Below are 57,671 nucleotides of genomic sequence, written 5' to 3' on the forward strand. Positions count from 1 at the left end.
GATCGAGGGTATTGGCCTGTTGCTCACCTGTATCGACCATCTGCTTCAGGTCTTTCAGCGAGTACTGCAGTTTCTCCTGTGCGTCCCTGAGCGCGCTTAAATCACGTTGCAAGGTGTCCAAAGTTTGGAAGCGCTGGGTGTTCGTACTCTGTAGCTCGGCCATGCGCTGATACTGGTTAAACAAACCGCCGCTCAGCCCGGCGACTGCCAGGCAAAGTAAGCCAACAATTATGGTTTGAAACGTCGAGGCTTTCATGGACGTGCCTCCGCCTGATGGGACGAGTCTGGTGTAGCCCGCACGATGCCGACATCAGCTTTCTGCTGTTCGAAGCAGACCGAACGGCTGACCTCATCGGTCGTGAGTTGCCAGGCGGAGCCAGCCAGTACCTGTAGTGCGCTGCGTAACGCAATCGGGCCGAGTCGGTAATGGGCTGCAGGCAGAGGCCGAGTGAAAAGTGTCTTTACTGGTTCGGTGGTAGGGCAGAGCGAATAACCCGAGCGCTGCAGCACGTAATGCATCGCCTCCTCTACCGAGGGATTAAGGTTGGACGGTATGCTCACATCAATTATTTGAGCGAGAAGATCACGTTGCTCCGTAGTGGGCTCTGTGCTCACCAGGGTATAGCGACCATAACGGATCTCCGCCGGATGGTTTGCTTCGGCCGGGCTCCTTGATAATTGGGTCCGATTGGAGCCACTGTCGATCTTTGGATTAGTCGGCAATGGGGTGGAAATTTGCGCGCTGCAGGCACTCAAAAAAAACAGCAGGCAGACAGGCGTAAAAAAACGCTCCATGAAAAAACCTCATGTCAGATTCAGTACAGAACCTGACATGAGGTGAAGGATCGATTCAGTGAGAAATCCGATTTATGGCAGGTCGTGTTAACGCTAAATACTTTGCTCTGCATCATAGATAGCTAGTCCATCCAAGACATCAGCGTCGGGGTCGAAGATCAACAATCGCACATCCGCCAATGCCGCCATATACAGTACGTTGACCAAGGCTGCCGGCGTACTAGCATCGAGTTGCTCTTGCCTCAGCGATGAGTAAGAACAGCCCTCGATTTTTATCAGGTTATCGTCTGTCCAGGGCGTGCCGATCAGCTTACACCCGACTGCCATTGCAGTCCTTCAGGACAAAGGGTTCGAACAGCAGCCCGGTTGGGCTAGAGTCGAAATAGTCCGCCCCGCGTTCCAAGTAGCGCAATGCTTCTTCAGTGAGGTGTGCGGTACTGATCTCCCAAGCTCGGCTGTAGCGTCCAGTCTCGAAACTCAAACGATGGACCACGGACTTGGCTTCTTCCAAGGAGTCAAAGTCCGCGACGTGGCACTGCTCGTTGAACACTTAGCCTATTACGGCATAGACCACCTGGTGCACCAGTCCGTTGGACGGGCAGCAACCATCCAATTCATTCAGAATGGATTGGCCTTCGCTGATCAAGGCGAAATCATCATTGAAGATGCAGGGGACCAGTTGCAACGTATCGTCGGACAGATGCTCCTGGGAGTCGTGCATAGGCCGAAAGCAGGGAGGACAGCCATCCTCGTAGAAGATCAGTAACAACCGTTCGATATAAAGTTTGTCGTAGCCCCGAGTAAATGGATTTGAGGCGATCAGCAGGGTGGGGGCTTGGTGTGTGGGGTTCATGAGCGTGCTCCAGAATGAAAATAAACGAGGCGCCCGTAGGCGCCTGTGAGGTTTAAAGCCATCCGTATTCGGCAAGGGAGAGCGGGCGACCTTCACCCACGATAAAGTGATCCAGTACGCACACGTCGATCAAGGCCAAGGCCTCTTTCAGCCGTACGGTCAAAACACGGTCCGCCTGGCTGGGCTCTGTACACCCTGAGGGGTGGTTGTGAACAAAAATGACGGCTGCAGCGTTATGCGCGAGGGAACGCTTAACGACTTGGCGGGGGTAAACGCTGGCGCTATCAATGCTGCCGTGAAAGAGGATTTCAAACGCCAGCACCCGGTGCTGGGCGTCAAAAAAAATCACACCAAAGACTTCATGTTCTTGTTGTGTAAGCTGCAGTTTTAGGTAAGAGGTCACGGTTTCAGGTGACGTCAGTTTAGGACCGCGGTTGAACAGTCGACGATCCAGAATATGCAGCGCTTCGTCGATCAGCTGGTTTTCTTGGATAATGCGATCAGCCTCGAAATCCGAGGTCTCAATCAGTGTGAGTGGGGTGTTCATGGCGCTACCTCCGAAGGGAATAATCAGGGGTACACGCCCGAGGGGAGTGGTTTCCCCAGGGTGGGTGTGGAGTTGCAGGCGTTTGCAGGTGATGTAGGGTTTACAGCCGAGTGTATCGGTGGCGTTGACCGTGCAGAGGTGAACCACAACCGTCGCAAGGCAATGGAGAAAAGGATCTTATTCCCCAGCCGGTTTCGGGATCGAAGTCGGCACTGATGGGCAATAAGCGAACCAGCCCCCGGTGTATCGCGGCGATACGTTGTTCGGTCTCATCTGGCGAGTAATACAGCGATAACGTGCTGTAGTCCTCGTAAGCCGCACCGAACAGGCAGTCGTCGCAAAGCCAGAAGGATTCCATATTGGTTCTCCTGTGCTGGTTGAAGAAAAGGCGCTCGATTGAGCGCCTTGATGTAAAACATCATGGATTGTTCAGACGGACTGAACAGCACGTGTGGCGACACGGCGGGCCGTGCGGGGAGTGGTTGGAGATTCCGGTTCAATCCTGGAGTCTGTAGGGTTGTCGGTATCCTCAACTTCGGCATCAGCCGAAGTTGGGGACGGCTCACGGTTTGGCGCTTGCTCAGCAGGTGCTGTTGCTTCCTGCCTGGCGGGCGCTTTGTATTCGAACTTGCCATTGACCTTGATCCAGTCGATGAACAGCAAACGACCTTTCAGGCTGGCGCCAGGTTGGCCTTGTTTATCGCCTTTCTCATAGAGAAATGGGTCGATCCACAGGTCACCAATACGGAACGACAGCAAGACCTTTTTCTCGGCCTTGACGGCGTCCATATAGAGACGAATCAAACGGTCAGCTTCGCCACCAGCGACTTTGCAATCAAAGCGGGTGTACTCCACTGCATCAGTGGCACCATGCAAGGCTGCGATATCGCAGGCCATGAATGGCTGACCGCGGCGGACCTGTACTTCACGAACACGGTTGAGGTAGCCGATACCGACGGTGTGCAGGTTGAAGTAAGAGGTCGCTTCTTGGGATTGGTTGGCGTAGGCCATGGTGGTTCTCCTGTTTCAAGGGAAAACGGCGACGCACAGCCCCTGACGGGAAAGTGAGCCCCCGTCAGGGTGGGTAAGATGAAGTCGAGCGATGAACGACTCGTCACCGGCAAACCGATGACCATCAGAATGATGCTTCTGAAGGAATAGCTGTGCAGTAGAGGAGCGTTTGCGGTGGTAATCCACAGGCATGGACTAGTCGGCATTCATCACCGCTGAAGCGGCAACCGCGCGAGCTTCCGAACGCTAATCGCACTTGGGTAAACCACCACGAACGTGGCGTAGCCTTGAAGGTTCTGGCCACCTGGGCTGGGCTGTCAACGACAGCGAACCACGCCCTTTGTATAAGCCTGTCAAAGGGGAGCGTCAAGACGCTGCAACCCGATTTTTTACGCCTGGATTAGAGTGGTATTCACTGGCATGAACAAAATGAAGAGTGGGCCTGACGGAGTGTCAGGCAAGGAACAGAAAAGCCACCTTTGACGGTCTTACGCAGTCGACAAGCTCCTCGCAAAACTTGGTTGAACTGCGCAATGATTCGTCAACCGATCCTTGTCGTGGCCTGGGTCGGAACATGCTGGCACGCATCCGCGCACAAAGGGTGCCCCTTGTTTCCCCGGTGGGCTCCGGGACTGAATACGATCGCCGAAGCGGATGACCGCTATTGCCGGGTAGAGGCAACAGTGGTCATCCGCCACCACAATCAGGTCGAGCACAAAACGGGAACGAGATCCCGCAGAAGAGGAGACTCCGAACTCGAAGAGTTTGACCGAACTGCCCGGAGCTAATCGGCCTTGGGTTGCCGTTGGCGATTACCCTGAGCCACTACAGCAGAGAGGATGGGACTAGGTCAAGGCGGAGAACGCACCATTTTCATGGTTATCGCCCCATGGAACATTATGAGCGACGCGTATCTTTACTGATTGACACAGTGCCTTTGCAATCCGGATATCGGGAGCATGACCAGAACGGTCCTGATTTGCCCTTTCGTTTGAGCATTGAGGCGTTGCACATGGGACAGCCTGGGTTCGTTTCGAGCGCTATTGCCAACGTGAGCGAGCGGCAGTGTGCGATCAACTGCGCAATCCAGTTCGCCTGCTTGGCAACGAACGCATCTAGGGTCAGGCGTCCCGCTTCGATTTCGTCCAACGCCTGTTCCCAGATTGCGGTCATACCCGGATCTGCGACTGCTGCTGGTACCGCCTCGATCAGGGTATGGGCCGCGGCGGTGGCCATCAAGGCGCGTTTTTTCTTCAGCAAATAACCGCGATCAATTAACCCTTTGATAATGCCGGCTCGTGTGGCTTCGGTTCCGATACCGGTGGTGTCCCGAAGTTTCTGTTTCAGGCGTGGGTCGTTGACAAGCTTGGCGACGTTTTTCATCGCCTTGATCAGATCACCCTCGGTGAGAGGTTTAGGAGCGGCCGTTTGCATGGATTTGAGTTCGGCATTGTCCACTGCGCACTGCGCTCCCTTTTGCAAGATGGGTAAGACTTGGGATTTGTGACTGGGCTCATCCTCCTCGGTGTTTTCGGAGAGTAAGCTTTTCCAGCCCTGGACCAAGATCAGTTTGCCCACAGCGGTCAATCGTTCTTCGCCACACGCCAGTTCGACCTGGGTCCGATCAAACTCATGATGCGGAAGAAACTGCACTAGGTAGTGGCTACGGATCAGTTCGTAGACATGGCGTTCTTGTTCGGACATCCGCACCAGGTTTGCCGGTTCGATGGTGGGGATGATGCCGTGGTGCGCAGTGACCTTGGCATTGTTCCATGCGCGGGAGCGCAATGATTGATCGAGGTCCTCGAATGCAGGTCTGAGTGCAGGATCCGTTTTGAGCAGGGCGTCTAGTACCGCGGGAGCCTCGTTGAACATATTCTCTGGCAAATAGCGGCAATCGCTGCGCGGGTAGGTGGTGGCTTTGTGGGTTTCATACAGGGCTTGGGCGATGTTCAGGGTTTCCTGGACGCCGAGCCCCAGCTTACGCGAGCAGACTTCCTGCAACGTGCTTAGGTCGAAGGGCAGGGGCGGCGGTTCTCGGAAGTGCTCAGTATGTAACGAGATTACCGTGGCGGACTTCTCGTCGGTGATTGTTTGGACCGCGTGATGGGCAAGCACTTGTTGTAGGCAACGCCCCGACTCGTCCCGTCCTGAGCATGGCGGTAACCACGCCGCGATGAATCGCTGGCCCATCGACGATAGGTGTACCTCAATGTTCCAGTAAGGTACCGGGACGAAGCCGGCAATCGCACGATCCCGATCGACCACCAGACGTAAGGTGGGTGTCTGGACGCGCCCCACTGACAAAACGCCGTCGTAGCCTGCCCGCCGACCAAGAAGGGTAAACAAACGACTGAGGTTCATGCCGATCAGCCAGTCGGCACGGCTGCGGGCGAGGGCCGAGTGATAGAGCGGGAAGGTCTCCTGACCAGACTTCAGCGAGGAGAGGGCTTTGCGAATCGACGCCTCGTTGAGGGCGGACAACCAGAGGCGCTGAACGGAGCCTGGATACTTGCAGAGCTCCAGCAACTCGCGGGCAATCATCTCACCTTCTCGGTCGGCGTCGGTTGCGATGACAACGGTGGTGGTTTCGCTGAGCAGGCGTTTGATGATTTTGAACTGCGCGGCAGTCTTGGGTTTGACCTCGACCTGCCACTGCACGGGAATGATAGGTAGATGATCCAACGACCAGTTTTTGTACTGAATGCCGTAGGTTTCAGGCGGGGCCGTCTCCAGTAGGTGGCCGATACACCAGGTGACAGTTGTCTCGGGGCCGATTAGGCAACCATCACCACGCCGAGTGGCTCCGAGAACCTTGGCGATGTCACGACCCTGGGAAGGTTTTTCGCAGAGGAAGAGGCGCATATAACTACTCCGGATTGAGTTCGGAGCAGCGTTGTTCGAAGTAGCAGGTGCGAGATATGAGAAACCCGAATGGCAGGTTCCTCATATTAGTCGGTGAGGGCGGCTTTGAATGGGCTGAAGCTGCTACCTTATTGGAGCGTTTGTAACTGGGTGGGGGGCTTCATGAGCCGCGAGCAATGACAGGCCAGGAACTTCGCGCAAAGGCGCAATTTTTATGCCTGAAGTCGTTCAGGCCTTAGGTGATTGCCCTCTGTGTTTCCTGGGTTTCGAGGTCGGCGAGCTGGCCTGCTCAGTATTTTGAGCGGTCGTCGGTTCACTGGAGCGTTCCCGCATGACCACGCTGTGCACCCGGTGAGGCAGGATGCCGACTCGACGGGCCTCGATCTTGAAGGTCACCCGCGCATTGTCTTCGCTGTCCTCCCACTCATCGCGCACCGTACGACCTTCGACCAGTACGCGCATGCCTTTCTGGTACAGGGTGCTCCAGTGTTCAGCCTCACGGTGCCAGAGCTCAACCGGCGCCCAATAGCCGCCCCGATCTTCATAGCTGCCCTCGCGTGGGATGGGGTTGTCAAAGTACACATTCAGCCGTAGCAAACGCCGCGGCTCGTCATTGCCAGAGGCGAACTCCTGGAATTCTGGCGCACTGCCGATATTGCCTTCGCCAACGAAAAAAGTACTCATCGTGATACCTCCACTGCGGGTGTGAACTGGCGCAGCAGCCGTTCGGCACTGGCCATGTTGATCGCGCAGGTCGTGGCCTGGCGGTAGAGCGAATGCACCACGCTCATCTGCAGGTTCAGTGCAATGCGATCGCATTCGAAGCGGTGCAATCTCTCGCGTACGGCCTGCGGCAGGGCGTTGTTGCAGATCTGGCGTTCCCAGACCGCAACCCCCATACGGGCGAAGTCACGGGTGCGCCAACGCAAAAAGGTGCTGCCTGCGCTGGTGTTCTGCAGCACTAAACGAATGTCCAGCAGCGAGTAAGGGGGCTGTCCGGCTTGCTGCACCACAGCCTCCATCAGGTGACATAACTGCGCCTCGATTTCCCTCGCCACCTGCGCCAGGTGCTCCAACTCCCCCTTACCCTTAAAAGGTTTTAAAAGGCCTTTTAGGGAGGCTGCGTGTTCGAGCTGTCGATAGGCATCCGGTGTTAACGCTTCGAAGGGCATTGGTTGAGCCGGGATCATCGGATTCATGCTTCGTCCTCCGGCTCATCCACTGTCGCAGAGGGCTCTCCCGCGTCCTCTGCCAACGCGTCGGCATCATCCACTGCCACCGCACCACGGCGAGTGATTGGCGGTGCAAACTGGGAGCGGCGATGACCCTCAAGAATGTCCATCGGGGGCAAACCCAGTTTCTCAATGGCCGCAATGGCCCGGGCGTTGTTCGCCGCCATGTCATCACGCGTGACGCCGGCATGCCGATAGCGCTGTGCCTGACTGAACAGGCTACGCAGCAGATGGGCGCCGTCGTCGATCCAGGCTTCCATGTCGATACGGCCGATCAGGGCGGTGTGATGGGCCAACAGGGTACGACGCACCAGGGTGTCGTAGTCGGTCAGCAGGTAGACCGCGAGAAAACCCAGCTGGCTGCCGATGTACAACGGCAAGGTGACGGGGTGGATGTTGAGGTTGTCCCCCATGTCGATCTGTGTCGGCAGGTCCTGTCTGATCCGATCCAGCTGTTGGGTCAGTTCCCGCATCCCAGCCTTGGCCTGCATCAGTTTTTCTTCGAGTTGCACGATGGCCCAATCGGCATAGGGATCGTCCTGGGCCGCGGTTTGTTTGATCAGGTTGGTGACACTGATGTAGCCGGCCATACCCATGATCGAGTGGACGCCTTCGCGTGCGGCTCGACCTTGCCAGATACGGGCGGCATGGTGGGTGTGCAGGGTCAGGGTGATGCTGCTGCGCAATGAACCCAGATTGAGTTGATAGTGATCGGCCACGGTGGTGTCCTCGCATTCGCTTGGACAGGAACGTTGCGACAGATGAAGGTGAAGGACAGCCAAAAAGCTGAATGCGGTCTGTTCGGTTTGGTTTAAGAGGGTTAACTATGGAGACGTCAGTGGATTTGATGCCAGTGGCATCAAATCCATTGACGTCTACGTTCATGGGAGGAGATGCCCCGGCTTTTTCCTAAAAATTTCATGGTATGGTCCGATGTGTTCGTAGAGTGGAACTCCCTGGATTTGATGCCACTGGCATCAAATCTACTGACGTCCACCGCGTTTGCCACGCAGTTGGCGCAGCTCATTCAGGCACGCTTGGGCAAGGGCAGACGCGGGTTCGCCCTGTTGTCGAGATGGCCGCGAGGGGGCGGGTGGGGGCGGTTCTGCAATGGGTGACGGTTCGGCCTGACCTGCCCAAGGACGAAAGTCACCTTTCAGCGCACGCTGGATCAGACCCATCAGATACGCCGCTGGCTTGCGGATACCGCCGGCCGTACAGCGTGCTCCCGCTTCGTTGAGCACCGCCTGCCGATCCGCGGGCTTGAGCTTGTTCAGCGCCACGGCGATGGCCTGACGCTCGTTTGGGCTCAGGTGCAGCGCAGCAGGCCAGTGCAGGTTAACCACCGCTGGGGTCGCGCGCGGTACTGTACAAATACTTTCTTTTAATACAGTACAGGCGGCGTTCGGATTCCGAACGGTGCGGGAAACACTGGCGTTCAGACTCGGTTCGGAATCCGAACGAGGGCCTGCACGATTCCGAACGAGGGCATCTTCCCTCCGTTCGGAATCGTGCAGAGTGGCATCGGTTGCCGGATCCAATCCTTGCTGCGCCCAAAGTTCGCCCCAACTGTCGAGCCGCGTCGGTAACCGATCCTGATCGATATTCGTGTCTTGGCGGACTTCCTCCACAACGTGCTGGGCGACAATACGCACCGCCTTGGTGGCATGACCGAGGGCATGTCCGACCAGCGCCAGGTAATCCTGATCCAGTTCCAAGGCTTCGGCGGGGGTTAACGGCTCATCGTGCAGGACATACAGAGAACCTTGGAGACGTCCGCTGAGCTGATCGCGTCCGCGACTCACCAAACTGAGCCAGCGCGTCAACCTGAGCATCGTCAACACCCGAGCAATGGTTTCACGGGAGGCTAAGGCGCCGTAGGGCACACTCGATAAGTAAGGCTGCAGATCCTCATAGCGCGGCGTGACCACGCCCTGGCCTTGCAGCATGAGTCGAAACACTTGCCAGGCATTACGTTCCAGTGGCGTCAGCCGACTATCCAACAGCAGGCGACGCGGCACGACTTCGTGTGATTGGCCACTGAACAGAAAGCCAGCCTGTAGAGCCTGATTGGAGGGCTGTTCAGTGGCAGGGCGGGCTGGCCAGCGCTCATGCAGCTGCTGTGTGCATTGCTGCAGGACACGTTGCCAGCGACTGGCAGGAACAGCATTCATGTTTTGTTGCTGTACTGGTCGATTTGCTGCCAAACGATGGTCAAGCTGATCTGCTGTTCTTCGGCAAGCATCATCATAGCGTCGAGTTTATCCTCGGTGCCGTCCTCTGTTCGTATTTGGCACCAACGTTGCCACAACGCATGCTCCTGCGCTTCGCTTAAATGTTGGGGGCGGCCTTTACGAGTTTCTATCTTGAGTAGACGCCGACGCATGGCTGTTTCCGAATGCGCCAAGCCAAAACACTGGTACATAATGGTGCTGCTGGCGCCGAGTTTGAGCGCTCGGTTGATCAACCGTTCGTTCTGTTCATCACGTTCAGCTTGTTCGATCAAACGATGCAGCACCGGCGAGTCAATCTTGACCTCAAGCCAAGGGACAGTGGCATGGGCCAGGCGCGATAACGTGGTCGGTGGTAAGGATTGCAGCATGAAGATGTCATCCTCACTCAGTCCAAGTGCCTTGCAGCGTTGCAGGTTGCCCAGGCGTAGTTCGTGCAGTACCTGGGTTAGCATGGCTTGATTGAGCATATTGAAGGACAAATTCATCTCAGCTCCTCCGGTGAGTTTTTGTCTTCAAAGATGAGTGTTAAGTCGATTAGGCGCCGGGCCAAGCGGATCAGGCGAAACAGTTTGATTAGCATACTGTCAGGCAGTCGCTCCAGGCCCACGTCCGTGACTGGTCTATCTGGTAGAGGGAGTTGATAGACCCCCAGCAACAACTGCCCGAACAGTGCGGAGGGGATTTGCTTGCGATCCTCCCAGTTCACCTCGTCTTGAGCCCGTAACAGGGCCAGGAGCATTAGGTGAACGCCCGTCGAGCGAGGCGCTGAAAGATCGAGTCGCTCAATGTTCAGGGCGAAGCCCAAGCCACGCTTTTGATCAATGATGCTCTCGGCATCTCCGGCATAGGCCGCCATTTCTCGAGCCAGTCCAGCAATGGCTAAACGCAGTTGTTCAGGTGTATCCAGCTGTGGTGTGATGATCCAAAGGTCGTCGATTGGGCAGGTTTCGACTGGAGACGTCGGCTCGGTGGAGATCTCGCGATCGATTTGCTCACGAATCTGTTGAACGCGTGATAGATGACTGACCGCAGGTGAAGTATTTTTTTCGGGGGCTGTGAGCCGTTCTTCTGAAATTGGTTCTATCTTGCTCTGGGCATCAGTTGATTCGGGATTAGCGTCGGAGGAGGGCGACTCTGCCGCAGTTTCATGCACGCTTGGCCGATGGCTGTTTTCTGGAGGCGTGGTGGTGACAGCCCCAGGCGTGGCGACGACCCGTTGGGTATCGCTCAGCTCCAGGGCCAGCATACGGTAGGACTGTCCAAGCAGGTGGCTCATGCGTTCGAGCAATTCGTCCTGGATCTGCTCAAGATCAAAAGATTCAGGATCGCCATCGAAGTAGCCCATGGTTTCTAGCCAGAACTCTGCAAATGAAACGGCAGCGGTTGGATAACGATTCCAGGTTCGCTCAGCCTGACTACGTAGACCGATCAGGCGCTCTATCTGAGGCTTACCCAATCCGGCATACAGAGTTTGTGGAATGGCGGGCAATAAGTGTTCGAGGGTGTCCAGCATACGGCTGATATGCGACTGCGAAATCGGATAGCCTCCAGCGGCAAGACGTCGAGCCAGCTCCCGTTGTGATAGATCTGCGCCATCGGACTCAAGCATGGTTTTGAGTTTGGCTACTGCCAGCGCCCGTTCGATGAACGTGAGTTGACCGTGCAGGTCGCTTTCCGCCAAATGGCCGAGTAGGGCGGTGATTTCATTGCCCCAAGGTCGGAACAGGCAGTGGATCCGAAAGAAACGCTCGTCGCGAGTTTCCTGCCACAGTTCGCCGAGAATGGCTAAGCGCGTATTACCGCCGTTGCGGATGATGAAAGAGGTTTCACCCGGGCGGCGGGTTATCGGTGGCGGTTGATCCAGCCCGCGTTCACGGATCGACGCCTTGATATCGTCATAAAGCGGGTTACGAATGAAGCGTGGGTTGTGTTCGTAGGGACGTAACTGTTCCAGAGTGACCAGCATGGGAGTGTCGATGACGGGATCGGACAGTCGCTCCAGTCCAGGACCTTGAGTGAAGTGGTCCTGGTGCAGCTTGTCGGTAATTTCCTCCTGACTGAGCTTCTTCATCTGAACCGCCTCGGTTAACGCCGGCTACGCAAATGGTCACCGACCTCGAATTTCACGATTTCGGCAGTCCCTGAACCTTCGAAATGTTGGGAGAGTTCTGCGAGGAACCACAACATGGCCGAGCGCCCCCCTTGCAAACGAAAAACTAAAGTGCAGCACTCCCCGCAAGCCGCGTCGTGTGGTCGAATGGAAGGCTGAACAACGATAGGAAACTGATCCAACATTAGAAAACTCCTTACCAAGCCCTGATGGCTTCAAGGTCGATCAAACAAAAATAATTCGGTGAAAAAGCTAATTGGGCGATTTGGTTTATCGAGACTCCGCACACCTCATTACCGATGAGACCGCTTCGCGCCATTCCGGGAATAATTCGATTGCCAGCGCTTGCATTACTTCTAGCGCAGACTGCGAGCGTCGGCGTTTACTCGACGGGCGAGCATCTATTCGGTGGGCCGGTAAGCCGAGGGAGGCGGCATTGAGGTACGCCACCCGGTCCGGGATTACGGTGTCTAGAACCGAGATATTGGTAGCCTCTGCGAAATTCTCGCGCAGGCTTCGGATGATCATCCGGGTGTCCACTCGATTGACGTTCACTTGGTTCAGTAAGAGCCGCAACGGCGGCGGGTCGATGCCTAGATGACGAAACGGTTCGAGCTCACTCAGTAGTTTTAAGGTGCCCCGACGCATTTCGCGGGCAGCGAGCATTTCCGGCGTGATGGGAGAGAGGGCGAGATCGGAGGCCAAGATGGCCATTTCCAACAGCACACCGCGGGCTCCCTGAGTATCAATCAAAAGCAGGTCATAATTGAGATGCAAATCGTTGAGCAAATTGTGTAGGCGTAGTCGTCCGTCAGGGGCATGTAGCAACAAAGTGCTCAGTCGACCTTGATCGTCATTAGAGAAAATCAGGTCGAGACCGACGACTGCAGTCCTAGAAATTATTCGTTCAGGTATTGTTAGATTGAGTGCAATGAGCTCGTACGCACCTGCCTGCGCTTTCTGGCTCAATGAATAATAACTGGAGAGGGTGGGTTGGCTATCCAGATCCAAGAGCAGAACACGGAGACCAGCATCGGCCAACAGGCCGCCGAGGTTCGCCGCTACTGTAGTTTTGCCTACACCACCCTTGGTGGAAACCACCGAGACCACGTGCATCACCCTCACTCCTGTTGTGAAAGGCGTTCTGCAATCCAGTGTTCGATTTCCAGAGAGTCCCAGCCGACTGCGCGCAGCCCGATACGCTTCGCCCGCGGGAACTTGCCTTCCTTCATCAGGTTGTAAATATGCGCACGTTTGAAGCCGGTTTTTAGTTCAACCTCGTCACGTCGCATGATGTGGCGTTGGGGTTGAGGTGCTTCGAGTGCGGGTACCGATGGGTTGGACATGCTAGTCACTCCTGGCGCCTGTTGGCGCGTGGTGGGAAGTGACTTGGATTGAATCGCACTAGCGCGGCTGAGTCATTGCACTGCAATCAAGCCCATTGCAACGCAATTGACTGGATCAGTTGTTTTTCTTGAGGCTACGATTGGCCACGGCAAACTTTTCATCCAGCGTCCGCTTGCTGAGGCCGGGCACATCTTTGTGACGGGCGACAATGGCGTCGACGATGGCTGCTTGATTCGTGAATACCGAAAGAGGTTTTCCGGCGGGCGAATGGTCCAAAAGAAGGCTGACCAATGCCCCGATCATATTGTGATAGGTCAGTTCACTACGCTCGCTGAGTTGACCATTCGTTTTGGCCAAGGCTTTGAGATCATCTCTTTCAAGTCCAATCGACTGGAGTTCTCCCAAGATTTCTTGAATGTGTTGCTGTTGCGCTTTCAACGCTCTCGATAACTCGTCTCGATCTGCTTTCACTGAAAGAAACGTTCCGAGACTGACCTTTGCAGATGTATCCTCACCGGACTCGAATAAAAAGCTGGGCTTATGGTCGGGATAATGAATTTCCATCCAGCGGCGTAAGTCTGAATGGCGTATGGTCAGCTGATAGGGCTCTACGTAGCTTCCCAAAGGAACAGAAACGCCGAGGCAGCCGTACGGCAGTTCTCCATTGCGTATGGCGTCTAAAATCCTTTCGACAGCGATGTGAAGATTGGGCCATTGGGGAAAGAGGGTTGCAAGGTTCTCAGGACGAGACCAATCCGCCTGCATAATTTGGGCTTCGTAGCGAGTGAGATTGCACCAGCGCAATGCGGCATCTATAGGGCGATAGAAGCTTTTGCTATGCGAATTAAAAACATTAATAGCCATAGCGTGACGGACCTCCATTCCTAATGGATAGGCCTCTCACCGACTATCAATATTCAAACTAGCGATTCATGCTAGCTGTTTCCTCCATCGACCAAATCGGTGAGGTCATTTAATTTCGAGTGCTACCTGAAAGCAATACCCGAGTAGCAATCGATGTTTTTACGCAATCCAGAGCCACAATCTCGGTCTCTTAACCAAAAATTCGGGTTCTGATTAGGTATCCTCCACATGACCCAGAGGTGCAGATATCATTAATCAATGATGCAGATTCTTGATGTTTGGAACTTCTTGATCAATTGAACCGCTCTGGACGTTAATTGCTAGGGAAGATTGATTATATTGTGCTCAGGCCCAGAGCCTAATTTCGTAATATTTTCCGCACCCCTGTCATTTACAATGAGCACGCTGCCCTCTCGATATCCCCCAGCACCTGGCGTACCTTCCGGTAGCATTACCATTGGTGTCATCGATACCACCATGCCCGGTTCTAGCACCGTCTCGATATCTTCGCGCAATTCGAGCCCAGCCTCCCGTCCGTAATAGTGGCAAAGGACTCCATTTGAGTGACCGTAACCAAATGTGCGATATTTGAGCAGATCCGCTTGTAGATAGATTTCATTTAGCTCTGCCGCAATATCGCAGCAACGAACCCCTGGTCTGATTATCTCCTGCCCGCGTTGGTGTACTTTGCAGTTGATTTCCCATATGCGACGCTGCTGGGCATTTGGCTCACCCAAAAAAGCCGTTCGTTCTAATGAAGAAAAATAGCCTGCGATCATCGGAAAACAGTTAACTGAAAGTATATCCCCGGATTTAACTCGACGACTGGTAACGGGATTATGTGCACCATCGGTGTTCAGACCGGATTGAAACCACGTCCACGTGTCGCGTAACTCGCAGTAAGGCATACGCCTAGCAATTTCCCTAGTCATTGCAGACGTCCCCGCAATGGCTACCTCGTACTCAGGCACACCTTCAGATATCGCGTCTAAACAAGCCGCACCTCCTACGTCCGCTACCGCTGCACCAATACGAATCAGCTGGATTTCTTCGATTGACTTGAACATACGAATACGGTTGGTGCCAGGCGCGATGTCAACCAGTTCCGCATTATCAAGAGCGGCTTCGATCTTGCGAAATTTATCGAGGGATAGATGATCGAACTCTACGCCTATACGGCGAGATTTTAATGGGATTGCTTTACGTAGAGCAACGAAATAGTTATCACGCTCCCAGTCTGTATAGACAAGATTATCTCCCCAGCTGCGGCGATAACCTTGGCCTCCATCAATATTGGTTGTGATAAGAATGGAGCTATCGTGCGTTACTACTAATGCGTAGCTACGCCCAAACTCGCAGAAGAGGAAGTCGCCAAAATAGTTTATGTTGTGTATTGAACTCAATACAATGGCGTCCAAACTGGTGCTGGTCATATGCTGACGTAACAGCTGAAGGCGTCGGGACATTTCCTTCACACTGAAAGTAGACCGTGTTTTAGGTCCATTTTGAAGTGTAATGTAATTAGGCATGCTCATGCCGAGGTTCCTGTCTAGTGAAGGCAGCGCGTAGCATCTCCTTCACGCCCAATAGGAACAAATGACGATTTTTAATTCCGTACTATTAGCAGAGCTTATGGCTGAGACAGATATCTAGCTGCCCAGGTTCAAGCGCCGCTGCGACAGATGCTGCTCCACCTCGCTCTTGATCCACTTCTTTAGCGCCTGAACCCGAGGGCGGTCTTCATGAATGCTGGGGTGCACTAGCCATACTTGGCCATCTTGCATTACCTCAGGGAACGGCCTGACCAAGGTACCGTTTGCTATCTCTTTTGCACACAGCGAATGCCGCATTAACGCGACCCCCTGACCATCACAAGCCGCCTGCAACACAAGGTCTGCCCGTGAAAATGAGCAGCCTCCACGGGTATTGATATCGTAGCGGCTGTGCCGGGAGAAAAAAGCGTCCCAGTTGGTGCTGTAGGCAGCGTGAGGCATAGAGTCATGTAACAAGATTGTCTGGCACAAATCACCATAATCTTTGATTTCTACTCGTGCCAACAAATCCGCGCTGGCTACTGGATAAACGAGGTCATCGAATAGGTGTAGCTGAGAGAGTTTGGCATTGTCAGTCCAAGCGCAGCTGATTGCCAAGTCGACGCCGTCGCTATTGAAATTAGGGGTACTCAGATCCGCTTCTACCTCCAACTGTATGCCAGGGTAGGCTTGATTGAAGGATGGCATCCGCGGCAGCAACCACTTGCTAGCGAAGGAGGGCATAACGCGCACTTTTAGCGTGCCACTTAGCTCTTCATCTCCAATTTGGTGCAAAGTCATTCCTAAAAGCCTCAACGCTTGGTCGACTCCGACGTGCAAGCGTTCACCGCGTTGCGTAAGCCTCAAACCCCGAGGCAGGCGATAAAAAAGCTCATAGCCCAGTTCCTGCTCAAGCGCTTGAATCTTCTGGCTTACAGCGCTTTGTGTAAGGAACAGGTCTTTTGATGCGCGAGTGAAGCTCAAGTGCCGTGCAGCAGCATCGAAGTAGCGCAATCCCTCAAGAGAAGGTAGGGCACGAGACATGACGAGGCTCCAGCTGTTGGGATTTTACCGGTACAAGCATGAGTCATGCCGACATTAGTAAACCTAATGAGTCGACGTTAAAAATAGCCGTTTGTTCATGATTTCGGTTGTGGACATGCTGTGTGAACGCCAACCGGTTCGCCCACTTCTACTCGTAACTCATCGAAAGGATCGCGTCATGAGACCACTGTACTCGCTGCTGACCCCATTGTTAGTTGGCACTTTAGTGTCCTTTGCAGCTGTTGAGGCTAAGGCTGATTTACTTTCTGACATCAAGGGGCGTGGCGAGATTGTCGTCGCAACCGAAGCACGTTATGCGCCTTTTGAGATGATCGAGGACGGTAAAATTGTCGGGTACGGGAAAGACTTACTCGACGCGATTATGCTTGATTTGCCCGGGGTTAAACTTAAACAATTAGATGTTCCATTTCAGGGCATACTTCCTGGATTATCCAGCAAAAGATTCGACTTCGTAGCCACGTCACTTACTATAACTAAGGCGCGCGCAGAAAGTTTTGCTTTTACCTTGCCTTTCTCCACTGCTAGTGTGGCAGTATTGAAGCGTAAAGGAGACGCCCGGATCAATAGTGCCGAAGATTTGATTGGCATGGTAGTAGGAAGTCAAGCCGGGGCACCACAAATCGACGTGCTCAAGGAGTATGAGCGGACTGTACTACAGCCGACGAAGAACTCGGGCGTGAAAGAAATCAAGGCATTTATGGACTATAATGAGGCTTATGCGGCTTTGGCCTCCCGTCGTGTCGATGCAGTCGTTCAATCCCTACCCAATCTCGCGCCTTTAATCAAGGAGCGTGGAGATGTATTTGAAATTGTACAGCCTCCCTTCGGACCGCCGACATACTATGCGTGGGCCGGTCGTAAAGATGCTGACAGCGCCTCTCTTGTTAAATTCTTTAGTGACGGTATTGCAAAGCTGAACGCAAGCGGTGAGTTAGCCAAACTTCAGCGCAAATGGTTCGGCTTCGAAATGCCTCTACCTACTGATGCTGTTCCAGCACCGATAAACTGAATGCAGTAATGCTAATCGGGAAAATTAGGTATGTTTGATTTAACAGCTACAGCCCACTATTTGCCACAGCTTTTGGCAGGCCTATTTACCACACTATGGGTATCTTTGACCGCTATTGCGTTAGGGCTGGTGATGGGCTGGGCTGTTTGTCTTGGTCTGATGAGTGAGCGTAGGTGGCTCCGGATGTTTTGCGCTGTTTATGTAAGCTTCTTTCGAGGCACGCCTTTGTTGGTACAGCTTGTTCTAGTGTTTTATGCACTACCTTCTATCGGAATAAGTTTACCTCCACTGGCGGCCGCGATTGTCGCATTAACTTTGAACAGTGGAGCCTTCCAAGGTGAAATATTGCGCTCCGGTTTCCAGCTTCTGCCATACGGTCAAACTGAGGCGGCCAGAGATCTTGGTCTGTCGCGCTGGCAAGCATTGATTTATATTAAAACACCTCAAGTGTTGAAGGCCATGTTGCCTGCTCTTGTAAACGAAACTATCGATATCATTAAAAATTCCTCATTGATTTCTGCTGTCGCTGTACATGAGCTTATGAGGACAGCTCAAACCCTTGCCTCAACTACCTACCGCCCCATCGAATTCTTTATCGTGACCGGGCTGCTTTACTTGGCTCTAACAATGGCGACTGGACGGGTGGGTAACTGGCTGGAAGCTAGGCTAAAAATTGCGTAGGAGGTGCCTTTGATCGGCATTGGTCTGTTTGACGAGTACGGTGGCTCAATCCTAGCTGGGATTTGCGTTACGCTGAAAATGAGTATCGGGGGAATTGCGCTGGGGATGGTTTTGGGCTTGGTGTTACAGAGTTTATACAAGCCTGATAACAAGCCATTTGCCTTTTTATACCAGCTGTATTTAAATGTTTTTCGGGGTACGCCGCTTCTTCTACAATTATTTTTGGTTTTCTATGGGGGACCATACATAGGTATTGAATGGACTGCAGAAACCGTAGGATTGATAGGTCTAGGGTTGTATGGTGCAGCCTATTTTGCAGAGATATTTCGTGCCGGACGTGAGTCAATTCCACAAGGTCAACTCGAAGCTGCAAGAGATCTGGGACTGACAGGTACCCAGGTATTTCGCGTTGTGCTGTGGCCGCAGATGATGGCTCGGTGCGTATCAGCAGTCGTCGGGCAGACGATAATTCTACTAAAGGAGTCGTCTGTTTTGTCGATTATAACAGTCGCTGAGTTAACTAACGTGGCGATGACAATTGCTGTTCAGAGCTACTCCATGCTGGAGCCATATACGATATTGGCGTTGACGTATTGGGCTATTGCCATTGTACTAGCTGGCATTGGTTCCAGAGCTGAGCGGCATTTTAAAAATTATCTGCAGCGCTGAGGTTATGCATGTCCAATTCATACGCTATAGAAATTCGTGATTTGCAAAAAAGCTATGGTCAACATGAAGTGCTCAAAGGCATTTCACTCACCGTCGCGAAAGGCGAGGTGGTTAGCATCATCGGAGGTTCTGGATCTGGTAAATCAACGTTGCTGAGATGTATAAATTTTCTTGAAGAATATGACGGTGGTGAGGTACTGGTAAATAACCGCCTTATTGGTTACGGAAGCTCTGTTACTGGAGGTTTGTACCAATTGCCCGAAAACATAATCCAGAGTTCGCTTCGCAAGGTGTGCATGGTTTTTCAACAGTTCAATCTATGGCCACATATGCGTGTTCTTGATAATATTGCCACCCCCTTGAGGCTTGTAAAAAAAATGCCGAAACTTGCGGCATATGCGATGGCGGAGGCCCAGCTTGAAAAGGTCGGTCTCGCTCATAAGGCTTCAAGCTACCCGAGTCAACTCTCCGGAGGTCAACAGCAACGGGTGGCAATAGCCAGAGCGTTGGCGATGGAACCCAGCATTATGCTCTTTGACGAGCCTACCTCAGCTTTAGACCCCGAATTAGTAGGAGAGGTGCTCAATGTCATTAAGGACGTGGCGAGTGAAGGTATGACATTAGTCATCGTGACGCATGAGATGGGATTCGCGGCAAAGGTATCGGATAAAGTCGTCTTTCTCGCTGATGGTCGCGTAGAGGAACAGGGACCTCCTAGCCAGATATTTGGGGCTCCTACCAGCCCTCGCTTACTTCAGTTCCTTACGTCATGGAATGAGCGGCAGAATGGTGGCAGTGTAAATTGAATTGCATTTACATCAATGGTCTTACTTTGTGATCAAGCTATCGTCTGATCTCTTTCCAGAAATATTAGTTGCTAAATGTTATATTGTGCGGTGTCGCGTTTGAGCATGGTTCCGAGGATGCAGAAAAGTGCCTAGATTTCCTGGAGGTGACTTGGATATTGTGAAAGTTGGGTTCTTGCTCACTGAGGGGTTTGACCTATATTCATTAGCGAATGCTATACAGCCACTACGATCCGCTAATCATGTAGCAGGCTTTCAGCTTTGTGAATGGCAAATTCTCAGTTTAGAAGGGGGCACGCTTAACGCAAGCAGCGGCATAGCTACTGAAACTACTCGGCTGGACCATGCGCAGTTATTTAATGTGTTGATCCTGTGTACCGCCGAGAATATACATTCCGATACGGATTACGATGATATCAGGCAGCGGCTGGACCATTGGAGCACCGAGCCTGTTGATCTGGGGGCCTTCGGCGGTGCGGGCTGGTTGTTGGCAATGAGTGGCGCGCTAAATGGTTTTCGTTGCAGCCTTCCTGAAATAGGATACTCCCAGCACCTCGGTATTTACAAAGACATCAAGTTTGTCACCGCGCCATTCTGTGTCGACCGTGGACGCCTAACATGTATTGGCCGCCAAGCTGTTCAAGGGCTCATGTGCGAATTTCTAGCACAAGAGTATGGGGGATACATGATGTTAGAAGTTGAAAAGAATCTGGCAGTTAAACTAGGCGCAAGTGGTACGATCCCTCAGGTCCGAACTTAATTCCAGATAACCGTTATGAAGTGGCTTATCGATGTAGATTTAAGAGACAGAGCCCTGGGTGTTTTGTGTGGCCGATTCGAAAGTGCTCAACCGTTCGCATATCAATGTTATTTACTTCTAGACCGAAATTATCCATCGCCAAGCTTGTTTCGGTAATCTCTCTACCACCGTGGCCATACCCTTATCCTGAGATTGATCGGGCTAGCATGAAGATCTGCCTCGGCAAGGATGTTATCGTTAATATCATGATATCCGCTAATGAATCGCATCCATCGCCCATTCTGGAAGCCGGTCTGCACATCTGAGATGTGTTGGGCTACTCGGAACTCAAGCGCTTTTTCGCTCTGATCACCGATAACAGCGCAAATACGCTGCACTTGGCAGACCCCTACAGGCTAGCGGTCAGGCGGCCTGCTAATGTTTGATCCTGTCCGCTCCAGGCGCCTACGTAATAATCTGTAGTCTGATGTTACTCCACAAGGCAAAGTCATGATGGTGGGCAGCTGGGCGCGCATAACTCCGATAGGCCTGTCTGCTGGAAGTAGTGCTATCTATATCTGGCGTCAGTGCGGCTGATGATGTTGCAATTCACTAATCAAGGCGCACGCGAAATCAGCCAAGCTGACGTCACAAATCGGCGACGTTCAATTACCGACCTCCAGACATTCTGCCTTTTCCAAGCTAGCTCGACGTATCGAGATGATGACGTAGTTGCCTGAGATTTGACTGGCGTCCCCTGGCGTCGAATAGCCCGCACAACCTGTCCGTCGCAGCCTCACGCGCGACGTGCTGAGTGTTGATGGACGTATGCCATCCAAAACGTCGCGCTGTGGAGCACTTTTTTTGATTAGGCCTGAGTTCGCCTTCGAAAATAGCGGGTCTGGCCAATTACAGGTCGGATTCGCACAAAAAATCCTAGTTCGCATCTGTTCGAATGATGTTCAGCGGCCAGCCAGAGTGGCGTCTTATGTCGCTCAATCAACGACAAGGATAAATGACATGCAAATGCCTAAAACGATCCAGATCAAGAACGGCGAAAAAGTAAAATCGACGTTTTCGGTTCAGGAGTACGCCAATCGACAGGCCAAATTGCGAGCGTATCTAGCGCAAAACAATATTGATGCGGCAGTATTCACGTCCTATCACAACATCAACTACTACAGCGATTTCCTGTTTTGCTCTTTCGGTCGCCCGTACGCGCTGGTCGTTACCCAAGACAGTGCCGTTACCATCAGCGCCAACATCGATGGCGGTCAGCCTTGGCGCCGCACCGTGGGCACTGAGAACATCATTTACACAGACTGGCAGCGCGATAATTATTTCGTCGCGATTCAGCAAGCTTTGCCGAAAGCTGGACGCATTGGCATCGAATTTGACCATCTGAACCTGCTCAATCGCGACAAACTTGCCAGTCGTTACCCGCAGGCCGAACTGGTGGATATCGGTGCACCTTGCATGCGTATGCGCATGATCAAATCCGCCGAAGAGCATGAAATCATCCGTCATGGTGCCCGCGTGGCAGACATCGGTGGCGCAGCAGTCGTGGAAGCCTTGCGTGATCAGGTGCCGGAGTATGAAGTCGCCTTGCACGCTACCCAGGCGATGGTGCGCGAAATTGCCCGCACCTTCCCGGACTCCGAACTGATGGACACTTGGACCTGGTTCCAGTCTGGCATCAACACCGACGGTGCTCATAACCCGGTGACCTCGCGCAAGGTTAACAAGGGCGACATCCTGAGCCTCAATTGCTTCCCGATGATCGCTGGTTATTACACTGCGCTGGAACGCACAATGTTCCTGGACCATTGCTCCGACGAGCATCTCCGTTTGTGGGAAGTGAACGTTAAAGTGCACGAGGCCGGCCTGAAACTAATCAAGCCGGGCATGCGCTGCTGCGATATCGCTCTGCAACTCAACGAGATTTTCCTTGAGCACGATCTGCTGCAATACCGCACCTTCGGCTACGGCCACTCCTTCGGTACACTGAGCCATTACTACGGCCGCGAAGCTGGGTTGGAACTGCGCGAAGACATTGACACGGTACTGGAGCCGGGGATGGTGGTTTCCATTGAACCGATGATCATGCTGCCTGAAGGCCTTCCGGGCGCGGGCGGTTACCGCGAACATGACATATTGATCGTCAACGAGCAGGGCGGGGAAAACATCACCAAATTCCCGTATGGCCCGGAACATAACATCATCAAGAAGTGAGATTAGGCGCCGCACAGTGAACCTGTGCGGCGTTTTCTTTTGTTAATAGTAAAAGTATAGGAAATACCGTCCCGGCGGCTGAGTTAAACCGGAAAAACCAACGCGTGCACGATAATATCGCGCATCATTTACTGACCCTTAACCCTGCCAAGTAAAACAATAGAGGGTATTTGTCATGTACTACGTCACGATTCCGGCCACGGGCTCGAAGCAGTTCAATTTCCATACCGCTTCTGGTAGCGATACAGCGTTGCCTCTTCATTCCGATAACAGCACCTCTACCCCCGGAGGTGCGCAATGAGCACCCAAAACGCAAGTCTGACGCCGATCCTGGAACAGCAGCTTGAACGGATTTCCGAGCGCAAGGCACTGCGGCGCGCGGCCAGTGCCAGCTTCATGGGCAACTTCGTCGAATGGTTCGACTACGCGGCCTACGGCTATTTGGCAACCGTGATTGCACTGACGTTTTTTCCGCAGACCGACAAGGCGACCGGGCTGCTGGCAACCTTCGCGGTGTTTGCGCTGTCGTTTTTCGTTCGCCCGCTGGGAGGGCTAGTCTGGGGTCACTTCGGAGACAAGTACGGGCGGCGCAGCGCGTTGTCCTGGTCGATTCTGATCATGTCAATCTCGACCTTCTGCATCGGTATCCTGCCGACTTACAACCATATTGGTCTGTGGGCACCCGCTCTGTTGTTACTAATCCGCTTGTTTCAGGGCTTTTCCGCTTCCGGAGAGTACGCTGGGGCATCAGCCTTTCTGGCCGAGTATGCCCCTGAGGGTAAACGCGGTTTGTATACCAGCATCGTGCCGGCGAGTACTGCTGCCGGCTTGTTGTTCGGCGCAGTGTTCGTGGCCGGTTTGCATTCGTGGATGAGCGTTGAGGATCTGCACAGTTGGGGCTGGCGTTTGCCCTTCCTGCTGGCGGCGCCGTTCGGTCTAGTCGGGCGTTACATCCGTATGAGTTTGCAAGACACACCCAAATTTCTAGAGATGGAAAAACGCCTCGAGGCCAAGGAATGCGCGACCCACGCTCCGGTTCGCGAACTTTTGACCTTACACCGGCGTAGCGTGATTATCGGCATCGGTGTGACATGCTTGAATGCGGTAGCGTTCTACCTGTTGCTCAGTTATATGCCGACCTACCTGTCTACCGAGATGGGCATGAGCGAGAGCGATTCGTTCATGGCGTCGACTGTGTCGTTGGCGACCTACATCGGGCTGATTTTCCTGATGGGCAAGCTGTCGGATCTGTTCGGACGCAAGGCCATGTTGCTGACCGCATCGGTGCTGTTTCTGGCGCTTACATGGCCGCTGTTCGGCATGTTGAACAACCAGCCGCTGATCGTCATCCTGATGATCCAGATAGCCTTCGGCGCGATCCTGGCGATGAACGACGGCACCTTGCCGTGCTTCCTCGCCGAGATATTCCCGACCCGCGTGCGCTTCAGTGGTTTTGCCTTCAGCTTCAATATCGCCAATGCGGTGTTCGGCGGTACGGCGCCATTTATTGCGACTTGGCTGATTCAGCTGACCGGTAATAAAATGGCACCAGCCTGGTATCTGCTGGCGGCCGCCGCTGTAGCGTTAATTGCCATGCTGGCGAGCCGCGAGACTGCGCATAAAGCTTTGCAAGACTGACCCGAACGTCACAACCCAATATATAGGGGGCATAGCCTGTTCAGTGGAGTCCTCGCGGTCGCCATTGCGATGAGGATACGCCCTATAAATTAATGCATCGCAGCCACTTGCTTGCGTTCGCCGAGGGGTGATATCCCGAAGAAACGGCTGTAGCATTTGGAGAAGTGCGCAGGGGAGATAAAGCCGCAAGCGAGGGCGATATCACGAACTTGCGACTCGCTGCGCAGTAGCAATTGTCTCGCTCGCGACAGGCGCAGTTCCAGGTAATACTGACTCGGCGTGCGTTGTAGGTGCTTGTGAAACAACCGCTCTAGGTGCCGTACCGACACTTCGTTCAATCGCGCGAGCTCCTCAAGGCCCAACGGCTCCTCAAGATTGGCCTCCATGATTGCCACCATCTGGCTGAGCTTAGGTTGAGAGGTGCCCAGTTTCTGTCGTAATGGCACACGCTGCTGTTCCTGCGCGCCCCGGACCCGATCACACAGTAGCAACTCGGCTGCATGGGCTGCAATTTCGCGACCACCGGGTTCGCGCGCTATCAACTGCAGTGTCATGTCCATAGAGGCCACGCCGCCTGAGCACGTGTAGCGATCGCGATCAAGCTCAAACAACTGATTGGAAATAATGATGCCCGGGAAACGCTCCTTCAAAGCTTCGATGTCTTCCCAGTGAATAGTGCAGCGATAACCCTTAAGTAAGTTTGCGCGCGCCAATAAGTGGCTTCCAGTGCAAATCCCGCCTAGGGGCACTTGATCATGCGCCAGCTTACGGAGCCAGTTGAGTAGCGGTAGGCTGCTGTGATTAGAGACGATAGGGTTTGATCCGACAACGAACAGCATATCCAGCTTTGGTGCATCGGTGATGGTGTAGTCGGGCAGCAGGCGCATGCCGTTGCTGGCCATGACCGGCTCCATGTTGGCAGCGATGATAACCGTGCGGAACATCGTTTGACGCGCCGCCATATTGGCTATGCGCAAGGTTTCCACAGCGGAAGCGAAGCCGATAGTGGTGAAATTTGGTATGACCAAAAAACCAACGGTTTTCAATGGCCGATGTTCATCAACCGAACGCCCTGCGACAGGGTGGAGGGACGCGTGGAGTTTCGCCATCGATAGCGCTCCTCAAGGTATAAGTGACGCGTTCTGCAGCAATCTGCCGACATTCGGCATCATCTGGTTCTGGGATTGTTAGCAGGTTTTGGCTCTTGATCTTACCCTGCATGTCGGGCCTATGCGTAACGGCCTTTTTGCTTTTTTATTTTGGGCATGGAGCGTCCATTTTGTTACCCATCTGCCATGGCGTCCGTACCAGAAAATGTGATTGGGGTGGTGCTCCGTAATGGCCACTTGTTAAATCGCTGGGCGTAATAGCAGCTTTGTCTAGGTAACCCTCTAATACTCGACGTTGAAGTGCGCTGCTGTGAATTCGACGCGCGGGCATTTTAGTCAATTGCGAATTCTGTCAGTTGTAGTTAACGACTCGTCGCCGAAATGGACATGTGGGTAAGTGAGTTGACTGTGTATTTTTATAGGTTTAAGGAATTGCCTGTGGTGGTCAGGCAGTCGCCTGATGGCGACCGCTAATCAGCGTTTTGGCTAATATTTGTCAAACTTGACGGGGCCGTCGTACGGCGGCATACGCTCCACCCGCAGATTTGCCGACCCTTGGTCATGTACTTGACTTACATGCGCGGCGATTTCTTCCAGCGTGGCGAACCACACTCCACCTTTGGCCTGCATGTATTCAATGAAGCGCACCGCCTCATGCCAGCGGGCGAGGCGGCCGCTTACGAACGGATGCCAGACTGCAACCAGAAGCCCTCCGTGCTCCCACATCGCATCAAACTCGGCCTTGTAAACGGAGATGGCTTCCTGAGGCGAACGGATCGGCATGCTGTAGTCGATGTCGCTCATGTGCACGTACGGCGGCCAGTCATCCATCGCCCAATGGGTCGGTAGCTCTACCAGTTGGCCGGTTTTGCCTTGCAGGATGTACGGGATATCGTCGCCCATCAACGAGGCGTCGTACTTGAAGCCTTCGGCAATCAACAGGTCTGTGGTAGCGGGCGAGAAGTTGTATAGCGGGGCGCGGAAACCTCGGGGTTTCTGGCCTGTGTGGCGTTCGATGATATCGATAGATTTACGCAGCCAGAACAGCTCTTCCTCTTCGCTGATTTCGTTGACGTGCTCATGGATGTAGCCATGGTGTCCGATTTCATGACCGTCCTTGACCATCGCTTCGACCGCGGCCGGATATTGCTCAATGCACCAGGCAGGAACGAAGAATGTCTGTTTCAGACCCAGGTCCCGGTAGGATTGCAGGATTCGCGGTACGCCGACTTTCGGTCCGTATTGCAGGGTTGAAATGGTGCTGACCCGCTTATGGCTGTCTGCGGGGCGATGCAGGTGCAGGAAGCTGTCGGCGTCCATGTCGAAGGTGATCGCCACGGCGCATCGCGCGCCGCCAGGCCACGGAATAGGGTTGTTGATCATGCTTGCAGGTTTGCTCATGTCGGTACCTGTTAAAAACTGAAAGTCGAGGCGAAATGCTATTTGCCACCGCGCTTGAAGTATTCACCTGCGGCGGCCGGAGGCCTGATCTTTCCGGCGAAGATCACCAGTGCGGCAATGGATGCGACATAAGGCAGCACCACGAACAGCTGATAGGGCACATCCGGATGACCAAATTGCAAACGCAGTTGCAGTGCATCGGCCAGGCCGAACAACAGACAGGCAGCTAGTGCGCCCACTGGATTCCATCGACCTAGAATCAATGCCGCCAGGGCAATGAAGCCTTTGCCCGCGCTCATGTGCTCGGTAAACATGAAGACTTGTGACAGCACCAAATAGCAGCCACCCAGTCCGGCGATCACACAAGAGCCCACAACGCTTAAAAAACGAATCCGGAATACGTTCAATCCGGCGCTATCGGCGGCTCTTGGATACTCACCGGTGGCGCGCAGGTTCAGGCCCCACGAAGTGCGGAATAGAAGCCACCAGGCAAGTGGCACCAGGCCGTATAGCAGATAGACAAGTAAATTCTGCTGGAACAGAATATCGCCGATCACCGGGATCGACGCCAGCCCCGGAACAGGCAATGTCGTGAAGCCCGGCAACAATGCTGAAGCAGCTTGCTCGCTGAACGCCATGCGTGCGAAGAAAGAGGTCATGCCAATGACCAGCATGTTGATGGCGATACCCGCAACCATTTGGTTGATTGCCAGGCGCACCGTCATGGTTGCCAATAGCAGTCCGACCAGTCCCGCCGCAAGTAATCCACCCAGCAAACCTCCCCACACGCTTTGCAGGAAAAACGCACCTAGAGCCGCACCGAACGCGCCGCCCAGGACGCTGCCCTCCAGCGCCAGGTTGAACACCCCGGCACGTTCACACCAGATGCCGCCCAATGCCGCGAAAATTAGCGGGACGGCGAGGCGCAGTCCGGTGGCAAGAATATCCAGATAACTAGCGTCCATCGGTCAAACCCTCCGCTGTGTTTTGCTGGTTCGGGATGCTGGCCGTTTTCGCCAACGGGTTATTCCGCTTTTGCAGGTTTAATTTCCAGATCAGCCCGGCGGCGACAAAGATCACGATCAGCCCGCGCAATGCTTCTATCGCTGTCACATCTAGGCCGATGGCGCGTTGCATGTACTGCGCGCCAGTGCTCAGGCCTGCCAGGAAAAACGCCGAAAATGTCGCCAGCAAAGGATTCAGGCTGGCCATAAAGGCAACCACGATGCCGTCGTAGCCATAGCCGGGGCTGAACAGGTGATACAACCGGTATTTGACCCCGAGTACTTCTATCGCCCCCGCCAAGCCAGCGATGGCGCCACCTGCGATCATGCTGCCGATCAGGTTGCGGTTCACGGACATACCAGCGTAGCGCGCGGCTTGCGGGCTTTTGCCTACCGCCGTCATTGAAAAGCCGATGGTGGTGTATTTGAAGACGACAAAGGTCATCAAGCTCAAGAGCGCCGCAATCAGCACACCGATGTGAGTGTCAGTGTCCGACAGCAGCAGAGGCAGCCATAAGTCTTCGCTGATTTCTGCTGAGTAAGGGTAGGGCGCGCCTTCCTGCATCATTGGACCGCCTGCGAAATAGCTGACGATATTGATCGCCACGTAGTTCATCAGCAGCGTCACGATGACTTCATTGATGCCGCGTTTTGCCCTTAGATACCCTGGAATCGAGCCCCACAGGCCACCGCCCAGCATGCCTGCCAGCAGGCACAGCAGCACATGCAGCATCGCAGGCATCTGCGGCAGATACAGCGCGACGGCTGCCGCTGCCAGTCCACCGATATAGATCTGCCCCTCGGCACCGACATTGAGCAGCCCGCAACGCATGGGAATGATCACCGCAAGCCCGGCGAGCAGCATCGGGCACATTTTGACCAGGGTATCGGCCAGGCCGTGATAGTCGAAAAAGGCTCCTTTAAACAACGCTTGATAAGCAGCCATGGGATTTTTGCCAGCCGCTACGATGAGCAGCGAACCCAGGGCAAAGGCTGCAAGCACCGCCCAGACCATTCGCAGGCGATGCAGCCAGCGCCAGACTTCATTCATGACAAAACCTCTTGTGAAGCCGTGCTGGTCATCAGTGAACCAATCAGGTCCGCTGTGGCGTCGGCGCGATTCAGTACACCCGTCAGATGACCTGCGCACATCACGCCAATACGATCAGAAATCGCCATGACTTCTTCCAGCTCCGTCGATATGTAAAGCACCGCTTTGCCCGCTTGCCGCTGTTCGCGCACGACCCCTTGCACGGCTTCGATAGCACCGACATCCAAGCCTTTGCACGGCTGCATGACGATTAGCAGATCAGGGTCGCATTCGACTTCCCGGGCAAAAATCAGCTTTTGCTGGTTGCCTCCTGAGAGGAACCGTACTTGCTGGTCAACCGAGTGCATGCGCACGTCGTATCGGGAGCACCAGTCTTTGGTGATCTCCCGCGCGCGTTTTGTTTTGAGCAGGGCGAAACGCGAAAACGGTGAGCGTCGGTGATCGCGCAGCATGGCGTTTTCCCACAGCGTGAAATCCAGTACCAGCCCGGTGCTGTGGCGATCTTCGGGAACATAGCCGACCCTGAACCGTTTACGGCGGCTGGCGACATCGTGGCCAAGCATCGACTGGCCGCGCATGTAGACTTCCCCGGATTGCGCATGGCGCATTCCGGCGATCGTATCCGCAAGCTCCGCCTGGCCGTTGCCGTCAACGCCGACAATACCCAGCACTTCCCCCGCTCGAATCTCGAAGCTGACAGAATTCAACGCCTGAATGCCGCGATCATTATTGGCCGACAAAGCTCGTACCTTGAGCACAACCGGGCCCTGTACAACCATGGGAAGCTCAACGGGCTGGGCCAATTCACGGCCGACCATCAACCGGGAAATTTCCTGTGGCGTGCTTTCACTGACCTGAGCGTGTCCGACGACATTGCCCCGGCGCAGTACCGTCACCCGATCACAAACCCGAAACACCTCATCGAGCTTGTGCGTGATGAACAACATGGTTTTGCCCATCGAGCGCAGGTTATCCAGAATTTGTAGAAATGCGTCGATCTCGGTAGGGGCCAGAACGCTGGTGGGTTCATCCAGAATCAGCACTTCCACGTCCCGATACAGCGCCTTGAGGATTTCCACCCGCTGACGCATGCCTATCGGAAGTTGCCAGATCAGGCGATCAGGATCGACATTCAGGCCGACCTGAGCGCTCAGTTCTATCAGCTTGCGACGGTGATCAGTGAGTTTCAGCCGCAGGCCGCCCGGCAGGCCGAGGACGACGTTCTCCAGAACGCTCAGGTTATCCACCAGCATGAAATGCTGGTGGATCATGCCAATACCATCGGACAGGGCCTGACGGGGCGAGTCGATTGACAGCTCCCTACCATCAAGGCGAACCACACCGGAGTCCGGTTGGTAAAAGCCGTAGAGGATGTTCATCAGTGTGGTTTTACCCGCACCATTCTCACCCAACAGCGCATGGATACTGCCTTTGCTTACTCCCAGAGTGACGTCCTTCAGGGCCGTGAAGTCGCCGAATCGCTTGCCGATTCCCTCCAGTTGTAAATAGCTCATCAGGGTTTTACCGCCGCCGCGACTGCTGGCTGGCTGGCATTGCGCTGCTTGATGGTCTCGATCAATGCCGCGGCATCGGTCCTGGTCTGCTCGGATACTGCTTTGCCGTAGCTACCGAGGCGGAAGGCTTTGGGCGTTTCAAAGCCGTACACATAAGACTTGCCGCCCAGCGACGAGCTTTGCGCCTGAGTAAGCACCGTCAGCAGCGCACCGCGCATATCTAGCACGGCTGATTGCAGCAGGTTATCCGGCCAGTCACTCAACGCATCGTAGTAAATTCCGAACCCCTGTTTGTTCTCCTGACGGACTGCTTGCAGACTGCCAAGTACAGCGTTATCCATGGTTGGGAACACCACATCGGCTTTCTGCCCAATTAGATTCAAGGCCGCTTCTTTGCCTTTGGCCAGGTCATCCCAGTCGTTGGTCCATGCACTCAGGACCTGGCCCTGTGGTCGGGCGGCCTTGAAGCCTTCGACGAAACCGTCGTTGAGGTCGGAGTACGCTTTGATTTTTTGCGCACCGACAAAACCACCCACTCCGCTCAACGACGTTTTGCCGCCGATGTAGCCAATGACATAACCCATGTCCTTCATATCGAACGCCAGCGTCGAGACATTGCCGCCGCTTTTGGTGCCGTTTACCACCAGGAACTGGGTCTTGCTGTTGCGTTTGGCAACCCGGTCCACTGAATCCTGAAACTCGCCCCCATAACCAATCACCACGTCATAGCCGCGTCGGGCGTAGTCTGCCAAGGCTTGAGCCTGGTCTGGTTGCGGGACCTTTTCGCTGTAGGCCACATCTATCTTCAGTGCGTCGCGTGCCTGAATTACACCCTCATAACCGGACTGGTTGAAGGAACGGTCGGTGATGTTGCCGGCTAGCACAATGGCAACTTTCAACGGATCCGCAGCCACTGTCCCCGCGTAGGCACACGAGAAGGAGAGGGTGGTTATCGCTGCAATGCGAGCGAGCAAAGTGAAGCGAGTCGTGACGCTGGATTGGGTCATACGGTCCCCTGATTATAGTGGCTTACATTTAATTCAAGTTACTTGAATAATGTGAAAGCAATGTTCATGCCTGATTCGGAGGCACGATCTATTGCCCTGTAGCACCACAAAACCAAGGTCTTTCGCCAACCTGAATTGCGCCGGATTGAGGCGTCTGGGCGTAGGCTGCACTAATAGAAGACGGTGGCAGGATATTTATTCAAGGTGCTTGATGAATATTGTTGGTTCTGACGTTAAAGGCGCGTTGAGGGCGTTGTGGCCGGATGATTTGTCACCGATCCTGACATCGCCTACAGCACCGCAAATGCAACACCTGTATGAGCCAACGGCGTTGCGAGGCGGCGTGCTGACACTACTTTGCCAAAAAGGCTGCGCTCCCGATTTTCTCTGCAGATATGCATTTCAAATCAGAGCGGCGCATGTTGCGGGGTGGTGGGCGCTGCTGTCAGCGGCGGTGTCGACGAGGCGGACGTTGCCAAGTACCGAAAGCAGTTTGTTAGAAGGTAGCGGGCGTGTTGATCCAAAGTATGCGAACGACACTCTTGGTCGAGTTGCGATAGCCATGGGGTACGTTGCTGGGGAAGTGAAAGGAGTCGCCAGCATTCAGCGTGTAGGTGGTCTCGCCGAGAGTCAGGTCGAGGCTTCCCTCGATCACGTAACCCATCTCTTCACCAGCATGCTCGATCATGTCGCTGACCATGCCAGGGGAAACGATATGAATATCGCCTTGCAGCAGCCCGCCTTTTTGCAGATGGGTGATGCGTTCCAGATCGATATAGCCCTTGGCGGTGCCTTGTGCGAAACGACTCACTTGTCGACCGCCGGCGCGCAGCACGGGCTCTTCAGACTCCCAGTCTTCGGATGTCAGCTCGGACACGTTGCTGCCTAGCGCGAGTGCCAGGCGGTGCAGCATGGCCAGTGAAGGCGATGCGGCGTCGTTTTCCAGCTTGGAAATCAGGCTTTCGGAGCAGTTGGCAGCCTGGGCAACTTGCTTGAGAGTTAAGCCTGCCACCTTACGCGCATGGCGAAGGCGAACGCTCAAACTCGGCAGGGCATCGGAATGCTGGGATTTGGCTACTGGCGTTTTGCTGGGTGTGGACATGCATCCCTCGAAAAGTTTGTACGAAGTGAGCGACAGGCATCCTAGGGTTACGGGAGCCTGTCGTCTACTGGGGTACTGAAGATCAGCCGTGAACCGAGAAGGTAACTTCCACCGGGTTAAGGTCATTGATAGGCACAATGTCCTGAGGGCAGGCTGACATCACCACGATAACGTCCATGTCTGCACGGATTTCAACGTAGTCCCCGGCTGTGGATACCGGCGGCAGCCATTCAACAGTGTAATCAGGCTTGACCGGAATGTTCATCCACAGATTGAAAGGCTGCGGAACTTCATGGGAGCGCAGACCAATAGCCTGCAAGGCCAGACGCATGTTATCCGCGCAGCTGTCGTGATAACCCTCGACTCCCAGGTTGGTGTAGCGGTGCAGGTCACACGCAGCCATCAAGGTGTCGTGAATGCCGGGTGAGGTGTCGGTCAACAAGGTACCGATCGTGCGGCGGCGGTTACTGAACAGCGCGTCGCCAGTCTTGGGAATGATGCTGTTGCAATGCGCGCGAGCATGTTCCATCGATAGGAATTCGCTCATGTCTTCGCTGTTGAACAACCAGGTGTCACATACCTGGGTGCCGTGAGTGTTGACGATTTTGATGACCTGGCCAGCTTTCAGGCGGACGGCGCGGCCACAACGGGCAGGCACTGTGTAACTTTCGCCCAGGACTGGAGTGCCATCGGCCGAGATCGGTTCTTTCAACGTGGCGTTGATGCCCAGCGAGGAGCCATTGTCGGGCTGGCAGCAGGCCGGATAGTCGTGGCTATGGGTAATATTGGTCATATGAGTTCCTATGGGTTCAGGGTTGTTCTGCAAGTGCAACCAGGCTCCAGGCCAATGCCTGGGCGCCTGCTTTCAATTGCGCGGGATCTGTGAATTCCTTCGGGTTGTGGCTTATGCCGTCCCGGCTGGGTACAAAAAGCATTGCTGTCGGACAGTGCCCGGCCAGATACATGGCGTCGTGGAAGGCGCCAGAACGTATCGATTGCCAAGTCAGTCCTGTGGCGTCGCAGGCGTTCTCCAACACATTGATGACCTGATGATCGAACGCGGTCGGGCTGTGGCTGAACAGGCTGGTCAGTTCGGCGTCGGCAGGCAGGCAGGCACTGAGGGCATTATCGAAGGCTTCGAGTACAGCCGGATCGGCGTGGCGGAAGTCGATGCTGAAGGTTGCTTCACCGGCAATCGTGTTGATTGCATTGGGCGAGACGTTCCAGCGTCCGAATGTCAGGCGCTTGTCGTCACCGGCAAGTTGTTCGGCCAGCGCGTCGATGCGGCCGAGGGATTCCATGGCGAGCAACAACGCATCGCGCCGCATGTGCGTCGGCGTGGTTCCTGCGTGTGCCGAAGCACCCTTGCAGCGCACTTGATACCAGCGCACGCCCTGAATACCCGAAACCACTCCCAGCGGGACATTGGCTTGCTCCAATATCGGGCCTTGCTCAATGTGCAACTCGACAAAGGCGTGTGTGGCGATTTTTTCGCGCTGTGGCAGTTCGGCAAAGCGCAGGGCGTGAGCGTCCAGTGCCTCTCCTACCGATATACCCGCAGCGTCAAGGTTGTTTCGATAAGTCTCCAGTCGCGCCGGGTCTACGTAGGCGCTGGAGCCCATCGCTCCTGGACTGAAGCGGCTGCCTTCTTCGTTAGTCCAGACCACCACTTCGATCGGGCGACGGGTGCTGACGTTGAGTTCTGCCAACGCATACAGACATTCAAGCCCGGCCATCACCCCGTAACAGCCGTCAAGCTTCCCGCCTGTGGGTTGGGTGTCGACGTGGCTCCCGGTCATCACTGGCGTTAAGTCCTCACGGCCTTCGCGGCGTATGAACAGGTTGGCGCTGGCGTCGGTCCACACTTTGCAGTCCAGTTTTCGGGCTTCTTCAATCAGCCAGGCGCGGGCCAGGAAGTCTTCTTCGGACAACGCCTGACGGTTCATTCCGCCATCGATGCCGGGCCCGAAGGTTGCCAGGGTCTCCAACAAACGCTGCAGTCGTTCCGATGAAACGGCCTGCATCACTTGATCGGCAATCATGGGGTCACCTGCACGCGTGGAGTGAGGCTGCGGTTAAACCAGGGGCTGAGAAACTGCTGTAAGCGTTCCGTCTTTGGTGCCTGAAACAGTGCCTGCGGAGTACCGGTTTCAATAATTTTTCCTGCTTCCATAAACACTACCTGACTGGATATCTGTGCAGCGAAGCTCATTTCATGGGTCACCATCACCATGGTCATGCCATCGTTCGCAAGGCTGCGAATGACCTGCAGTACTTCCTCGACCAATTCCGGGTCCAGCGCCGAGGTCGGTTCGTCGAGCAGCATCAACCGCGGTTTTACTGCCAGTGCCCGGGCAATGCCGACGCGTTGCTGCTGTCCGCCGGAGAGGCGAGCGGGGTACGCATCCGCCTTGGCGCTCAGGCCGACCCGTGCCAGTGCCTGATCAGCCAGGTTGCGCGCCTCGGCCTTGGCGATTTTCTTGCCGAGTACCAAAGGCGCCATGACGTTGTCGCGCACGGTCATGTGCGGCCACAGATTGAATTGCTGGAACACCATGGACAGCGGGTTGCGCACCTCATCGATCTTGGCTTCGCTGTCGCGGTCGGCTTCACGTCTGCCCGGTCCGCTATAGCCCAGCAGTTGACCATCGATCCATATCTCTCCCTCGTCATAGCGCTCAAGGAAATTCATACAGCGCAGGGCGGTGGTTTTTCCTGATCCTGAAGGCCCGATCAAAGACACGATTTCACCGGCTTGTACGCTCAGGTCAAACTCACTGAGCACACGGTGCGAGCCATAGGATTTGCCAACGCCACGCAAGTTGAGAAGCGGAAGGGTATTCATCTGTTCAGCCTCGTAGATGGCGTGTCATGCGCCGCCCCAGTGCGCTGGCTACAGCTGCGACCGACGAGGTCAGCAGCCAGTAGCTCAACACCAGCAGGGCATACGGCAATACGTAGGAAAAGGTGGTGGATACGATGCGTCCGGCAGTCATGGTCAGTTCTGGCACGGTAATAATCGAGGTGACGGCGCTTTCCTTGATGGTCAGGATCACCTGATTGCCCAATAGCGGGAGGGCGAATGCCAGCGCTTGCGGCGCTTGTATGTGCCAGAACACCCGGCTGCGCGAAATGCCATGCACCCGCGCTGCTTCTACTTGACCGTTGGGCACACTGGCCCAGGCAGAGCGGAACAGCTCAGCAAAATAAGCAGCGCTGTATAAGGCCAGCGAGAGGATGCTTGCCTCGACGGCTTCCAGCCGTAGACCGATGACTGGCAGCCCGAAATAAATAATCGCGAGTTGGGCGAGAAAAGGTGTTCCGCGAATAAGCCACACGTAAACGCGATAGATCGCTACAAATCCTGGGGCCGCCATGCGCAAGGCGTTGATCCCGAATCCCAGCAGTAAGCCCATGGCAGCGGCAGTCAGGCTAATACCCAGCGTGACAAGCAGTGCATTGGCGAAATCCGGGAGATAACTCAATAATTCTTGCATCACTTGAGCTCCTTCCAGCGACGTTCCAGCAGGCTGCCGAGCACGCTCAACAGGCTTGTCAGCACGAGATAAAACAAGCCCGCCACCAGATACACCTCAAGCGGGCGGTAAGTCTGCGAAACCAGCTGCTGGCTGACGCGCATCAAATCAGTGATGGAAATGACCGAAACCACGGCTGAAACCTTGATCACATCGATCAACTCGGAGATCAGCGCGGGTGAGGTGAGGCGCAACACTTGTGGCAGTTGGATATGAAAAAGCGTGTTGTATTTGCCGATGGCAAACACGGCCGCCGCTTCCATCTGGCCCTTGGGGATTGCGGCGAAACCGCTGCTCAGAATCTGCGACTGATAAGCCGCCGTGTTCAGCGCTAGGGCTACAGCAGCAGCCACCATGGGTGGCACATCCAGGCCCAGGGCTGATGGGAGATAGAACAGAAGCAGCAGCTGCGCCAGCATGGGCGTGCCACGAAAGAAACTGACATACACCCGGGTGAATGCTCTGCCGGCAGGGCTGCGACCATTGGCAATCAGATGAATTACTACGCCGAGAATGAAACCCAGCAGCATGCCGATGGCGCACAACCACAATGTGGTTGTTGCACCGTCGATCAAGGCAGGCCAATAGAGCGCGAGACGGCTGCTGAAATCATTCATCATCAGCGGCTCAGATGCTCGGTACTGGCATGGCATCAGCAGGCAAGTCCATGGTGAAACCAAACCACTTATCTTGCAGCGTCTTTAAGGTGCCATCTTTTCCTGCACGGGCAATGCCCTCGCTAAATAGCTTCACCAGGCTTGCGCTGTCAGCATCCTTGCGACCGACCCAGCCGAAATACGTCACTGGACCCACCATCTCCGGCAGCGTTGTGAAAAGCCCCGGACGAGCTTTCATCAATGGGCCTAGGTTGGAAAGCGACTGTGCCACGCCATCGAGACGACCATTGGCCAGATCCGCATAAGCTTCATCGAAGCTCACATACTCTTTGATCCGCTTGAGGCCCGGTTGGCCTTCAGCTTTGAGCTTGGTGTCCAGTGCTTGTAGCACTGCCAGCTGGCCGGAACCTGCCTGAGAGCCAATCACCCGACCGTTCAAGTCGGTCAATGCCTTGATATTGTTATCGTCGGCGCGCTTGAGCAATGCAACGGTGGACTCGGCAATGGGGACGGTAAAGGCGAATTGCTCAAAACGCGCTTTATTGACTGTCACTGATGTCACGACGAAGTCGAATTTACGGGTATCCAAGCCTGGCAAAATCCCCTGGAACGGTAGATCGAGCTGGCGCACCTTAACGCCGGGCAAGTCAGCATCCAGTACGTAATGCATCAGGTCTGCGCCATAGCCGACAATCTTGCCATTTTCTACCGACTCGAACGGCGCGAAACGCGCCTCGGTGGCAACGACTATCTCGTTTTTCTGCTTGATGCGCTGCAGCAAATCGTCTGCGTGCGCTAGAGAAATACTGCACAGCGTGACGAGCGACAGCGAGAGTGCTTTTAGAGTGAAACGCGTCATTGGTATTCCCCTTGAATTCCTCAAATTGTTATTCAAGTAACTTGAATATTAATACAAGAGCATGAAGCGTGCCAGGAGGTAGCTTGCGCGAATAGGGGCGTAGGAGAGGATGGGAAGTCGGGAGAGGTGCGCTAATTGCGTGCGATAGCAGGTGTTACGCATTGATGTGGTGCGCAGTGTGTGGGTGGTGTCTGTAGTGCTTGGATGTGCCGACGCTGCTCGGGTGCTTGTTCGTGGGGCGGGGGAAAAAACGCAGTGCTTACATATGTCCTAACGAGTAACTATTCAGAGCTCGAAAGCAGTCGGTCACTAATGGCAGCTTTGGTCAGCTTGAACGCCTTGGCACGCTTTGCAGGGTTGGCGAGAGCCGGAAGTTTGAACTCTGAGACGGCAGGCTACGATTGCGAGGCATTCGATTGAAACCGAACGCATGATCATTGACCTACAGTGATTAGCACGGAATGTCCGCAATTGGCCGATTTCTGGCTTTAGTCAACTGCTTTACGTAGAGCCGCAGCAACGGTAATGGGCAATGCTACATCTGGCTGGGATCAGTCGACCACTACATAGCGACTGGGTTCCGGCTCCGAGGTTTTGACGTTACCAAGACGTATCAGGTGCTCGCGAACGTCAAGCTGGTCCAAAGTAATCTATTCGGGCCATTCAGAGAGTCGCTGAGCATCGTAATTCCCAACTTAAAATAATGAGTACATAATCAAGTCCATCAGCGGTATGCTGAGCGACAGAAAGCTGAAGCTTTCAATGATTTAGAGGATGAGTTATGATCCCGTCCGCTGCGCCATATTCGGTCACCTGGAACGCTGAACGCCAGGTCACCACAGGAAGCCCGCTCATTGAGCGGGCTTTTTTTTGCCTGCGATTCAGCTCGGTGATTCAACGGCGGGCGCCGTGGGGATCGGCGCGACCTCGCGTCGGCTCAGAAACGCGAACACCACCGCCGCCGTGAGCAGGGTGAGCCCCGCCAACCCTTGCAGCAAGGTGTTGAAGCCTGCGAGGTAGGCCGTGCGCAGCCCCGCCAGTGGCAGGGTCGCACTGGCGTGTCGGGCATCGCCCATGACCAACTGCTGGGCAATAACCGACACCTCCTGCGCAGTGCCGGCTTGCAGATGACGCGCGACCAACGCACTCAATACCGCCAGGGTGATTGCCAGCGCCACACCTTCACTGGCGACTCGGGTGGTATTGAAAATCCCTGCCGCCATCCCCGCGCGTTCTTTAGGCACCACGCTGATCGCCAGGCCGTCCATCAACCCCCAGGGCAACCCGGTGCCGATGCCGATAACCAGCATCGCGGCGACGGTCTGCACGGGGTGGCCGACGTTGACCAGGCTCAACCCGTACAGGCCTGCCGCCGCAATCAGCAGGCCGATAGCGCACAGCAGTCCCGCCGACAGCCAGCGCGTGAGGCTTGCCGCGATAATCGGCACCACCAGCATCGGCGCCGACAACGCCAGCATCATCAACCCCGCGTCAAACGCGCTGGCACCCTCCACACCGATAAACCGCAGCGGCAGTAGCACGATCAACACGATGTAGCAGTAACAGGTGCCGATCGGCAGCAACTGCACGCCGATAAAGCGGGGAAAACGAAACAACTCCAGCGCCAGCATCGGTTGGCTGGCGCGATGTTCCACGAGGATGAACACCAGCAAAAACACGGCTGCTGACGCGAGCAGGGCATGGATCGTCGATGAGGCCCAACCGTGTTCGGGGGCCAGGATGACCGCCGTCGTCAAGGTCACCAGCATGGCCGAAAACGTCAGTACGCCGGCCAGGTCCAGGCGCAGCGCCTGCGGGTCGCGGCTCTCGCGCATTTTGGGGGCGGCGAACAACAGCGACAGGCCCGCCAGCAACGCCGTGGTGAGGAATACCGCGCGCCAACCCCACTGTTCAATCAGCAGCCCCGACACCAGGGGGCCGAATGCCAACCCCGCGCCAAACGTACTGCCCAGCAGGCTGAAGGCTCGGGTGCGCGCATGCCCGTCAAACTCCTGCGCCAGTGCCGCGCAGCCGCTGGCCAGCGCAGTGGCTGCCGCAATCCCTTGCACGCCGCGCAATATATCCAGCCACACAATGCCCGGGGCCACGGCCAGCAGCAGTGACACCAGGGTAAACAGCAACATGCCCGACAAAAACAACCGCTTGCGCCCATAGCGGTCGGCCAGGGTGCCAGCGGCCATCAACAGGCTGCCGAAACTGAGCATGAACGCGTTGGTAATCCAGGCCAATTGCGCAGGATGGGCCGCAAATGCCTCACCGATAAACGGCGTGGCCACGGCGCCGCCGGTGAAACTCATGGGTAATACCAGCGCCGCGAGGCAAATCGCCGCCAGAATGGCATAGCTGCCAGGCGCGGATTCAGTGGTTGCGTTCATGGGCGTTCCCGTCGGTCTATAAAGATAAAGACTCTAATCAGGATGTAATCGCGGATAAACAGGTCTACATTCCGCTCAAAGCGGACTAAAAGGATGCAATAACGTGACGGACAATCTCAGCGGTGTGATCGCATTCGTGAAAACCGCCGAAGCCCTGAGCTTTGTAGGCGCTGCGCGTACGCTGGGGATTTCCGCTTCGGCGGTGGGCAAAAATGTTGCCAGGCTTGAGGCCGAGCTTAATGTGCGGCTGCTGCACCGCAGTACCCGCAAGGTCAGCCTCACGGCTGAAGGGCAGATGTTCTACGAGCGCAGCCGCAAGATCCTCGATGACCTGCACGACGCCCGCGCGATGCTTTCGCATGCCATGCAGGCACCGCGCGGCAAGCTGCGCGTGAGCCTGCCCACCATCGGCTATCGCTTTCTTTTTCCGCACATGCTCGCCTTCAGAAAAGCCTACCCGGAGATCGAGCTAGAACTGGACTTCAACGACCACCTGGTGGATGTGATCGAGGAGGGTTTCGACGTCGTGATCCGCAGCGGTGGGTTGGCCGATTCGACACTGATGGCGCGCAAGCTTGGGCCTTTTCGCTTTGTGCTGTGTGCGTCGCCCAAGTACCTGCAGGCCAATGGCCGACCCCAAACCCTCAGTGATCTTGAACACCACCAGTGCCTGCGTTATCGGTTTGCGACCACCGGCAAAATCATGGATTGGACCTTGTCTGCCAACCCCGCGATGACCCAGTTGCGCCTGCCCACGGCGCTGACCTTGAACAACATGGAAGCCATGCTCAGGGCCGCCGTCGATGGCCATGGCATTGCCTATGTGCCGGACTTCCTGGCCCGTGAGGCGCTGGCCCAGGCACAGCTGGACACCGTGTTGGACGGGCACTCCGATGACCAGGGCCAATTCTGGGCGCTGTGGCCCTCCAGCCGGCACCTCTCGCCCAAGATCCGCGTGTTTGTGGACTTTGCCGCTGAGCGTCTGTTTACAAACCCATCAACCGATACCCCACCTGCAACTCGGTAATAAAGTGCTGCGGCTGCGCCGGGTCCGCCTCCAGTTTTTGCCGCAAATGCGCCATGTGCACGCGCAAATAATGGGGACGGTCGATGTAATCCAGGCCCCACACTTCCAGCAATAATTGCCGATGCGTCAACACCCGGCTTTGGCCACGAAGCATTGCACAGAGCAGGCGGTATTCGATGGGCGTGAGGTGCACCGGTTGCCCCTGGCGCCACACTTCATGCGTCGACAGGTCCACGGCAATGTCGCCAAACGCCACTTTGCTGGTGGCCGCCGCGGTACCCGTTTGCCCGTGGCGGCGCAGCTGTGCGCGGATGCGTGCGAGCAGCTCGGGCACGCCAAACGGTTTGGTCAGGTAGTCATCGGCACCGGCGTCCAGGGCGGCGACTTTTTCTTCCTCGCGATCACGTGCCGACAGCACCAGAATCGGCACCGCCAGCCAGCCGCGCAATTCGCTGATCAGCTGTTTGCCGTCTCCATCCGGCAGGCCGAGGTCGACGATCACCAGGTCCGGCTGGCGGCTGGCGGCATGGATCAGCGCGCGTTTGACGCTGTCGGCCTCGAACACCTGAAACCCTTCGTCTTGGAGGGCGATCCCGACGAAGCGGCGGATGTTGGCCTCGTCTTCCACAATCAAAATGCGTGCAGTGCTCATAGGGTTTCCATAAGCGGCGGGGTGCCCGCCGGTAACGTGATAGTGAAGTGCATGCCGCCCACCTGACCGGGGTTGGCTTCGATGCGCCCGCCATGGGCCTCGACGATGCGTTTGGCCAGCGCCAGGCCCAGGCCGATGCCGGCGACGGACGACTCCTGCTGGCCGCGCGCGAAGGGGTCGAACAGATTCGCTGGCGCTTTGCCTGGGCCGTTGTCGCTGACATGCAGCACGATGCTGCCCGCAGTCGAGCAGGCTGCAACGGTGATCAGCGTGCCCGGCGGCGTGTACTTGGCGGCGTTGTCGAGCAGATTGACCAGCACCCGCTCGATCAACAGTGCGTCGATGTCCACCAGTGGCAAGTGCGGGTCCAGCGCGGTGAGCACGCGGTGGTGCGCCAGCGGCTCACGCAGCTGGCGCAACGCGCTGCCGACGACTTCTTCCAGCGAATGCCATTGCCGGTTCAGGCGCACGCCGCGTTCCTGCATGCGGGCCATGTCCAGCAGGTTTTCGATCAGGCGCTGCATCGAGGTGGCCTGTTCATGAATGCCATTGAGCAACTCGGTCAGCGGCCCCGGTGGGGCGTGGGGCAGGGCGGTGTCGGCGGCGCCGATCAGTGTGGTCAGGGGCGTGCGCAGGTCGTGGGAAATGGCCGCGAGCAAGGTGTTGCGCATTTTCTCGCCTTCCATCTGCACCAGCGTGCTTTGCGCCACTTCGACGAAGTGCACGCGTTCCAGCGCAATTGCCAACTGGCTCATGCAGGCTTCCAGCAGGCGGCGTTCCTGCGGATCGCTCAGGCGTTCGCTCTGGGCCAGTTCCAGCACCAGCACACCGCGCACGCGCATCGGGGCCTTGAGCGGCAAATAGCAGCCGTTGGCCGCCGACAACGTGTCGGTGCCATGGCCGGCCGCCTGGCCGTGGTCGTAAGTCCATTGGGCGATGCTGTCGTCAATCGGCAGCCCGCTCGCGCTGACGCTGTGCACGCCATCGGCGGCGTCCGGCAGCGCCAGGCCGACCCGCGCTTCAAACACGCCACTGAACGTGCGCAGGGCCACTTCGCTGATTTGCTCCACCGTCAACGCGGCCGACAGGTCGCGGGCCAGCCGCGCCAGGGAGGTGGCGCGTCGCTCGCGGGCGGCTGCGGTGCGGGCTTCGTGGCGCAAGCGCGCGGTGAGTTGCCCGGTGATCAGGGCGATGCCGAGCATCAGCGCAAAGGTGAAGAAATACTGGGTGTCATTGACGGTGAACGAGTAACGCGGCTGCACAAAAAAGAAGTCAAAGCACAGCACCGCGAGCATCGCCGCCCACACGCCGGGGCCGCGCCCAAACCGCAGGGCCACCAGCACCACCGTCAGCAAAAACAGCATGACCACGTTGGCCAGGTCAAACACCTGCAGCAGCAGGGCGGCGACCGCAGTGGCGGCGAAACACGCCAGGGTTGCCCACAGATACGCCAGCCGGGTGCCCGCCGCCGGCACGGTTTTTTCGACGACCGGCGGCTTGCCCGGCAGCAGCCCGTGGGCAATCACGATCTGATCGATCTGCGGGTGGTGCCGGCTGATCCGGTCGCTGACCGATTGATGCCAGAACCGCCAGGCCCGGCGCGGATGATGGCCCAGCACCAGGCGATTCGCGTTGTGCTCGCGGGCGCAGGCGGCCAGCGCCTCGGCCACGTCCATGCCCGGCAGTGTGGCGGTGTCGGCACCGAATTCGGCCGCCAGCGCCAAGGTTTTCATCGCCGTCAGGTAGCGCCTGGCGCCACGCCCTTGATGCGCGGCCACGTGCACTACGATCCAGTCGGCTTCGAGTTTTTGCGCCAGCCGCGCAGCTTCGCGCACCAGGCGCTCGTCGCCGGCATCGCCCGCCACGCCGACCAGCAGGCGCTCGCGGGCGGGCCACACGGTACTGATCGAACGCTCGCGGCGGTACACGCGCATTTGTGTGTCGACCCGATCCGCCGTGCGCCGCAGCGCCAGTTCGCGCAACGCCAGCAGGTTGCCCTTGCGGAAAAAATGCCGCGACGCGCGCTCGGCCTGCGGGCCCAGGTACACCTTGCCGTCCTTGAGGCGTTGCAGCAGATCGTCGGGCGGCAGGTCGATCACCACCACTTCGTGGGCGTTATCGAACACGTGATCCGGCACGGTTTCGCGCACGCGAATGCCGATGATGCCGCTGACCAAATCATTCAGGCTTTCCAGGTGCTGGACGTTCAGCGTGGTCCACACGTCGATACCGGCGCTGAGCAACTCTTCAATGTCTTGCCAGCGTTTGGGGTGGCGCGAACCGGGTACGTTGCTGTGGGCCAATTCGTCCACCAGTACCACGGCGGGATGCCGGCGCAGGGCCGCGTCGAGGTCGAATTCGCTGAGCGCGAACTCGCGGTGCAACAGGGCGGCGCGGGGCAGTTGTTCCAAGCCTTGGAGCCACTGGGCGGTCTCCGCGCGACCGTGGGTTTCTATCACGCCAGCGAGCAGGTCGCGGCCCAGCGCAACTTCGCGTTGCGCCGCCGCGAGCATCGCGCAGGTTTTGCCCACGCCGGCATTGGAGCCAAAGTAGATACGCAATTTGCCGCGCAAGGCGGCCTGTTCTTCCAGCTGTACCCGGGCCAATAAGGCGTCGGGGTCGGGGCGGTCATCGTTTAATGCGGGCATATTCTTCCTGGTGAATACAGTGCTGTTACCTGTGGGAGCGGGCTTGCTCGCGAATGCGGAGGGTCAGTCACACATGCACTGACTGACCCTCCGCTTTCGCGAGCAAGCCCGCTCCCACATTGGTTTGGCGGTGCTACACGAGACCCAACCCGCTAAGCAGCATGTCGATCAACTTGATCCCGGCAAACGGCACCAGCACACCACCCAGCCCGTAGATCAGCAAGTTGCGGTTAAGCAGCGCCGCCGCACCAATCGCCCGGTAAGTCACCCCGCGCAAGGCCAAGGGAATCAGCGCGACAATGATCAACGCGTTAAAAATCACCGCGCTGAGAATCGCCGAGTTGGGGCTGCTCAGGTGCATCACGTTCAATGCGCCGAGCTGTGGGTAGGTGGCGACAAACGCCGCCGGGATGATTGCGAAGTACTTCGCCACGTCATTCGCCACGCTGAAGGTGGTGAGGGCGCCGCGGGTCATCAGCATCTGTTTGCCCACCTCGACTACTTCGATCAGCTTGGTCGGGTTGCTGTCGAGGTCGACCATGTTGCCGGCCTCTTTGGCGGCCTGGGTGCCGCTGTTCATCGCCACCGCCACGTCGGCCTGGGCCAGTGCCGGCGCGTCGTTGGTGCCGTCGCCGGTCATGGCCACGAGCTTGCCCTGGGCCTGGTAGTCGCGGATCAATTGCAGCTTGTCTTCCGGGCGGGCCTCGGCGAGGAAGTCATCCACGCCGGCTTCCACCGCAATCGCGGCGGCGGTCAGGCGGTTGTCGCCGGTGATCATCACGGTCTTGATGCCCATGCGCCGCAGCTCGGCGAAGCGCTCCTTGATGCCGCCTTTGACCACGTCTTTAAGCTCCACCACGCCCAGCGCCTTGGCGCCGTCGCACACCACCAACGGCGTGCTGCCGCGTCGCGACACTTCATCGACCTTGGCCTGCAATGCTGCCGGGAAACTCCCGCCCAGCGCTTCGATATGGCTGCGAATCGCATCCGCCGCGCCCTTGCGAATGGCACGGCCTTCGGGCAAGTCCACACCGCTCATGCGCGTTTGCGCGGTGAAGTGCACAAAGCTTGCACCCAGGGCGTTGATGTCGCGCGCGCGGATGTCGAATTTCTGCTTGGCCAGCACCACGATGCTGCGGCCTTCCGGGGTTTCGTCGGCCAGGGACGCCAGTTGCGCAGCGTCCGCCAGCTCGGCTTCCTTCACACCCGGCGCCGGCAAGAAGCTGCTGGCCTGGCGGTTGCCCAGGGTGATGGTGCCGGTCTTGTCCAGCAGCAACACGTCGACATCGCCCGCGGCTTCGACCGCCCGGCCCGAGGTGGCGATGACGTTCGCCGACATCATCCGGCTCATGCCCGCCACGCCGATGGCCGAAAGCAGGCCGCCGATGGTGGTGGGGATCAGGCACACCAGCAAGGCCACCAGCACCGTGGCGCTGATCACACTGCCGCTGCCGCTCATGGCCACGGCGAAGATCGAGTAAGGGCTCAGCGTGGCGATCACCAGCAGGAACAACAGGGTCAGGCCCACCAGCAAAATCGTCAGCGCAACTTCGTTGGGCGTCTTCTGGCGCTTGGCCGATTCAACCATCGAGATCATGCGGTCCAGGAACGATTCGCCGGGGTTGACGCTGATGCGCACCACCAGCCAATCCGACAGCACCCGCGTGCCGCCGGTGACCGAGGAAAAGTCGCCACCGGCCTCGCGAATCACCGGTGCCGATTCGCCGGTGATCGCGCTTTCATCCACCGAGGCCACGCCTTCGATCACCACGCCGTCCAGCGGCACCAGGTCGCCGGCTTCGATCAGCACCACGTTGTCTTTGCGCAGCAGGCTGGCTTCCAGCGGTAGCCAGGCGGCGCCGTGGCGCGGTTGCTGCAACAACTTGGCCAGGGTCTGGCGTTTCATGCCGCGCAGGCTGGCGGCCTGGGCGCGGCTGCGGCCTTCGGCCAAGGCTTCGGCGAAGTTGGCGAACAGCACGGTGAACCACAGCCACAAGGTGATGCTGAGGATGAAACCGCTGGGCGCTTCACCCTTGCCGCCCAGGGACTGGAACCACAGCAGGGTGGTGAGAATGCTGCCCAGGTACACCACAAACATCACCGGGTTTTTCCATTGCGCCTGAGGCAGCAATTTCTTCAACGCATCGACGCCGGCAGTGAGCACGATGCGTCGATCAAACAGAGGTAAACGAGCATTTTTCATGAGGGCAATCTCTTACTCACTGACCGCAATAGAGGGCTGATGTGCATCCAGCGCCAAGTTGAGTTGCAGCACATTCACCCGTGGCTCGCCGAGCAGGCCGAGGGTGCGTGCGGCGGTGTGGTCGTTGAGCAGTTGCAGCAGGTCGGCCTCGGGGATATGGCGCAAGCGCGCTACCCGTGCCAGTTGCAGCCGGGCGTTGGCCACCGAGATATGCGGGTCGAGGCCCGAGGCGGAAGCCGTGACCGCGTCCACCGGCACCGGGGCGTCGGCCGGCAGGCCGTTGTCCTGGCGATAGGCCTTGGCGCGTGCGGCGACCTGGTCCAGCAGTTTCTGGCTGGTCGGGCCCAGGTTGCTCGCGCCGCTGGAACCGGCGTTGTAGGGCTGCGACACGCTTTTACTCGGGTCTTGCGGGTCGGCGCCGAGGGTCATGCTCGGGCGGCCCTGGAAGTACTCAGGCTTGGTGAAGTTTTGGCCGATCAACGCTGAGCCGATCACCAGGCCGTCGCGTTCAATCAGCGAGCCACTGGCCTGATACGGGAACAACAGTTGCGCGGCCACGGTGGTGAAAGCGGGGTACGCCAGGCCGGTCAGCAGCATGAAAAACACTGCCGACACCAGCACCGGACGCAGCAGCCCTTTGAATATCGATTGAGTCGTCATCAACATGTCCTTAGTTGTACGTCTGGCCGGACAGCAACTGCAGTTGCTCCACCAGCGGGCCGAGCGCGAGCGCCGGCAAGAAGGTCAGGCCACCGACCACCAGCACCACGAACACCACCAGCAGCATGAACAGCGGGGTCGCGGTGGGGATGGTCCCGGCACCGGCCGGTACGGTCTTTTTCATCGCCAGCGAACCGGCCACGGCGAGCATCGGCAGCATGGTGAAGAAGCGCCCGATCAACATCGCAAGCCCAATGGTGGTATTGAAAAAGGGTGTGTTGGCGTTCAGCCCGGCAAACGCCGAACCGTTGTTGGCGGTGCCCGAGGTGTAGGCGTAGAGCACCTCGCTGAACCCGTGCGGGCCGAGGTTGTTGAGGCTGGCCATGGTGTCCGGCCACAGGGCGGCGAGGGCGGTGAAACCAAGAATGCTGATGGGGTGCGCGAGCACCGAGAGCATCACCAGTTTCATCTCGCGGGCCTCGATTTTCTTGCCGAGGAATTCCGGGCTGCGCCCAATCATCATGCCCACCAGAAACACCGTCAACAGCGCGTACTGGATCAGGTTGATAAAGCCCACGCCGTCGCCGCCGAACACACAGTTGAGCATCATCTGCGCCAACGGCACGAAGCCACCCATGGGCGTCAGCGAGTCGTGCATGGCATTGACCGAACCCGTGGTGGCCGCGGTGGTGGTGGCGATAAACAGGCTGCTGTCGGCGATGCCGAAACGCAGCTCCTTGCCTTCCATGTTGCCGCCGCTTTGCTCGATCGATAGCGTCTGGTTGGCGCCGGCCTGGGTCAGCAACGGGTTGCCGGTTTGCTCGGCGCCGTACACCAGCGCGAGGAAGCCGATGAACATCACCAGGAAGGTGCCGAAAAACACCCAGCCCTGACGGCGTTGCAGCAGCATGCTGCCAAAGGTGTAGGTCAGTGCCGACGGGATCAGCAGCATGCTGAGGATGTGCAGGATGTTGGTCAGCGGCGTCGGGTTCTCGAACGGGTGCGCGGCATTCATGCTGAAGAAGCCGCCGCCGTTGGTGCCGATGTGCTTGATCGATTCAAAGCTGGCGACCGCGCCGACGATCAGCTGTTGCTGCGCGCCTTCCAGGGTGGTCGCCAAGGCTTGTGAGGCGAAGGTTTGTGGCATGCCTTGCCACACATACACCAGCGCCATGGCCACACACAGCGGCAGCATCACCCGGTACAGGGTGCGAGTGAAGTCGACCCAGAAGTTGCCGATGTCGGCCGAGCTTGAGCGGCTCAATCCGCGAATAAACCCTGCGGCCGCGACCACGCCGGACGTGGCGCCGACAAACATCAGAAAGGTGATGACGGCCATCTGGCTGAAGTTCGACAGGCTGGTTTCACCCGAGTACGCCTGCCAGTTGGTGTTGGTAATAAAGGACGCGGCGGTGTTGAACGCCAGGTCCGGGGTTTGCGCGGCCAGCCCCAGCGGGTTGATCGGCATTAGCGCCTGCAATCGCAGGACGATATAGCCGAGCAGCATCATCGCCGCGTTCGACAGCAGCAGCGCTGAGCCATAGCGGGCCCAGCCCATGGTCTCCAGCGGGTTGATGCCCAGCAGGCGATAGGTAAAACGTTCCGGCAGGGCGTGGCCGGTCCCGGTAAACACCCGGGTCAGCCACTTGCCCATCAGCACGGCGAGCCCGGTCATCAACCCCAGGACCAGCGCAAATTCCAGCAGAGTGCTTAGCATGTCGTGGCTCCGTTCAAAGCTTGCCCATGGCGACAATGGCCATGGCAGTCGCAACAAAAAACATCAGGGAGAGGCCGATAAACATCACGTCGTACATGGCGGACTCCCTAGAACTTTTCAGCGCGGATGAGGGCGTAGCCCAGGTAAGCGAACAGGCCCACGGCACATAAGCCGCTGGCGACATAAATGAAGGTCAGTGTGAGCACGGTGTAACTCCCCTTGTTGAAGAAGCGGGGGAGGTTATGCGCTTGGGTATTAAGCCCGGGCACTGATTACAGGGGGCGGTATTAAGACGGTATATAGATGGGTTTTGGCTGGACGAACGAAAACAAGGGATAGCCCGGTGCCGGGGTATCCCTTGAAAAACTGGGGTTCTGCTGATTTCAGTGATCAGCTTATTTGGCTTTCTTTTTCTTTTCGCCGCGGGTGGCGAGGTGCTCGAAGCAAAACGCGGCGGTGCCGAAGAGCGCAATCATTGACAGGACGACCATGCCTAAAGTTGAACTTTCCACGATGACTTCCTACGGGTTTTGGGGGTAGGACGTGACGGTAGAGCGTGGGGGGTTAGTTGCTCAATAGGGACGACGTAATCGTTATGGGGAAGTTGGAATTTATACGGGTTCTTTACGGGCTGGTGGGGGGGAGTACATATCCGTTGCTGCGGTAACGGCGGCTTGGGGTTCCGCTCTTACAGCGGGTCACTTTTGGCAAACGCCCCAAAAGTAACCAAAAGGTCTTTGCCCCACCACTCGGCCCCTCGCTTGGGCTCGGTGTGCCCTCACTCCGGCTTGAATCCGTGGGCCGCCGTGACGGGCCATCCATGGCCCAACACGGCTAACCCGGCGTCCTGCCGGGTTACCCACGGATTCAAGCCTGCGTTCGGCCAGCGTGGTTGATGGGGCCTGTCAGATCAAAGTCAAAAGCAAGATCAAAAGCAGAGCACGGCGGCCTGAAAGCCGACCTGAGTGGTTGAAGCAAAAGCAGGGCAACAGCACAGCAACACACTTCTATCTGATGCACAGCGTTCTAAATGTGGGAGCGGGCTTGCTCGCGAAGGCGGTGTGTCAGCTACACATGAATTGACTGACCCACCGCCTTCGCGAGCAAGCCCGCTCCCACAAGTTGACCGAGTTCAGCCTCCAGCACCGCACTGCTTTTGCTTTTCTGTGGGAGCTGGCTTGCCTGCGATGCGGACACCTCGGTGTATCAGGCACAACCAGTTGATGCCATCGCAGGCAAGCCAGCTCCCACCTTTGATTGAGTTCAGCCTTCAAGATCAGGTCGGCTGTCAGGCCGCCTCGCTTGCGCTTTTGATCTAACCACTCAGGTCGGCTACCAGGCCGCCGTGCTTTGCTTTTGATCTTGATCTGTTTTTGATCTTAGGCGCCCCGTTAAACCACGCTGGCCGAACGCAGGCTTGAATCCGTGGGCAACCCGGCAGGACGCCGGGTTAGCCGTGTTGGGCCATGGATGGCCCGTCACGGCGGCCCACGGATTCAAGCCTTCGTTCGGGCACACCGAGCCTAAGCGAGGTGCCGAGTGGTGGGGCAAGAGCCCTTTGGTTACTTTGGGGCTTTTCCAAAGTGACCCGCCGTAAGGGCGGAACCCATACCCGCCATCACCCAAAAAACGGATATGTACCCATCCCCGACACCTCACAAATTACGACTATGCCGATAGTCGCTCACAGCCTCATACACCGCCTTGCGCAACCGATTAATCCCCCCAATCGGTCGATGCGCCTCAAGCCCGAACCACGGATTAAACGACTGGTTATCACAAGCAAGATTCAACGCCGGCGTATCAAAATCCTGCGCCTCAACCCGCACGGTCGCCACGGTCTCATACGGCGCATCGCTCTCCTTCCATTCAATGCTGGTGTCTTCGATCGGCATGAATTTCTGCGGATTCTGCCGCTGAACCTGCAACACAAAACACGCCGGCACACGGTCGGTCGACAGCTGCTGGCTCAAGGCACTGCGCAGAAAGTTCGGCAGGTCCTGGTTCTGCTTGGGCAACACATACTCCGGGCAACTGAGCGGGTCAGGCGCTACGCGAAACTTGGCATTGGCTGCGCCGAACTTGTAGGGCGACACCGAAAAGTAAGTCGTCTGCGTCGGGCTGGCCGGCGCAGGCGACAGTGTGGCCAGCGCGATAAACAAATGGCGCACCTGCCAACTACGCGGATCTGCCTTGGGAAAGAACGCCAGGACCTTCTTGCCGTCGGCCTGGGCGCCGATGTTTTGCGCATACTCCGCCACATCGCTGACGAAGAAATTCGGATGACTGAACATCACGAAATCCTGTTCGGTGCGCGCCTGCTGATCCGCCATCAACTGTTTGCCCGGAACATCCAGCAGCTTGAGCGCCATGCCCCGCGCATCGCGGATGCTGTCGAATTGCGGGTAGGCATTGCCATTGGACAGACGCATCAACGCCTGCCAGGTTTTGCCCGGCTCGGCGAACACGCCTTGGCGCAATGCCGGGTCAAGATCCGCCACTACGCTGACGTGCGCCTTCACGCAGCCGTGAGCCTTGGCATGCGCGTCGCGCAGGTAACGCGTGCCTTCGCGGTGCTGATCGACGATGCGCACGGCTGTCTGAATGATGCCCTGGGTCATGGCCGCTTCACCGGGCGGAATCTGCTCGTCCGGCGACACCGGGCCGCTGTGCTGCCAGGCAAACCAGGCGGCAGCGATCAACCAGCCCAGCAGCCCCAGGCCCACCAGCCATAACAGGGTTTTACCCAAAAACGCGCCGAGGCGCAGCCACAGACGCGCGAGCATCGAAGATTCCTTGTAGTTAGATCCAATAGTCATGGCAACTGTTGCTCCAGCGGGCCGCCCAGTACTTTGAGGTATTCCAGCAGCGCCCAGCGTTCTTGCGGCTGCAGGCCGCGGCCGATCACGCCATTGCCACGTTGGCCGGCGCGAAATTCGTGGCCGCTGTTGTGGTTGCCGGTGACGTTGGTATCGAACCGGAAGCCATTCTTGAACGCCTGTGTTTCAAAGCCCAGGTGGCGCGGGTCGTAGGCGAACGTGCCTTTATAGAAGGTGGTGCTGCGCTCGTCCTGAGGCGAGAGCAATTGGTAGATCGTCGGCACCGAGCCGTTATGCAGGAATGGCGGCGTGGCCCACACGCCGGCCAGTGGCCGCGCTTTGTAGGCGCGTACCTCGCGCACACCGATAGGCAGGCCGAAACCGTCCAGGCTTGGCCGCTCGGCCGGGGTCACGCCGGCGGCGCGGTAGGCGTGGTCTTCGACAAAGGCGGTGACGTAGGCCAGGCCTTGCGCCACCGACAGGTTGTGCAGGTCCAGCGGCGCGGTCGGCGTAGGGTGCAGTTCGACGTTGAGCGTGGCCAGTTCCGCCGGGTCCCATTGCAGCGCGCTGAGGTCGTAGCGCTGGTCGGCGATGTTGCTGGCGGTGCCGGGGTCGGTGCCGATGTATTCAACGGGGAGCATTTTCAACTGCTGCACCGGGCGGCCATTGACCTGGCTGACGGCGGGCACATGGCAACCGGCGCAGTTCTCGGCGAACAACGCGCGGCCCTGAGCGGCGAGGGGTTTGTCGATGGCGCCGAACAGGTCTTCCGGCCAAGTGGGCGGCTTAAGGCGTTGCAGCGTTTCTTCGATCAGGTTGAGGTCGCGCACGCGCACGCTGGATGGGTAGCGCGCTTGGCCTTGAAGGGGCTGGCCGGCGCTGTCGAAGAAGTCCAGTGTCGCACCGACGCCGAGGGCTTCACCGATGTTGCGCGCCATCGGTTGCTGGGCCGAACCGTTCCATTGCACCCAGTCGAAGGTCCAGATATCCCACAGGTGCGGGTAGTCCACCGGGGCATTGGCAACGCGGTAATTGTCCGGCGAGACAGCGTCGCCAAAGCTGGCATTGGCGATGCGGCCAAACGCGTCGGTACGGCCCGGGCCTTCTTCGGTGGGGTAGAGGCCGCGGTGGGTGTCATTCCAGGCGACTTTGAGGAACTGGTTGAGCGACCGTTTGAAGTCCTGACGCAGTTGGCCATGTTCGGCGTCGTATCGATCCCCCAGCACCTGGCGGGCAAAGCGCTCGAATTTCCATGGGTTGTAATAGGTGGCGGCCAGGCTGGCCACCAGTGCCTGGCCGAAGCTGCCGCCGCGCAAGGTGGGCACGCTGGAGGGCAGCACGTGCTGGGCCGAGCCGCCATCAATGCGCAGGGCCTGGCCTTTGAAGTGCAGCTCGCCGGTGTGGCAGGCGGCGCAGGTGATATCCAGGTATTCAACCGCGCTGCCGGCATTCTGGTGGCGGGCAAAACCGACTGGCAGATTGCCGGGGTTCTGCGCGGTAGGGACCTGCTTGGGGTCTACCAGAAACCCAAAGCGCGCCAGGTACTCGGGCGTTGCAAAACGCTGTTCGGAGAACGGCAGCTCCAGGGCGGTGAACCAGTCGTAGTGCAGGCCTTTAACTTGGGTGCCCTGAGGCGTGAAGTAGTAGGTCTGGCGATCGGCGGCACTCCATTGATCCTGGTAGCGCACCTGCTGCACAGGCACGTAGTCGGGCAGCTTGGGGTTGATGGTGTAATAGAGCACGACGGCCAGCAGCAGGCCGAGTGCGAGCAATATCACAAGCAAAACACGGGAAAAAATGCGCAAGATAACTATCCTTGTCGAGTTGTCGCGTTGTTATGCCACTACGCCATAGGTGCGGCAAGTGGCCATGAGCCTGGTTGCAGGCAGTCCCGCGATCCGTCGCGGGCCTCCATCATGAATGAAAATGCTTTTAAACACGTGAACTTATCGGAAGTTTCTTGCTCACATGCCGGTAGCCATTGGTCGTGGCCGCCTGATAAGCTCGCGACTTTACTCGAATGCCCTTTTGGCGCACGAACAAGGAAATAGCATGAAACAGCATCGGTTGGCGGCGGCGGTGGCCCTGGTTAGCCTGGTACTTGCGGGTTGTGATTCGCAGACCAGCGTAGAGCTGAAAACCCCGGCGCAGAAAGCTTCCTACGGTATCGGCCTGAACATGGGCAAAAGTCTTGCCCAGGAAGGCATGGATGACCTGGACTCCAAAGCGGTAGCCCAAGGCATCGAAGATGCCGTCGGCAAGAAAGAACAGAAGCTGAAAGACGACGAACTGGTTGAAGCGTTTGCCGCACTGCAGAAGCGTGCAGAAGAACGTATGACTAAAATGAGCGAAGAGTCGGCAGCCGCCGGCAAGAAATTCCTCGAAGAAAACGCCAAGAAAGACGGCGTAGTGACCACTGCTTCCGGTCTGCAGTACAAGATCGTGAAGAAGGCCGATGGCGCTCAGCCTAAGCCAACCGACGTGGTAACTGTGCACTACACCGGCAAGCTCACCAACGGCACCACCTTTGACAGCTCCGTTGATCGCGGTAGCCCGATTGACCTGCCGGTCAGCGGCGTGATCCCGGGTTGGGTCGAAGGCCTGCAACTGATGCACGTTGGCGAGAAGGTCGAGTTGTACATCCCGTCTGACCTGGCCTACGGCGCTCAGAGCCCGAGCCCGGCGATTCCAGCCAACTCCGTGCTGGTATTCGACCTGGAACTGCTGGCCATCAAGGACCCAGCCAAGGCTGAAGCCCCTGACGCACCTGCTGCTCCAGCCGCCAAGAAGTAATCGGCGCCTGAACAGACAACGCCCCGTTTCGACGGGGCGTTGTCGTATCTGCGGCCCGGTAAATCCGCCTGATTCACAACCGACGTAAATTCAAACGAACCCCTGCAAGCTGAAACAGTCTGATATAAGACTCGAGCACGGGTAGCCGCACATCAACGCCAAGTCAATGAAATCTTGGGTTTTTTTTATGTGCGCAAAAAACGCCCGATCTGACTGAAAGCCTTGTAGTCCGTGGCTTTCAGCCGATAAATCAGGCTCTGTTCACAAGGTTATCCACAATTTGTGTGGATAACCTTTTATGTCGCCTGGAACTGGAGTGACAGATGAAACCACCGTTCAATTTCACCCGTTTCCTGCCCATGGCCGCGCGTCTGCTTGGCCGTGGGCGTTTGCCAACCCTACTGTTTGCCGTCGCCGCAAAAGGCTCAAGCCAGGGCAACCGCCTGGGTAAGCTCAAGGATGATCTCAAATTGCTTCAGGCCCTGTGCTTGGCCTACTGGCGCGGCGAATACCGGGCGATCAGCCCCAAGGCGCTGATTTCGGTAGTGGCGGGCTTGATGTACTTCCTCAGCCCGATTGACGCAATCCCGGACTTTATTCCGGTATTTGGCATGCTCGATGACATCGCCGTGCTGGCATGGGTCATGAAGACCCTGGACGGCGAACTGAGCGCCTTTCGCGCCTGGCGCGACGCCCAGCGCCCGGAAAAGCTCGCGGTGGTTGAGCGCCTGCCTGCGACGCCTGCGCTGCTGGCTGAGGAAAACCCGCAAAAAAACTGATCACACGGATATCCCCCTGCGACCTTTGTGGCTGTTAGGATTACACTCCTAAGGAAAGAGCTTACTTAGTGAGTGTTGTTATCCTACGGGGCAGTCATGGATATTCAGATAATTTCACGCAATGGCGAACCCGAGTACGCGGTGTTGCCATGGGACCAGTACCAGGCGCTACTAAAAGCCGCCGGTCAGCAACAACCAGCACTCCCTCCTTCTTCTGACGCTCAGGTCGCTCCCGATCAGGCTTTGCGCCCGCTCGCGGACCTGCGCGGCCTGCGTGAAACCCGGGGACTGGCCATCGAAACCCTGGCCCGCACCGTGGGTATCAGCCCCTCGTATCTCGGATTGATCGAAAGTGGTGAACGCCAGCCGGATGCCGCCATTCGCCGCAGCCTGGCCTGGGAATTGGGCGTTGCAGGTTGGAGGGATGAATCTTGAGCCTACGTATCAGCCGTCAACACTGGGATGGATTACTCAACGAACTGGATCAGGCGCGCCGCCAGCGTCATCTGCTGACCTACCGCGCGCTGCTGGAGCGCCTGCAATTTCCCACGCCGGCGATGCAGACCCTGGCCGCCGCCCTCGAGCACCTGGCCGCGCTGGACGCCAAGGCCGAGCAGCCGTTGCGCAGCTCACTGGTGATCAGCCAGGGTGCCAGTCGCCTGCCGCGTACCGGTTTCTTCGAATGTGTGGAGCGCCTGGGGCGTTTCAGCGGGCCGTCCGATGGCGTGGCCGCCGCATCCTGGCACGCCTCGGAAGTGGTGCGCGTGTTCGAATACGATTATCCGGAATCTGCCGAGGCTTAAAGCGCCTGGGCCAGCATGTCCATGCTGTCGATCACATGAATGCTGTAGCCCGCCACATCCTTGGCGTGGTGCTTGGCCTGCGAGGCCAGCTCCGCCAACTGGCTGGCATCGAGTTGCCCACAGGCCTGTGGATATAAATGCACCACGCCGATGGACAGCGACAACAAGGCGAATTCCTGACGCGCGCCCTGGCGGTTCAATGCCACAAAGCAGCCGGCGTCGAGGTGTTCGGCGCGGTAGAAGCGTCGGCACTGGGTGTGAAAATCATCCAGCAACTGGTTAAGCCGCTTGCGCCAATCCTGTGGGCCGAGCACCAGCAAAAAATCATCGCCGCCTATATGCCCGACAAAGTCGCGGCTGGGGTCAACCCGGTCGTTGAGGCACTGCGCCAGGCACAGCAAGACCTCATCCCCGCGCCCGTAACCGTAGATATCGTTGAACGGCTTGAAGCTGTCGATATCCACGTAGCAGATCACTGACTCTCGTTGTTGCTGCAACAGCCGCGTCAGGCATTGCTGGATCGGCACGTTGCCCGGCAGCAGCGTCAGCGGGTTGGCGTAACGCGCCTGCTGGATCTTCAGCTCGGTGATCAGCTTGAGCACATCGATCACCCGCCCCAGGCCCAGGTAATCGCCATTGAGCGTGATGATGAAATCCTCTTCAATCCGTTGCCGCGCGCGGCTCGTCAGCAGGCGGCTGACTTGCTGCAGCGATTGGCTCAATTCAACCGCCAAAAAGTCATCGCTCATCAAACGGCTGATGGGCTTGCGCGCGAACAGATCGGTGGCGAAGGGCTTGAGCAGTGCGTCCGATAATGAATGCCGGTGCACGATGCCGACCGGGTGGCCACGCCCGTCCAGCACCGCCAGCGAATTGAGATTGGCCTGGCGGCGGAACGACTCCAGCACCTGGGCGGTGGCAGTGTCCTGATCCACCGCCGGCTGCTCGTTAAGCAGGGCACTGAGGTCGCTGCCTTCTTCGCTGAGGGCGAGGTTGGCATTATCCTGCTTGGGCAGCATCAGGCGTGCTTCCTGGGGCGGCTGCTCCTGCGGGCGGCAAAGCAGGTAGCCCTGCACCAGGTCCACGCCCATCTCGGTCAACACCGCCAGTTCTTCGGGTAGCTCAATACCTTCGGCAATGACCTGTGCCCGCGACGCCCTGGCGATTTGCAGGATGGAGCCGACGAACTCACGCTTGAGCGCGTCCTGATGGATGCCGTCGATAAAATGCCGGTCAATCTTCACGTAGTCAGGGCGCAGCTCCGACCACAACCGCAGGCTGGAATAGCCGGCGCCCAGGTCATCCAGGGCGATGGCGAAGCCCATGTCGCGGTAATGGTGCAGTGCGGTTTGCAGCAGATCGAAGTCGTCGGTGGGGGTCTGCTCGGTGAGTTCGATCACCACTTGGCTGGGGGGAATGCCGAAGTCGCGCAGCAATTGCAAAGTGCGCCCCGGTTGATGCGCGGTCTCCATCAAGGATTCCGGCGAGATATTCAGGAACAGCTTGCCTGGCAGTTTCTGTTCGCTGAACCGTCGACACGCGCTTTCGCGGCAGGCCATCTCCAGCTCACTGAGGCGCCCGGCATGCCCGGCCACTGAGAACAGCGCGACCGGGGAGTGCAATGGACTATTGGAGGGGCCACGGCTGAGGGCTTCGTAGCCGAGGATGCGCCGTTCGGACAGGCAAATGATCGGTTGGAACAGGCTGTGCAAACTGCCTTGAGCCAGGATAGAGCCCAATGCATT

At 57.1% G+C, this 57,671-nt stretch carries 53 protein-coding genes and 1 pseudogene (2 of these 54 running past the window's edge); 12 read left to right on the top strand and 42 right to left on the bottom strand.

Annotation, left to right across the window (positions count from 1 at the left end):
- The 19 genes and pseudogenes from AACW30_RS12255 to AACW30_RS12345 all read right to left on the bottom strand — a co-directional run.
- On the bottom strand, positions 1 to 256 hold the beginning of the coding sequence (locus AACW30_RS12255) for a chemotaxis protein (RefSeq protein ID WP_042558366.1). 416 nt of this gene lie to the left of the window's left edge; only the first 256 of its 672 coding nucleotides appear in the window; the start codon lies at positions 254 to 256; the stop codon falls past the left edge of the window.
- Entirely contained in the window at positions 253 to 795 is a 543-nt protein-coding gene (gene pilL2, locus AACW30_RS12260) for a PFGI-1 class ICE element type IV pilus protein PilL2 (RefSeq protein WP_042558367.1), read from the bottom strand. Before pilL2 ends, AACW30_RS12255 begins: the two co-directional genes overlap by 4 nt.
- A gap of 93 nt (positions 796 to 888) precedes the next feature.
- Positions 889 to 1,648 (bottom strand): annotated as a pseudogene (locus AACW30_RS12265) (DUF5983 family protein).
- A gap of 52 nt (positions 1,649 to 1,700) precedes the next feature.
- On the bottom strand, positions 1,701 to 2,195 hold the full coding sequence (gene radC / locus AACW30_RS12270) for a RadC family protein (protein WP_042558368.1): 495 nt from the start codon (positions 2,193 to 2,195) through the stop codon (positions 1,701 to 1,703).
- A 100-nt stretch (positions 2,196 to 2,295) separates the two neighbouring features.
- Positions 2,296 to 2,553 carry a hypothetical protein gene (locus AACW30_RS12275; protein WP_080896004.1) on the bottom strand — a complete coding sequence of 86 codons (258 nt, stop codon included), beginning with the start codon at positions 2,551 to 2,553 and terminating at the stop codon, positions 2,296 to 2,298.
- A gap of 71 nt (positions 2,554 to 2,624) precedes the next feature.
- A complete protein-coding gene (locus tag AACW30_RS12280) occupies positions 2,625 to 3,206 on the bottom strand; it encodes an STY4534 family ICE replication protein (RefSeq protein ID WP_042558369.1) in 582 nt (193 codons plus the stop codon).
- Between the two features lie 897 nt (positions 3,207 to 4,103).
- Positions 4,104 to 6,071: a DNA topoisomerase III gene (locus tag AACW30_RS12285; protein ID WP_042558370.1), complete on the bottom strand. Its 1,968-nt coding sequence runs from the start codon at positions 6,069 to 6,071 to the stop codon at positions 4,104 to 4,106.
- A 228-nt stretch (positions 6,072 to 6,299) separates the two neighbouring features.
- Positions 6,300 to 6,755 (bottom strand): single-stranded DNA-binding protein, encoded by a 456-nt coding sequence (locus tag AACW30_RS12290; RefSeq protein ID WP_042558371.1) that lies wholly within the window; start codon positions 6,753 to 6,755, stop codon positions 6,300 to 6,302.
- A complete protein-coding gene (locus AACW30_RS12295) occupies positions 6,752 to 7,270 on the bottom strand; it encodes a DUF3158 family protein (protein ID WP_042558372.1) in 519 nt (172 codons plus the stop codon). The genes AACW30_RS12290 and AACW30_RS12295 overlap by 4 nt, the downstream gene beginning before the upstream one ends.
- Positions 7,267 to 8,022, bottom strand: coding sequence for a PFL_4669 family integrating conjugative element protein (locus AACW30_RS12300; protein WP_042558373.1), 756 nt, complete (start codon positions 8,020 to 8,022; stop codon positions 7,267 to 7,269). The genes AACW30_RS12295 and AACW30_RS12300 overlap by 4 nt, the downstream gene beginning before the upstream one ends.
- Positions 8,023 to 8,286: 264 nt before the next feature.
- Positions 8,287 to 9,477, bottom strand: a complete 1,191-nt coding sequence (locus AACW30_RS12305) for an STY4528 family pathogenicity island replication protein (protein ID WP_131672194.1) — start codon at positions 9,475 to 9,477, stop codon at positions 8,287 to 8,289.
- Positions 9,474 to 10,022 carry a DUF2857 domain-containing protein gene (locus AACW30_RS12310; RefSeq protein WP_010565142.1) on the bottom strand — a complete coding sequence of 183 codons (549 nt, stop codon included), beginning with the start codon at positions 10,020 to 10,022 and terminating at the stop codon, positions 9,474 to 9,476. Before AACW30_RS12310 ends, AACW30_RS12305 begins: the two co-directional genes overlap by 4 nt.
- Entirely contained in the window at positions 10,019 to 11,608 is a 1,590-nt protein-coding gene (locus AACW30_RS12315) for a ParB family protein (protein WP_042558374.1), read from the bottom strand. The genes AACW30_RS12310 and AACW30_RS12315 overlap by 4 nt, the downstream gene beginning before the upstream one ends.
- Positions 11,609 to 11,622: 14 nt before the next feature.
- Entirely contained in the window at positions 11,623 to 11,832 is a 210-nt protein-coding gene (locus AACW30_RS12320) for a hypothetical protein (RefSeq protein ID WP_042558375.1), read from the bottom strand.
- 85 nt (positions 11,833 to 11,917) lie between these two features.
- On the bottom strand, positions 11,918 to 12,763 hold the full coding sequence (locus AACW30_RS12325) for a ParA family protein (protein WP_042558376.1): 846 nt from the start codon (positions 12,761 to 12,763) through the stop codon (positions 11,918 to 11,920).
- 5 nt (positions 12,764 to 12,768) lie between these two features.
- On the bottom strand, positions 12,769 to 12,993 hold the full coding sequence (locus tag AACW30_RS12330; RefSeq protein ID WP_042558377.1) for an AlpA family transcriptional regulator: 225 nt from the start codon (positions 12,991 to 12,993) through the stop codon (positions 12,769 to 12,771).
- A gap of 115 nt (positions 12,994 to 13,108) precedes the next feature.
- Positions 13,109 to 13,858, bottom strand: a complete 750-nt coding sequence (locus tag AACW30_RS12335) for a hypothetical protein (RefSeq protein WP_042558378.1) — start codon at positions 13,856 to 13,858, stop codon at positions 13,109 to 13,111.
- A 320-nt stretch (positions 13,859 to 14,178) separates the two neighbouring features.
- Positions 14,179 to 15,393 (bottom strand): aminopeptidase P family protein, encoded by a 1,215-nt coding sequence (locus AACW30_RS12340; RefSeq protein ID WP_042558379.1) that lies wholly within the window; start codon positions 15,391 to 15,393, stop codon positions 14,179 to 14,181.
- Positions 15,394 to 15,507: 114 nt separating this feature from the next.
- On the bottom strand, positions 15,508 to 16,434 hold the full coding sequence (locus AACW30_RS12345) for a LysR substrate-binding domain-containing protein (RefSeq protein ID WP_042558380.1): 927 nt from the start codon (positions 16,432 to 16,434) through the stop codon (positions 15,508 to 15,510).
- Positions 16,435 to 16,612: 178 nt separating this feature from the next.
- Here AACW30_RS12345 and AACW30_RS12350 point away from each other — a divergent pair, with 178 nt between their 5' ends.
- The 7 genes from AACW30_RS12350 (at position 16,613) to AACW30_RS12380 (ending at position 24,229) form a co-directional block, all read left to right on the top strand.
- A complete protein-coding gene (locus AACW30_RS12350) occupies positions 16,613 to 17,464 on the top strand; it encodes a transporter substrate-binding domain-containing protein (protein WP_042558381.1) in 852 nt (283 codons plus the stop codon).
- Between the two features lie 30 nt (positions 17,465 to 17,494).
- Entirely contained in the window at positions 17,495 to 18,145 is a 651-nt protein-coding gene (locus tag AACW30_RS12355; RefSeq protein WP_042558382.1) for an amino acid ABC transporter permease, read from the top strand.
- Between the two features lie 3 nt (positions 18,146 to 18,148).
- Complete coding sequence (locus AACW30_RS12360) at positions 18,149 to 18,814, top strand: amino acid ABC transporter permease (protein WP_325167585.1); 666 nt, start codon at positions 18,149 to 18,151, stop codon at positions 18,812 to 18,814.
- Positions 18,815 to 18,822: 8 nt separating this feature from the next.
- Positions 18,823 to 19,620 carry an amino acid ABC transporter ATP-binding protein gene (locus AACW30_RS12365; protein ID WP_042558384.1) on the top strand — a complete coding sequence of 266 codons (798 nt, stop codon included), beginning with the start codon at positions 18,823 to 18,825 and terminating at the stop codon, positions 19,618 to 19,620.
- 151 nt (positions 19,621 to 19,771) lie between these two features.
- Entirely contained in the window at positions 19,772 to 20,380 is a 609-nt protein-coding gene (locus AACW30_RS12370; RefSeq protein WP_052491505.1) for a hypothetical protein, read from the top strand.
- 999 nt (positions 20,381 to 21,379) lie between these two features.
- A complete protein-coding gene (locus AACW30_RS12375) occupies positions 21,380 to 22,591 on the top strand; it encodes a M24 family metallopeptidase (RefSeq protein WP_042558385.1) in 1,212 nt (403 codons plus the stop codon).
- A gap of 297 nt (positions 22,592 to 22,888) precedes the next feature.
- On the top strand, positions 22,889 to 24,229 hold the full coding sequence (locus tag AACW30_RS12380; RefSeq protein WP_042558386.1) for an MFS transporter: 1,341 nt from the start codon (positions 22,889 to 22,891) through the stop codon (positions 24,227 to 24,229).
- An 89-nt stretch (positions 24,230 to 24,318) separates the two neighbouring features.
- On the opposite strand, the gene AACW30_RS12385 is transcribed toward AACW30_RS12380, so the two are convergent.
- The 14 genes from AACW30_RS12385 to AACW30_RS12450 form a co-directional block, all read right to left on the bottom strand.
- Positions 24,319 to 25,338 carry a GlxA family transcriptional regulator gene (locus tag AACW30_RS12385; RefSeq protein WP_169864294.1) on the bottom strand — a complete coding sequence of 340 codons (1,020 nt, stop codon included), beginning with the start codon at positions 25,336 to 25,338 and terminating at the stop codon, positions 24,319 to 24,321.
- 486 nt (positions 25,339 to 25,824) lie between these two features.
- On the bottom strand, positions 25,825 to 26,739 hold the full coding sequence (locus tag AACW30_RS12390; protein WP_223816864.1) for a polysaccharide deacetylase family protein: 915 nt from the start codon (positions 26,737 to 26,739) through the stop codon (positions 25,825 to 25,827).
- A 38-nt stretch (positions 26,740 to 26,777) separates the two neighbouring features.
- Positions 26,778 to 27,704, bottom strand: coding sequence for an ABC transporter permease (locus AACW30_RS12395; RefSeq protein ID WP_042558387.1), 927 nt, complete (start codon positions 27,702 to 27,704; stop codon positions 26,778 to 26,780).
- Positions 27,694 to 28,758: an ABC transporter permease gene (locus AACW30_RS12400; RefSeq protein WP_235378390.1), complete on the bottom strand. Its 1,065-nt coding sequence runs from the start codon at positions 28,756 to 28,758 to the stop codon at positions 27,694 to 27,696. Before AACW30_RS12400 ends, AACW30_RS12395 begins: the two co-directional genes overlap by 11 nt.
- 32 nt (positions 28,759 to 28,790) lie before the next feature.
- Positions 28,791 to 30,308 (bottom strand): ABC transporter ATP-binding protein, encoded by a 1,518-nt coding sequence (locus AACW30_RS12405; protein ID WP_042558389.1) that lies wholly within the window; start codon positions 30,306 to 30,308, stop codon positions 28,791 to 28,793.
- The gene (locus tag AACW30_RS12410) at positions 30,308 to 31,315 is read right to left on the bottom strand and encodes a BMP family protein (RefSeq protein ID WP_162184574.1); all 1,008 of its coding nucleotides are present in this window, start codon (positions 31,313 to 31,315) and stop codon (positions 30,308 to 30,310) included. Before AACW30_RS12410 ends, AACW30_RS12405 begins: the two co-directional genes overlap by 1 nt.
- A gap of 496 nt (positions 31,316 to 31,811) precedes the next feature.
- Entirely contained in the window at positions 31,812 to 32,417 is a 606-nt protein-coding gene (locus tag AACW30_RS12415; protein WP_042558390.1) for a cupin domain-containing protein, read from the bottom strand.
- An 82-nt stretch (positions 32,418 to 32,499) separates the two neighbouring features.
- Complete coding sequence (locus tag AACW30_RS12420; protein ID WP_042558391.1) at positions 32,500 to 33,210, bottom strand: DUF1989 domain-containing protein; 711 nt, start codon at positions 33,208 to 33,210, stop codon at positions 32,500 to 32,502.
- Between the two features lie 16 nt (positions 33,211 to 33,226).
- Positions 33,227 to 34,459, bottom strand: coding sequence for a M20 family metallo-hydrolase (locus AACW30_RS12425; RefSeq protein ID WP_042558392.1), 1,233 nt, complete (start codon positions 34,457 to 34,459; stop codon positions 33,227 to 33,229).
- Positions 34,456 to 35,262 (bottom strand): amino acid ABC transporter ATP-binding protein, encoded by an 807-nt coding sequence (locus AACW30_RS12430; protein ID WP_042558393.1) that lies wholly within the window; start codon positions 35,260 to 35,262, stop codon positions 34,456 to 34,458. The genes AACW30_RS12425 and AACW30_RS12430 overlap by 4 nt, the downstream gene beginning before the upstream one ends.
- A gap of 4 nt (positions 35,263 to 35,266) precedes the next feature.
- On the bottom strand, positions 35,267 to 35,914 hold the full coding sequence (locus AACW30_RS12435) for an amino acid ABC transporter permease (protein WP_042558394.1): 648 nt from the start codon (positions 35,912 to 35,914) through the stop codon (positions 35,267 to 35,269).
- Positions 35,914 to 36,573, bottom strand: coding sequence for an amino acid ABC transporter permease (locus AACW30_RS12440; RefSeq protein WP_131672230.1), 660 nt, complete (start codon positions 36,571 to 36,573; stop codon positions 35,914 to 35,916). Before AACW30_RS12440 ends, AACW30_RS12435 begins: the two co-directional genes overlap by 1 nt.
- Before the next feature lie 7 nt (positions 36,574 to 36,580).
- On the bottom strand, positions 36,581 to 37,429 hold the full coding sequence (locus tag AACW30_RS12445; protein WP_042558395.1) for a transporter substrate-binding domain-containing protein: 849 nt from the start codon (positions 37,427 to 37,429) through the stop codon (positions 36,581 to 36,583).
- Between the two features lie 881 nt (positions 37,430 to 38,310).
- Positions 38,311 to 39,825 (bottom strand): MFS transporter, encoded by a 1,515-nt coding sequence (locus AACW30_RS12450; RefSeq protein ID WP_200625093.1) that lies wholly within the window; start codon positions 39,823 to 39,825, stop codon positions 38,311 to 38,313.
- A gap of 103 nt (positions 39,826 to 39,928) precedes the next feature.
- Between AACW30_RS12450 and AACW30_RS12455 the strand changes: the two genes are divergently transcribed.
- On the top strand, positions 39,929 to 40,852 hold the full coding sequence (locus AACW30_RS12455; RefSeq protein WP_200625094.1) for a LysR family transcriptional regulator: 924 nt from the start codon (positions 39,929 to 39,931) through the stop codon (positions 40,850 to 40,852).
- On the opposite strand, the gene AACW30_RS12460 is transcribed toward AACW30_RS12455, so the two are convergent.
- The 8 genes from AACW30_RS12460 to AACW30_RS12490 form a co-directional block, all read right to left on the bottom strand.
- Positions 40,812 to 41,504, bottom strand: coding sequence for a response regulator (locus AACW30_RS12460; protein WP_106580700.1), 693 nt, complete (start codon positions 41,502 to 41,504; stop codon positions 40,812 to 40,814). The genes AACW30_RS12455 and AACW30_RS12460 overlap by 41 nt on opposite strands.
- The gene (locus AACW30_RS12465) at positions 41,501 to 44,152 is read right to left on the bottom strand and encodes a sensor histidine kinase (RefSeq protein ID WP_200625095.1); all 2,652 of its coding nucleotides are present in this window, start codon (positions 44,150 to 44,152) and stop codon (positions 41,501 to 41,503) included. The genes AACW30_RS12460 and AACW30_RS12465 overlap by 4 nt, the downstream gene beginning before the upstream one ends.
- A 133-nt stretch (positions 44,153 to 44,285) precedes the next feature.
- Complete coding sequence (gene kdpB / locus AACW30_RS12470; protein ID WP_179607087.1) at positions 44,286 to 46,355, bottom strand: potassium-transporting ATPase subunit KdpB; 2,070 nt, start codon at positions 46,353 to 46,355, stop codon at positions 44,286 to 44,288.
- 12 nt (positions 46,356 to 46,367) lie between these two features.
- The gene (gene kdpC, locus AACW30_RS12475; protein ID WP_106580703.1) at positions 46,368 to 47,015 is read right to left on the bottom strand and encodes a K(+)-transporting ATPase subunit C; all 648 of its coding nucleotides are present in this window, start codon (positions 47,013 to 47,015) and stop codon (positions 46,368 to 46,370) included.
- A 10-nt stretch (positions 47,016 to 47,025) separates the two neighbouring features.
- A complete protein-coding gene (kdpA, locus tag AACW30_RS12480) occupies positions 47,026 to 48,732 on the bottom strand; it encodes a potassium-transporting ATPase subunit KdpA (protein WP_106580704.1) in 1,707 nt (568 codons plus the stop codon).
- 107 nt (positions 48,733 to 48,839) lie between these two features.
- The gene (gene kdpF / locus AACW30_RS31535; RefSeq protein ID WP_442793536.1) at positions 48,840 to 49,001 is read right to left on the bottom strand and encodes a K(+)-transporting ATPase subunit F; all 162 of its coding nucleotides are present in this window, start codon (positions 48,999 to 49,001) and stop codon (positions 48,840 to 48,842) included.
- A 1,386-nt stretch (positions 49,002 to 50,387) separates the two neighbouring features.
- On the bottom strand, positions 50,388 to 51,518 hold the full coding sequence (locus AACW30_RS12485) for a catalase family protein (protein WP_124418847.1): 1,131 nt from the start codon (positions 51,516 to 51,518) through the stop codon (positions 50,388 to 50,390).
- Between the two features lie 29 nt (positions 51,519 to 51,547).
- Positions 51,548 to 53,356: a di-heme-cytochrome C peroxidase gene (locus tag AACW30_RS12490; RefSeq protein ID WP_200625096.1), complete on the bottom strand. Its 1,809-nt coding sequence runs from the start codon at positions 53,354 to 53,356 to the stop codon at positions 51,548 to 51,550.
- Between the two features lie 247 nt (positions 53,357 to 53,603).
- Between AACW30_RS12490 and AACW30_RS12495 the strand changes: the two genes are divergently transcribed.
- The 4 genes from AACW30_RS12495 (at position 53,604) to AACW30_RS12510 (ending at position 55,926) form a co-directional block, all read left to right on the top strand.
- Positions 53,604 to 54,344 carry an FKBP-type peptidyl-prolyl cis-trans isomerase gene (locus AACW30_RS12495; RefSeq protein ID WP_106580563.1) on the top strand — a complete coding sequence of 247 codons (741 nt, stop codon included), beginning with the start codon at positions 53,604 to 53,606 and terminating at the stop codon, positions 54,342 to 54,344.
- Positions 54,345 to 54,667: 323 nt separating this feature from the next.
- Positions 54,668 to 55,123: a YkvA family protein gene (locus AACW30_RS12500; RefSeq protein ID WP_058420139.1), complete on the top strand. Its 456-nt coding sequence runs from the start codon at positions 54,668 to 54,670 to the stop codon at positions 55,121 to 55,123.
- A 96-nt stretch (positions 55,124 to 55,219) separates the two neighbouring features.
- Entirely contained in the window at positions 55,220 to 55,558 is a 339-nt protein-coding gene (locus tag AACW30_RS12505; protein WP_119735601.1) for a helix-turn-helix domain-containing protein, read from the top strand.
- A complete protein-coding gene (locus tag AACW30_RS12510; protein ID WP_010565198.1) occupies positions 55,555 to 55,926 on the top strand; it encodes a hypothetical protein in 372 nt (123 codons plus the stop codon). Before AACW30_RS12505 ends, AACW30_RS12510 begins: the two co-directional genes overlap by 4 nt.
- On the opposite strand, the gene AACW30_RS12515 is transcribed toward AACW30_RS12510, so the two are convergent.
- Positions 55,923 to 57,671, bottom strand: the 3' portion of a protein-coding gene (locus tag AACW30_RS12515; protein WP_200625097.1) for a bifunctional diguanylate cyclase/phosphodiesterase. Its footprint extends 21 nt past the window's final position; only the last 1,749 of its 1,770 coding nucleotides appear in the window; its start codon lies off the right edge, out of view; the stop codon is at positions 55,923 to 55,925. The two genes, AACW30_RS12510 and AACW30_RS12515, sit on opposite strands and share 4 nt — an antisense overlap.

Source organism: Pseudomonas sp. MF6747, from assembly GCF_963890955.1.
In the GTDB taxonomy this organism is placed as follows: domain Bacteria; phylum Pseudomonadota; class Gammaproteobacteria; order Pseudomonadales; family Pseudomonadaceae; genus Aquipseudomonas.

What these genes read in the sequence shown, in the direction of transcription:
- pilL2 (WP_042558367.1), bottom strand. Translation starts at nt 795, where the DNA reads ATGGAGCGTTTTTTTACGCCTGTCTGCCTGCTGTTTTTTTTGAGTGCC.
- radC (WP_042558368.1), bottom strand. Translation starts at nt 2,195, where the DNA reads ATGAACACCCCACTCACACTGATTGAGACCTCGGATTTCGAGGCTGAT.
- AACW30_RS12275 (WP_080896004.1), bottom strand. Translation starts at nt 2,553, where the DNA reads ATGGAATCCTTCTGGCTTTGCGACGACTGCCTGTTCGGTGCGGCTTAC.
- AACW30_RS12280 (WP_042558369.1), bottom strand. Translation starts at nt 3,206, where the DNA reads ATGGCCTACGCCAACCAATCCCAAGAAGCGACCTCTTACTTCAACCTG.
- AACW30_RS12285 (WP_042558370.1), bottom strand. Translation starts at nt 6,071, where the DNA reads ATGCGCCTCTTCCTCTGCGAAAAACCTTCCCAGGGTCGTGACATCGCC.
- AACW30_RS12290 (WP_042558371.1), bottom strand. Translation starts at nt 6,755, where the DNA reads ATGAGTACTTTTTTCGTTGGCGAAGGCAATATCGGCAGTGCGCCAGAA.
- AACW30_RS12295 (WP_042558372.1), bottom strand. Translation starts at nt 7,270, where the DNA reads ATGAATCCGATGATCCCGGCTCAACCAATGCCCTTCGAAGCGTTAACA.
- AACW30_RS12305 (WP_131672194.1), bottom strand. Translation starts at nt 9,477, where the DNA reads ATGAATGCTGTTCCTGCCAGTCGCTGGCAACGTGTCCTGCAGCAATGC.
- AACW30_RS12310 (WP_010565142.1), bottom strand. Translation starts at nt 10,022, where the DNA reads ATGAATTTGTCCTTCAATATGCTCAATCAAGCCATGCTAACCCAGGTA.
- AACW30_RS12315 (WP_042558374.1), bottom strand. Translation starts at nt 11,608, where the DNA reads ATGAAGAAGCTCAGTCAGGAGGAAATTACCGACAAGCTGCACCAGGAC.
- AACW30_RS12320 (WP_042558375.1), bottom strand. Translation starts at nt 11,832, where the DNA reads ATGTTGGATCAGTTTCCTATCGTTGTTCAGCCTTCCATTCGACCACAC.
- AACW30_RS12325 (WP_042558376.1), bottom strand. Translation starts at nt 12,763, where the DNA reads ATGCACGTGGTCTCGGTGGTTTCCACCAAGGGTGGTGTAGGCAAAACT.
- AACW30_RS12330 (WP_042558377.1), bottom strand. Translation starts at nt 12,993, where the DNA reads ATGTCCAACCCATCGGTACCCGCACTCGAAGCACCTCAACCCCAACGC.
- AACW30_RS12335 (WP_042558378.1), bottom strand. Translation starts at nt 13,858, where the DNA reads ATGGCTATTAATGTTTTTAATTCGCATAGCAAAAGCTTCTATCGCCCT.
- AACW30_RS12340 (WP_042558379.1), bottom strand. Translation starts at nt 15,393, where the DNA reads ATGAGCATGCCTAATTACATTACACTTCAAAATGGACCTAAAACACGG.
- AACW30_RS12345 (WP_042558380.1), bottom strand. Translation starts at nt 16,434, where the DNA reads ATGTCTCGTGCCCTACCTTCTCTTGAGGGATTGCGCTACTTCGATGCT.
- AACW30_RS12350 (WP_042558381.1), top strand. Translation starts at nt 16,613, where the DNA reads ATGAGACCACTGTACTCGCTGCTGACCCCATTGTTAGTTGGCACTTTA.
- AACW30_RS12355 (WP_042558382.1), top strand. Translation starts at nt 17,495, where the DNA reads ATGTTTGATTTAACAGCTACAGCCCACTATTTGCCACAGCTTTTGGCA.
- AACW30_RS12365 (WP_042558384.1), top strand. Translation starts at nt 18,823, where the DNA reads ATGTCCAATTCATACGCTATAGAAATTCGTGATTTGCAAAAAAGCTAT.
- AACW30_RS12375 (WP_042558385.1), top strand. Translation starts at nt 21,380, where the DNA reads ATGCAAATGCCTAAAACGATCCAGATCAAGAACGGCGAAAAAGTAAAA.
- AACW30_RS12380 (WP_042558386.1), top strand. Translation starts at nt 22,889, where the DNA reads ATGAGCACCCAAAACGCAAGTCTGACGCCGATCCTGGAACAGCAGCTT.
- AACW30_RS12385 (WP_169864294.1), bottom strand. Translation starts at nt 25,338, where the DNA reads ATGGCGAAACTCCACGCGTCCCTCCACCCTGTCGCAGGGCGTTCGGTT.
- AACW30_RS12390 (WP_223816864.1), bottom strand. Translation starts at nt 26,739, where the DNA reads ATGAGCAAACCTGCAAGCATGATCAACAACCCTATTCCGTGGCCTGGC.
- AACW30_RS12395 (WP_042558387.1), bottom strand. Translation starts at nt 27,704, where the DNA reads ATGGACGCTAGTTATCTGGATATTCTTGCCACCGGACTGCGCCTCGCC.
- AACW30_RS12400 (WP_235378390.1), bottom strand. Translation starts at nt 28,758, where the DNA reads ATGGTCTGGGCGGTGCTTGCAGCCTTTGCCCTGGGTTCGCTGCTCATC.
- AACW30_RS12405 (WP_042558389.1), bottom strand. Translation starts at nt 30,308, where the DNA reads ATGAGCTATTTACAACTGGAGGGAATCGGCAAGCGATTCGGCGACTTC.
- AACW30_RS12410 (WP_162184574.1), bottom strand. Translation starts at nt 31,315, where the DNA reads ATGACCCAATCCAGCGTCACGACTCGCTTCACTTTGCTCGCTCGCATT.
- AACW30_RS12415 (WP_042558390.1), bottom strand. Translation starts at nt 32,417, where the DNA reads ATGTCCACACCCAGCAAAACGCCAGTAGCCAAATCCCAGCATTCCGAT.
- AACW30_RS12420 (WP_042558391.1), bottom strand. Translation starts at nt 33,210, where the DNA reads ATGACCAATATTACCCATAGCCACGACTATCCGGCCTGCTGCCAGCCC.
- AACW30_RS12425 (WP_042558392.1), bottom strand. Translation starts at nt 34,459, where the DNA reads ATGATTGCCGATCAAGTGATGCAGGCCGTTTCATCGGAACGACTGCAG.
- AACW30_RS12430 (WP_042558393.1), bottom strand. Translation starts at nt 35,262, where the DNA reads ATGAATACCCTTCCGCTTCTCAACTTGCGTGGCGTTGGCAAATCCTAT.
- AACW30_RS12435 (WP_042558394.1), bottom strand. Translation starts at nt 35,914, where the DNA reads ATGCAAGAATTATTGAGTTATCTCCCGGATTTCGCCAATGCACTGCTT.
- AACW30_RS12440 (WP_131672230.1), bottom strand. Translation starts at nt 36,573, where the DNA reads ATGATGAATGATTTCAGCAGCCGTCTCGCGCTCTATTGGCCTGCCTTG.
- AACW30_RS12445 (WP_042558395.1), bottom strand. Translation starts at nt 37,429, where the DNA reads ATGACGCGTTTCACTCTAAAAGCACTCTCGCTGTCGCTCGTCACGCTG.
- AACW30_RS12450 (WP_200625093.1), bottom strand. Translation starts at nt 39,825, where the DNA reads ATGAACGCAACCACTGAATCCGCGCCTGGCAGCTATGCCATTCTGGCG.
- AACW30_RS12460 (WP_106580700.1), bottom strand. Translation starts at nt 41,504, where the DNA reads ATGAGCACTGCACGCATTTTGATTGTGGAAGACGAGGCCAACATCCGC.
- AACW30_RS12465 (WP_200625095.1), bottom strand. Translation starts at nt 44,152, where the DNA reads ATGCCCGCATTAAACGATGACCGCCCCGACCCCGACGCCTTATTGGCC.
- kdpB (WP_179607087.1), bottom strand. Translation starts at nt 46,355, where the DNA reads ATGAAAAATGCTCGTTTACCTCTGTTTGATCGACGCATCGTGCTCACT.
- kdpC (WP_106580703.1), bottom strand. Translation starts at nt 47,015, where the DNA reads ATGACGACTCAATCGATATTCAAAGGGCTGCTGCGTCCGGTGCTGGTG.
- kdpA (WP_106580704.1), bottom strand. Translation starts at nt 48,732, where the DNA reads ATGCTAAGCACTCTGCTGGAATTTGCGCTGGTCCTGGGGTTGATGACC.
- AACW30_RS12485 (WP_124418847.1), bottom strand. Translation starts at nt 51,518, where the DNA reads ATGCTCGCGCGTCTGTGGCTGCGCCTCGGCGCGTTTTTGGGTAAAACC.
- AACW30_RS12495 (WP_106580563.1), top strand. Translation starts at nt 53,604, where the DNA reads ATGAAACAGCATCGGTTGGCGGCGGCGGTGGCCCTGGTTAGCCTGGTA.
- AACW30_RS12500 (WP_058420139.1), top strand. Translation starts at nt 54,668, where the DNA reads ATGAAACCACCGTTCAATTTCACCCGTTTCCTGCCCATGGCCGCGCGT.
- AACW30_RS12505 (WP_119735601.1), top strand. Translation starts at nt 55,220, where the DNA reads ATGGATATTCAGATAATTTCACGCAATGGCGAACCCGAGTACGCGGTG.